This window comes from Providencia sp. 2024EL-00732 (assembly GCF_044006275.1).
Lineage (GTDB): Bacteria > Pseudomonadota > Gammaproteobacteria > Enterobacterales > Enterobacteriaceae > Providencia > Providencia huashanensis.
In genome coordinates, this window is the sequence record NZ_JBIPDG010000003.1 from 1 (window position 1) to 57,671 (window position 57,671).

Below are 57,671 nucleotides of genomic sequence, written 5' to 3' on the forward strand. Positions count from 1 at the left end.
GCTCATCGCTGGCTTGGCTCATCAAGGCAGTTTGTTTTTCCACGTTCGCTTGCAGTTTTTGCAGCTCTGCGTTGGCTTGTTTTAACTGCGCCTGTGCCGTGGCGTAATCCTGCTCATTTTTCTGCAAGCGCGCTTGCAGCGCAAGTTGCTGCTTCTCGCTGTCAGTAAACTGTTTCGATAATGCATTTTGCGCCGCTTGGTGCTCTGCCAGCTGTTTCTTCGCTGCCGCCAATTCGCTTTCTAACGCCGCTTTCTGGGCTAATTTCGCGGTTTGTTCCGCTAATGACGCTTGGATTTTATCCGCTTGCTGCGCTTTGTCTTGTAACTGCTTCGCCAACTGCTGGTTCTGCTGCTCTAAAGCTTTCGCCGCCGCTTGCTGTTTAGCTAACGCTTCGCGCGTGGCTTGGTTTTCAGCTTGTGATTTTTCTAAGCCTTGTTCTTGTTGCTTGAGCAAAATAATTTGCTTATTCAAATCCGCCGTCAGCGCTTTTACTTGCTCATCGCTGGCTTGGCTCATCAAGGCGGTTTGTTTTTCCATATTTGCTTGCAGTTTTTGCAGCTCTGCATTGGCTTGTTTTAACTGCGCCTGTGCAACTGAGTAATTCTGCTCGTTTTGGCTTAATTGAGCCTGTAATTGAGCTTGCTGTTTTTCACTATCTGCTAATTGTTTTGCGAGTGTGTTTTGTGTGGTCTGGTGATTGTTAAGCTGTTCTTGAGCTTCTTTTAATGCAACTTCTAAAGCGGCTTTTTGTTCTGCTTGAAGTGTTTTTTCTGCTAATGATGCCTGGATTTTCTCAGCTAACTGTTCTTTCTCAACTAATTGCGACTGCAACTGTTGGTTTTGTTGTTCTAATAATTTCGCACTATCTTGCTGCGCCTTCAAAGCCACTTGAACATCATCTTTTTGGCTCTGTACTGCTGCTAATTCACTTTCTTTCTGCTTAAGCAACTCTTTTTGCTGCAACAGTTCAGCAGTGACTGATTTTATTTGCTCATCAGTATTGCCTGCCATCTGTAATTGATTTTTCGCATCTAACTCTAATTTAGCAATATCCGCTGTAAGTTGTTCAATCTTCAGATTTGCTGCAACAAATAATTGTTCTTTCTCAGCCAATTGCTGTTTAAGTTTTGATTGCTCAGTAATACTATCATTCAATTGATTTTCAAGTTGAGCAATGGTTTCTTGTGTTTGCTGGTTTTCTTGGCTTAATTGTTCAAGGCTATTTTGTTTTTGCTCAATAGCTTTTTGCGCTTCAGCTAATTTAGTATTCAAAGTATCAATTAGCGATTGATCATCTGATGAATCTAATACAGCCTGTAATTGTGCGATTTGCTCTTTATTTTTAAGCACCTCAGCATTCAGTTTATCAATCTCAAATTGTTTCTCAGTGATTGTATGCGTCAACTGAGCAATACTCTTATTATGATTAATAAGTTCTGCGACTAATTGATCATCGTTCAACAAGTTGTTATACGCAATTAATTGCCCTACCCCTTGCGCAATACCAAATTTATATAAATTGGTTAATTGCTGACGTTCAATAAGTTTAGCTAATTGCTCAAGGTAAGCTGAAGCATCAATACCCGTTGGTTTCGTATATTTAGATGAATACAAACCCAGTGGATCGAGGACAAGTTGATATTTCGCAAAGTCTTTCGCGAGATAGGCCGGATTCCATTGATTACTTTGGAAAAAATAAGGATAGGACGACAATAAAACAGGTGCAACCACATTTTCGGTTGTCACTGCACAAACTTCAGGAAAGGTTGTTGTACCTGCATTTTCAGCCTCAGTTTTCGCTACATCATTTTTCTTGTTTGATGCCGTAGCTGATTTTTTCTTCCCTGAGTTCTTTCCTTTGGTCCCTTTGTTGGCTGCCGCAGACTTTTGTTTTTCATTTGGCGCAGGGACCGTAGATAGCGAAGAAAAGATATCATAACCTTGGTTTTGTGTATTAACTGGTAATTGTTGTTTTTGCTCTTGCACCTTACCTTCTTTTTCTAATTGAAGGTAAGTATCAAAATCATCAATAACATTGTTAAAGCGCTCTGCTTTTGGAGCATGACTAAAAAAAGTCGTAACAAGTGCCAGCGACACACAAAGCCTAAGGTTTATTCTCATAATCCACTAATTTTCTTCAACGTTGATTCGGTAGACAATACTGAGTTATAGCGAACTTTTGCGCACAACACTTTAGTTTTAGACTCTATTGCCATTTGTAATAGTTCAATTGTGTCGGGGCTAGCAGTACCTTCAACTTGTCGATATAGGCGGTTGATTTCGCTAACCTCTTTAAATGAACCTACTAAGCGATTGTAATCTTTAGGTGAGAGCGTTTTTAATGCGTTTAATTCTTTAACACACGTATTTAGATGAGCAAATGTTTGCTGGTTAGCCGCATTATCACCATAACTTGTGGATGCTATTGGTGTGCGGTCGATAGCATTATTTAGAACTTTTTGAGATTCAGGGTAAGAATCATCAACCTGCCCTTGAGTTGCGGTTGCATCCGCTACTGGTTGAGCGGTATTAGTATTGACTACCTGCTTACTTGGGGTGTTCGGTGTTGCTGTATTGTATGTGTCTGAGCCAAATGTACAACCTGAAAGAAGAGCTGTACTTGCTATAAGCAAAGATGCAACATAAAATTTATTTTTTAAAAACATATGGTTACCTTACCAGCACTTTTCTTCGCTATTATAATGATGTCCAAGAAACCTAGTGTAAGCTAAAAATTAGCTATTTTCTATAAGCCCGAATGTAGAAATAGAGTGTTCTCATAAATTTATGATTAAATTAATTTTAGTTTCAAAATAATTTTATCGCTACATTTTAGTTATTTTTATGAGCTTATTCTCATTAATACGCCAAATAAGTGATAACTCAACACCTATGAGTGGGCTTTTTAATTATATTATGTTAGCAAAAGATTATTTAAACCGTTAACCTAATCGTAAATCAAACAGTCTAATAACATCTTAGGTCAAGCCTAATTCTAAGTATTTCTTTGTAACACTTGCTAACAAATAAAGCAGTCATCCACTTTGCAAAACAAATCTATTTTTCATTTTTATTACAAACAACGGGTTAAAGAATGCTTTAGCATAGCGAAGAGCTATCCATAATAAATGCAGTTCACTTTAAAACATTAGCTACAAACCCCGCAAAAAACAATAAAACTTATATTTAATCAATATGTTGCATAGAGGCACACATTAGTATAACAGTAATTTTGCGCCATCAATTATACCAGCTATCTGTCAGAATTACTTATATTAAATTGATACCATTCGTAACTCAAATTTATTTTTGATTTTAATATATGTTTCATTCGTCGTATTTAGCAGAGGCACTACGATTAAATGTGCAAACTTAAACGAGACATAGCAATATAAAACAAACAAGGTAGTAATTTTACAACTAAAATGATGAGCTTGAATAAAGCATAAAAAGAGTAAAAGGATGGGGATAAATAAAATGCCCAGATTTAACTGGGCATATATAGTATTTAAGCTTTACTTGGACGCAATGCAGGGAACAAAATAACATCGCGAATTGTATGACTGTTAGTAAACAACATCACCATACGGTCAATACCAATACCAAGACCAGCTGTTGGCGGTAAACCATGTTCTAATGCAGTAACATAGTCCTCGTCATAGAACATCGCTTCGTCATCACCTTCATCTTTTTGACGAACTTGTTCGGCAAAGCGCTCTGCTTGGTCTTCCGCATCATTTAATTCCGAGAAACCATTACCGATTTCACGACCACCGATGAAGAATTCAAAACGGTCAGTGATGAATGGGTTATCATCATTGCGACGCGCTAATGGTGATACTTCAGCCGGATATTCGGTGATAAAAGTTGGTTGGATTAAATGACTTTCCGCAACTTCTTCAAAAATCTCACATTGAATGCGACCAAGACCCCAGCTCTTCTCAATTTTGATACCAATTGATTGAGCAATCGCAACCGCTTTATCCATATCGTCTAAGTCAGCAACATTAGTTTCTGGACGATATTTACAGATAGCTTCTTTCATTGTTAATTTAGTAAATGGTTTACCAAAATCAAACTGCTGCTCACCATATTGAACAACCGTATTCCCTAACACTTTTTGTGTCAGTGTACGGAAGAGATCTTCAGTTAAAGCAATCAGATCACGGTAATCCGCATACGCCATATAGAGTTCCATCATAGTGAACTCTGGGTTATGGCGTGGAGATAGCCCTTCATTACGGAAGTTACGGTTAATCTCAAATACACGTTCAAAACCACCAACAACTAACCGTTTTAAGTACAGTTCTGGTGCAATACGTAAATACATATCAATATCTAACGCATTATGATGAGTAATGAACGGACGAGCAGATGCCCCGCCAGGGATAACTTGCATCATTGGTGTTTCGACTTCCATAAAGCCATTATCCACCATGAAATTACGGACTTCTGCAAGGATCTTCGAACGAACAATAAATGTATGACGTGACTCATCGTTAGCAATCAAATCAAGATAACGTTGACGATAACGTGTTTCTTGGTCTGCTAACCCATGAAATTTATCAGGCAAAGGGCGAAGCGCTTTAGTTAATAAACGCACTTCGTGACAATGAACCGTTAATTCACCTGTTTTGGTTTTAAATAAACGACCTTTTGCACCAAGGATGTCACCTAAGTCCCATTTTTTGAATTGCTCATTGTAGACGCCTTCGGCTAAATCATCGCGAGATACGTAAATCTGGATGCGCCCACCAACATCTTGTAACGTGGCAAATGACGCTTTACCCATAATACGGCGAGTCATCATACGACCTGCAATCGACACTTCAATATTTAAGTCTTCAAGCTCTTCTGATGTTTTATCATCATATTGAGCATGAATTTTGTCAGAAATATTTTCACGACGAAAATCATTGGGGAATGGAATACCCTTTTCACGCAATGCCACTAATTTTTCTTTGCGGGCTTTAAGTTCGTTATTCAAATCAGGTGCTTGTTCAGCGCCTTGTTGTTCCTGAGACATTTTTTCCTCACAGGCCAGCTTTTAAACTAGCTTCAATGAATTTATCCAAATCACCATCCAGTACGGCTTGCGTGTTACGCGTTTCCACACCAGTACGTAAATCTTTTATTCTTGCATCATCAAGGACATAAGAACGAATCTGGCTTCCCCAGCCAATATCGGATTTGTTCTCTTCCATCGCTTGCTTATCTGCATTTTTCTTCTGCATTTCCAGTTCGTATAACTTAGCTTTTAACTGGCGCATCGCTTGGTCTTTGTTTTTATGCTGCGAACGGTCATTCTGGCATTGAGTCACAATATTCGTTGGAATGTGTGTGATACGAACCGCTGACTCTGTTTTGTTAACGTGCTGACCACCAGCACCAGAAGCACGGTATACATCAATACGCAGATCCGCTGGATTAATGTCGATATCAATATCGTCATCCACTTCAGGGTAAATAAACGCAGAACTAAAAGAGGTGTGACGGCGCCCACCTGAGTCAAACGGGCTCTTACGCACTAAACGGTGAACCCCGGTTTCCGTTCTTAGCCACCCGTAGGCATAGTCACCAATAATTTTGACCGTTGCAGATTTCAGCCCAGCAACATCACCATCAGATTCTTCAATAATCTCGGTTTTAAAGCCCTTTGACTCTGCCCAGCGCAAATACATGCGTAACAGCATACTTGCCCAATCTTGCGCTTCAGTACCGCCAGAACCTGCTTGTAAGTCAATGTAGCAATCAGCGCTGTCATACTCACCTGAGAACATACGGCGGAATTCGAGCTGCTCTAACTTACCTTGTAGTAGCTCTAACTCAGCACCGGCTTCGTTGAAAGTATCTTCATCGTCGGCCTCAACAGCCAACTCCAATAAACCTTCTACGTCCTCAAGGCCTTGAACCATCTGGTCAATCGTTTCTACGATAACTTCAAGGGATGAGCGTTCTTTACCAAGTGCCTGAGCCCTTTCTGGTTCATTCCAGACATCTGGTTGCTCAAGTTCAGCGTTGACTTCTTCTAAGCGTTCTTTCTTGGCATCATAGTCAAAGATACCCCCTCAGAACCTCTGTCCGTTCAGACAGGTCCTGAATCTTACTTTTTACTGGGTTTATTTCAAACGTCATTTTTCAATATCTTATGGTTAGTCAAAAATAAAATTTTTATTTACAAACCGTTTAGTATAACGGAATTTATCTCAGGTTTATAGCGGCATCAAACGCTATTTCTCTGGCTATTTGTTAGCTCAATCCGGCCAAATATGTTCAACCATTAACTGGACATTTTTTTGCCCACGGTATTCATTTACATCAAGTTTAAACGCAATTTTTGCTTTCTTGATGCTGTTATCAGGCCACCGGCGAACATCAATATTAAACATGATGGCATCTAGCATAGGCCCACCACAAACAGGTTCTAACATCAATTTAAGGTGACGCTCCCCAACTAACCTTTGTTGTAGCAACTGGAAATGCCCGTCAAATACAGGTTCAGGGAATGCTTGCCCCCATGGGCCACTTTCGCGAAGAAGCTCAGCTGTTTCTAAACAAAATTCATGGCGCGATAACTCACCATCGCTCCAAACTACGCCTGAAAGCTGCTCGGGCTGAATGAGCTCACCCATTAATAGTTCAAAATGATGTTTAAAAACATCAAATTTATCGACGTCCAAAGTCAACCCAGCCGCCATGGCATGGCCACCAAATTTTTGCATCAGCCCAGGTTGTAAGGTATTTAGCCGCTCTAAAGCATCTCGCATATGTACACCTTGAATTGAACGCCCTGACCCTTTTAATATCCCATCCCCTGCCGGTGCAAAAGCAATAACCGGGCGATGGTATTGTTCTTTTATCCTTGAAGCCAAAATCCCAACAACACCTTGGTGCCATTCAGGATGGTAAATCGCTAAGCCATTAGGCAATGGGTTATTACCGTATTCAAGTTTATTAAACAGAACCAATGCTTCTTGTTGCATCCCTGCTTCAATATCGCGACGTGTTTGGTTTAAACCATCAAGTTCGTTAGCAAGCTCCCGAGCATAGGCCATATCATCTGTTAATAATAACTCAATACTCACGGACATATCGTCTAACCTACCCGCAGCATTTAGCCTTGGACCAAGTGCAAAACCGAAATCATTTGCGACTAACCTAGATAAGTCCCGTTTAGAAACTTCAATTAATGCTTTAATACCAACACAGCAACGGCCTGCTCTAACACGGTTTAAACCTTGATGAACTAAAATGCGATTATTGGTATCAAGGGGAACCACATCTGCCACAGTCCCTAATGCGACTAAATCAAGGTACTCTGCTAAATTAGGCTCACTAAGACCTTGTTGCGTAAACCACCCTTGTTGGCGTAAATGTGCACGCAATGCAGACATCAAATAAAAGGTCACGCCAACACCAGCGAGTGATTTGGACGCAAAACGGCAATCATTTAGATTTGGGTTAATAATTGCATCAGCTGCAGGTAAAACTTCGCCGGGCAGATGGTGATCCGTAATAATGACATTTATTCCATATTGGTTAGCTACGGCAACTCCCTCATGAGATGAAATACCATTATCAACAGTAATAATTAAATTTGTCCCGCGTTTATAAGCTTCTTCAACAACAAGCGGCGTTAAACCATAGCCATTTTCAAAACGATTAGGAACAATATAATTAAGGTTTGCATAGCCCATCGCTTTTAAGGCGCGGATAGCTAATGCCGTGCTCGTTGCCCCATCTGCATCAAAATCACCAACGATGGTGATCGCCTGATGTTCAACCAATGCGCGATAAAGCAGTGATAACGCATCCCCAATACCAGCTAATGAACGATAGTCTAATAAATTAGACGCTTTACGTTCTAATTGCGTTATGTCCGTGATCCCCCGATGCCGATAAATGCGCTGTAACAGCTCCGGTAAACCAGGTAATTGGACAGCCGAGTTATCTTGGGTTCTTTGTTGTAATAACGTTTCTACATTCACAATAATTAACTATTTTTGGTCAAGTAACTGGATAAGAGCATCTGGCTTAAGAAAACCGGGTAACATTTGGCCGTCTGGTAATATGATGGCAGGCGTCCCTGTGACTTTAAATAAATTGCCGACATTCATATGTTTGCTTAAGTCAATTTTGCAACCATCAATCATCGCAATTTCGTCCCCTTTAAATGCCTGAGTCAAGGCTTTTTGAGGGAGACCATTACACCATATTGATGCCATTTTTTTACCTACGTCGCTATCAGCGCCTTGACGCGGATATGCAAGATAACGAACCGTAACCCCTTTACTGTTTAACTCACCAACAGATTCATGCAATTTTTTACAGTAACCGCAGCTAATATCGGTAAAGACAGTAACAACATATTTTTCTCGAGGCGCTTTGAAAATAATCATTTCATTTTTTAGTGCTTCAATTTTTTTCATCAGTGGCTGATTACTAATATTGACTGGGTTTTTGCCACTCATGTCATAAATCGGCCCTTGCAGTAAATATTTACCGTCGTCAGTGATATAAACAATACCAGTTGTTGTTTCAACGACATTCAAGCCGACTATTGGTGAGGGTTTAATTGCCTCAACCGACATATCGTATTTTTCTAACGTATCGCGGATCACTTTTTCTTCGGTTGCGCCATATACTGTCGCTGTAAATGCCGTAATACACGCGGCAGCCAATAATAACAATTTGCGTTTCATAGATAATCCTTTAATCATACATCACCCCCTTGGGTGATGTTGCTCATGTAACATGCGTAACCGTTCTGTGGCAACATGGGTATAAATTTGTGTTGTGGATAAGTCACTATGACCTAATAACATTTGCACAACACGTAAATCCGCCCCGTGGTTCAATAAATGGGTTGCGAATGCATGCCTCAGTACGTGGGGTGAGAGTAGTTCAGTATCAATATGAGCAAGTACTGCATAATATTTTATCCGATGCCAAAAAGTTTGCCGTGTCATTTTAGTGCCACGCTTACTGGGAAATAAAATATCGCTGGTTTTGCCATTCAATAGTTCAGGACGACTTTCATCAATATATTTTTCTAGCCAGTATATTGCCTCTTCTCCCAATGGAATCAATCTTTCTTTATCACCCTTACCTACCACACGGATGACACCTTGACGTAAACTGATATCTGAAAATGTTAAGCCTATCAATTCAGATACTCGCAAACCACAAGCGTACAACACTTCTAACATCGCTTTATCTCGTAACTCAAGCGCATCCTCTGTTGCGGGTGCATTCAATAAATCTTCGACTTGCCGCTCACTTAAATCCTTAGGTAAACGCTGAGGAATTTTGGGTGCTGCAATAACCGCAGATGGGTCATCGAGACGTATTTTTTCACGATACAAATACTGAAATAACCTACGCATAGCACTTAATAGGCGAGCAGAGCTGGTCGCTTTATAACCGCCATCAATGCGTTCTGCTAAAAAAGATTGCAGGTCAATTGACTGAACACTTTCTAAATACAATTGGTGAGCATCAAGCCAGTTGTCTAACGACTGAAGGTCATTACGATAAGATGCCAAAGTGTTTTCGGCAAGATCTTGTTCTAACCAAATGGTATCAAGAAATTGTTCAATTAATGGATTAAGTTGTTTTGTTTCCACGAAAAATGAGCTTCCTTAGGGTAAGACCACACAATTCTATTATGCCTGAATGTAGTTGCTTCTGTTACAATACATCTCTTGTGATGAAAACCATAGCTGGACATAGTAACAATATATATGAAAATAGGTCTTTTTTACGGTTCTAGTACCTGTTATACCGAAATGGTTGCAGAAAAAATACGTGATATTCTGGGCGATGATTTCGTCACACTGCATAACGTTAACGATACACCGCCAACTGAAATGGAACAGTATGATGTTCTTATTTTGGGAATACCAACGTGGGATTTTGGTGAAATACAAGAAGATTGGCTAGAAATTTGGGAAGCGCTTCCCACTCTTAACTTAGCAAATAAAATTGTTGCTATGTACGGGTTAGGAGATCAAATAGATTATAGCGAATGGTTTCTTGATGCCTTGGGCATGTTATACCACCAATTAAAACCAACAGGTGTCAAATTTGTCGGTTTTTGGCCTACTGATGGCTATGAATTCGAAAGCCCAAAACCCTTAAATGAACAGGGTGATAAATTTGTTGGGCTAGCATTAGATGAAGTTCATCAATTTGAGCAGACCGATGAGCGCATTGCGCAATGGTGTGTGCAAATTTTGCAAGAAATCGAAGCTTCCCTGTAATACATGAACATCAGTGACTAAGGTTCTTTACGGCTACTTGTTTTTCAGTAGCCTTAAATATCAGGGTATTGAAGTAATAATTGGTTCAAATTACGCCAACTTTCCTCAGAAACAGAGTCTTTAGCAACCCATAGGTGAATTTTTTGTTGCTTACCTTGTAAAGCTTCTAATGACAATAAGATGCCATAGCGGCTCAACCAAGGTGCTTTCACAATATTCCATTCATTCTTTTTCCATTGGACTTTATTACCATTAACCAACACAGCAACCCCTTTTATTTTGCTGATGTTCTTTTGGCTTTTTACCCAACTAGCCACCACAACCGCAAGAAGTGGCAACCATATCATTGAATGAGCCGGTGCCCATGGTGCAACAAGCAAAAACATGCCTACTGCCCCATGAACACAGGTTGAAAAAAACTGTGTTTTCCATGAAATGGAAAGATTAGATTTCCACAGGACCACGATTTTTATTTTTTTCCTGAATCAGTTTTACCATACGAAATAGCTCGTCGTCATCTGGGCGACCGTGATTCATTAACCAGTTAAATAAATCAGGGTCCGCACACTCCAATAAACGGACAAACACCTGTTTATCATTGGTTGTCAGACTATCATATTCATACTCAAAAAATGGCATGATTGAAATATCTAGCTCACGCATACCGCGGCGACAAGCCCAATGAATTCGCGCCTTGTTCTCAATATCCATTCCACTACGACCTTTTGTTGCAGTTAACTGATAAGATTGATTATTTTCAATACTCTAACAGATTATCTACTGAGAAAACATGCCATAGGCTACATTGTTGTAATTTTAGTAGTAAAATGCCGTTTTTCTACAAACAGATAACAAAAAAATACTCAATAATACCCGTGGTATCATAATAACTACTTGCAATGTTATCTAGCTATTTTACCATTAAGCACCTTTATCTATCAAAGAACAACAGGTGAAATCATGACTACCCAAATTGATATTGATAGTACACAACAATTTCCCTTTGAATCACACTCTTTACCGCTCGTTTTGATTTCACTGGAAAACTGGGAACTTATCCACCTTCATGGCCTAGACGCAGAAAAATATTTACAAGGCCAAGTGACCGCAGATGTTGCCACACTCACTCAATCACATGCATTAACTGCCCATTGCGACCCAAAAGGTAAAATGTGGAGTGACCTGCGGTTATTCCATCATTTAGAAGGGTTCTCTTATTTATTAAGAAGCAGTATTGCTGATACGCAACTCGCTGAACTCAAAAAATATGCAGTTTTTTCCAAAGTAACATTTGAGAAAAAAAATGAGCTTAAGCTACTTGGGGTAGCAGGTAAAGGAGCAAGAACAGCACTTTCAGCAGTCTTTAGCGTTTTACCTGACGAACAAAACCAAGTAGTCACTGACGGTGATTCGACTTTACTCTATTTTTCATTACCTACAGAACGTTTTTTAGTGGTTACAACAGAGGCAACAGCACAGACAATAGTGCAGACACTCGGTGCCCCACAAGTCAGTGATGAACAGTGGTTAGCACTCGATATCGAAGCAGGCTTTGCCGTTATAGACCAAGAAAATAGCGCTCAACACTTACCTCAAGCGGCTAATTTACAAGCTCTTCCTGATGGAATTAGCTTTAAAAAAGGCTGTTACACGGGTCAAGAAATGGTCGCTAGGGCCAAATTTCGTGGTGCCAATAAACGCGCAATGTATTTGTTAAAAGGAACAGGTTCAACACTCCCAAATATTGGTGAAGGCGTTGAATGGCAACTCGGCGATAAATGGCGCCGTACTGGGACAGTTCTTGCCACGGTTCGCTTAGGGAATGGCAAAATATATGTGCAAATCATTATGAATAACGATATGGAACCTGACAGTGTTTTTCGCGTTATGGGTGATGAGCAAAGCCATTTAACTATCGTACCGTTGCCATATTCATTAGAAGAAAAATAGTTGGGGTTTTTATGTCATCTGTATTAGGTAACGAGCCTATTGAGGTTATCAAGTTTGGGGCTTTTACCGAGGTCGTCCAATTTTTAATGGAATTAGATAAGCTCAAAAGTATTTACCGTAAAAATAAGTTATTGAATCGCGAACGCCAAGAAAATACTGCCGAACATAGCTGGCAGTTTGCAGTTGCAGCCATGAGCTTCGCCCCTTATGTTCAAGGTGTTAACATTGAGCATGCGATTAAATTAGCATTAGTTCACGACATAGTTGAAATTGACGCAGGTGATGTCATGGTATTCGATAATGCTGCTCGTGACGCTATCCATGAAGAAGAAGTTAAAGCGGCTAATCGTATTTTCAACCTATTGCCTAACCCGCAAGCTGAAACGCTTTTAGCATTATGGAATGAATATGATGCGCTTGAAACTCCTGAGTCCATTTACGCCAATGCGATTGATAGGGCTATGCCAATGCTGATGAATTTACATAATCAAGGGCAAAGCTGGGTTGAAAACAACATCCGTCTTGAGCAAGTAATCAGTAAATGTGATTATATAGAGCAAATTCTTCCTGATTTTTATCAACAACTTAAATTACAGTTAGAGCAAGCCCAGCAAAAAGGCTGGTTACTGTAATTCCCGATAAGCGGCTTAACGGCCGCTTATAAAAATCCTATAACCTCCTTCAAAACTAATTTTTAATACATTTAATAATTTGCTAATTAATAAGATGTTACCTATGGTTTAAACAAACATTCACGTGATGTATTGATTATCAATTAGGTGACATATGCCAATGAATAAAATTAGCTCATCCCCTTATCTATTGTTACTTGATGTCCATTCTCCAGCCATTATTCAGTTTAATAAATCAACCTATCAAATTACATGCCTAATAGAACAATTAGGTGGAACACCAGATGGTATCGCCGTCGACCCAACGAATAAATTAATTTATTGGAGTAATATGGGAGAGGATTATGACGCTGATGATGGTTCAATTAACGTAATGAACTTCGATGGTAGTGGGCGAAAAATGTTGTTAGGTCATGGAGATGTCAGAACACCAAAACAGCTACAACTCGATTTAATCAATCAAAGGCTATATTGGTGTGATCGCGAAGGGGGAAAAGTTGCTTCTTGCCATGTCGATGGCTCAAACTTGCAAACTCATGTGGCAAGGCCCAGAAATAAGCAAAACCAAGTTGATATTTTAGACCAGTGTGTCGGTATTTCTTTAGATATTCCCAACAATTGGGTTTATTGGACACAAAAAGGGACGCCAAAAGGTAATCTTGGTCGTATTTTCAGAGCACCACTAAAACCAAACATTCAGCACCCCCCCGAGAACCGAACTGATATTGAACTATTACTTGATCGCCTACCTGAGCCTATTGACCTATTACTTGATGAAGAAGCCTGTCTTTTATATTGGACGGATAGAGGTGCCGAACCGGATGGTAATAGTTTAAATTGTGCAAATGTGACGGCGCATGGCGTCAATAATCACAAAGTTATCAGCCGTGGTTTCAAAGAAGCTATCGGTCTCACTTATGATAAACCTGCTCAATTAATGTATGTCGCAGACCTAAATGGTGGGGTTTATCGCGTAACAATACCGACCGGTGACGTTGAGAAAGTTTATCAAGGTAAAAACTATACGGGGATCACCCAGTATTCACCTTAATTTATCATGTGAATATATTGAAGAAAAAGGCCTGACTCAGTCTAATATTGAGTTCAAGCCTTATAACTAATTTATTGATAGTGCTCAACATGATATGAGCACTTTAAATTATATCTTACATATACTCTTCAATCGGAACACACGAGCAATGTAAATGACGGTCGCCATACACATCATCAAGACGTTTAACCGCTGGCCAATATTTATTAGCTTTGGTTTGCGCCGTCGGGAACACAGCCAATTCACGGCTATAACTGTGAGGCCATTCTTGCGTTAGCTCGGTTTGGACATGAGGAGAATTCACCAGAGGGTTATCCTCAAGCGTCCACTGCCCTTCAACCACTTGGTCAATCTCATCCCGTATTGCTAACATCGCCTCAATAAAACGGTCGATTTCAGTGATACATTCCGATTCCGTTGGTTCTATCATCAACGTGCCAGCCACAGGGAAAGACATGGTTGGGGCATGAAAACCATAGTCAATCAACCGTTTAGCTATATCAAGCTCACTGATGCCGGTATCCTTTTTAATTGGGCGTAAATCAACAATACATTCATGAGCAACGTAACCATCTTGCCCTGTATATAAAATGTCATAGCGGCTGGAAAGGCGTTTAGCAATATAGTTCGCATTCAAAATAGCCACTTGGCTCGCTTTGCGTAAGCCATAAGAGCCCATCATTCGGATATACATCCAGCTAATAGGCAAAATAGAAGCGCTACCAAATGGAGCAGCAGAAACTGCACCTTGGTCTGTGACCATTTCTTGTTCAACTACTGAATGCCCTGGTACAAACGGAGCTAAATGTTTTTTCACCCCAATTGGACCCATACCTGGACCGCCACCACCATGAGGAATACAGAATGTTTTATGTAAATTTAAGTGAGACACATCCGCGCCAATAAAGCCCGGTGTCGTTAACCCAACCTGAGCATTCATATTTGCTCCATCAAGGTAAACTTGCCCACCATATTGATGAATAATTTCACAGACTTCGCGAATACTTTCTTCATAAACCCCATGTGTAGATGGATAAGTCACCATGACACAAGAAAGTACATCACTATATTGCTGCGCTTTATCGCGTAAATCGTCTAAGTCGATATTCCCTTCATCATCACAACGTACAACCACGACTTCCATACCCGCCATATGGGCAGACGCTGGATTGGTTCCATGAGCGGAAGCTGGGATCAAACAAATATTCCGCCCCCCATCATTACGGCTTTCATGATAACGGCGGATAGCGAGCAGCCCTGCATATTCCCCTTGTGCACCTGAGTTAGGTTGCATACAAACCGCATCGTAACCCGTTAATTGCACCAACCAATGAGAAAGCTGTTCAATCATTTGATGATAGCCTTGTGCTTGGTCCACAGGGCAGAATGGATGTAGCTCCCCAAATTCTGGCCATGTAATCGGGATCATCTCCGCGGCTGCATTAAGCTTCATCGTACACGACCCCAGCGGGATCATCGCTTGGTTCAACGCTAAATCTTTACGCTCAAGGCTATGCATATAACGCATCATTTCTGTTTCGCTGTGATAGCGATGAAAATTCGGATGAACTAAGATTTCATCTGCCCGTTGCATAGATTTTGGAATGGCGTGTTCTTGATTTGCAACAGATTGGTCTAATTTTTCAAAATCCAATTTAGTGTCAATACCCGTGATCACCGTAAACAGCTCATTTAAGTCCTGGCGAGTGGTGACTTCACTAAAGGTGAGCCCCACGGCTCCACGAATATCCGTCCGTAAATTGATGTTTGCTTTTTCTGCTCGGGCTAATACTGCGGTTTTATCTTCCACTTCAACTGCTAAAGTATCAAACCAAGTTTTATGGCGTGATGAGAACCCCGCTTCGGCTAAAGCTTTAGCAAAGATTGATGTGAAGCGATGAATACGCCCAGCAATCATTTTTAAACCTTCAGGACCATGATAAACCGCATACATAGCCGCAATATTGGCTAACAAAACTTGTGAGGTACAAATATTTGAATTCGCTTTTTCACGACGAATATGCTGCTCACGGGTTTGCATCGCCATACGCAATGCTGTATTCCCCGCGGCATCGCGTGACACACCGATAATACGCCCCGGCATTGCACGTTTAAACTCATCACGGCAAGCAAAGAAAGCTGCATGTGGACCGCCATAGCCCATAGGTACACCAAAACGCTGCGCTGAGCCAAATACGATATCGGCCCCTTGTTTACCCGGTGCAGCTAATAACACTAATGCCATCATGTCTGCAGCAACACAGCTAACGATTTGGCGCTGTTTTAACGTTGCGAATAGTTCACTGTGATCATGGATATTACCGGTTGTGCCCACTTGTTGTAACAAGGCCCCAAACACCCCTTCATGTTCAAGAACTTTTTCTGCACTATCAACAATCACTTCAAAACCAAAGGTACCGGCTCGTGTTTTTACAACGTCAAGGGTTTGCGGGTGAATATCATCAGCAACGAAGAAACGTTCAGCATTCTTTAACTTACTAATTCGTTTTGCCATCGCCATGGCTTCAGCCGCCGCAGTCGCTTCATCTAATAATGAGGCTGATGCTAAGTCTAATCCGGTAAGGTCAATCGTTAACTGCTGGAAATTAAGTAATGATTCTAAGCGGCCTTGTGAAACTTCAGGTTGATATGGCGTGTAAGCTGTGTACCAACCGGGGTTTTCCAATAAGTTACGCAAAATAACAGGGGGAAGCACCGCGGGTGCATAACCCATCCCAATATAACTTTTAAAGCGTTTATTCAGTGATGCGATAGCTTTCAATTCAGCTAAAGCTTCCTGTTCAGTTGCCCCACCACCTACTCTTGGTGGCTCTGAAAGTAAAATTGCTTTAGGAACAATTTTGTCCATCAAAGCATCTAATGAGGTTGCACCCACAGTATCTAACATGGTTTTTATTTGTTGTTCTGATGAACCAATGTGACGTGAAATAAATTCTGAACGGTTTTCTAATTGACTCAGTGACATCGACATATCTGTGTTCCCATCCTTTGTCTGCTATGCATAAGTTGTAGGGCGGTTATTACGGAACTTGCGAGGTAACGACTTGTTGCTTGCTAATTATGTTTTTCAACTCTCTAAATAGTTCATCTTGTGACTAGGCGGCAAGCGGAGACAATCTTGGGGAGCATACACTAGTATGTGACCCGAGTTGTCGAGTGCAGCCACCCATAAAACAAGCGTATTAATAAATCCTATAAATAGTTCATCTTGTGGCTAGGCGGCAAACGAATAAGACCCTAGGAGCATACATCAGTATGTGACTAGGGCGAATGAGCGAAGCCAACGCCGCCACAAGAAGAAATATGACTAGGATTTTATTCTTCGGCTTCGATCATAGAGGTATAACCCGCCGCATCAATTAAGTCCGCCAGCTCAGAGGTATCCGACGCTTTAATTCGGAAAATCCAACCTTCTTGATAAGGCTGTTCATTTACTAGTTCAGGTGAATCATTCAGGTCGCTATTAACTGCTACAATTTCACCGCTCAAAGGTGCGTAGATATCAGATGCCGCTTTTACGGATTCCACAACAGCACAGTCATCACCTGCGCTAACCACGCTACCAACCTCAGGTAAATCAACAAACACCATATCACCCAGAGTTTCTTGCGCATGCTCAGTAATACCAACGGTATACTCACCGTTACCTTCATCACGCAGCCACTCATGTTCACGGGTATACAATAATTCTTTAGGTGTATTGCTCATTATTTGCCTCTCAATTTTAAAATTTGTTTATCGGGTTACCCCAAATTACACTAAGCAGTTACCTTCGCGGACAAAGCCCGGTTTAACCACTTCAACTGGCATTTCTCGATGTCGAATTTCAACAATCGCTTTGTCTTGAATTCCGTTAGGGACACGCGCCAACGCAATACTAAATCCGAGAGTTGGAGAGAAAGAACCACTCGTGATTACCCCCTCTTGTAATTTACCCAATTCATCAGTAAAGCGGACCACTTGCCCTGCTCGCAGTATACCTTTTTCACGCATCACAATACCGACGAGTTTTTCAGTTCCTTGTTCGCGTAATTGTTCTAATGCCTCACGCCCAATAAATTGGCGATCTTCCGGTTTCCAAGCAACCGTCCACCCCATATTCGCGGCTAGAGGGGAAATACTTTCATCCATATCTTGACCGTAGAGATTCATACCTGCTTCTAAACGCAATGTATCACGTGCGCCAAGGCCAGCAGGATGGACACCCGCTTTTAATAACTTATGCCAAAAACCAACAACTTGATTTTTCGGCATCGCAATTTCATAACCTTTTTCACCGGTATACCCTGTCGTGGCGATAAATAAATCCCCTGTTTGGACACCATAGAAAGGTTTCATGCCAGCAATGGCTTTATTTTGCTCATCACTGAGCAAGGAGTGTACTTTTTGCTGAGCTTGAGGGCCTTGAACTGCCAATAAGGCTAAATCATCCCGTACACGAATTTCGACAGCATAACCCGCTGCGTGCTGCTCAATCCATGCGATGTCTTTATCCCTTGTCCCAGAGTTAACCACCAAACGATAGAAACCCTCTTCCAAATAATAAACAATCAGGTCATCAATAACCCCACCGGATGCATTTAACATACCCGTGTACAAGGCTTTACCTTTCTCTGTAAGTTTATTGATATCGTTAGCGAGTAGATAACGAAGAAAGTCACGACAACCTTCACCATGTAAATCGACAATAGTCATATGGGAAACATCAAACATCCCTGCATCGGTTCTGACGAAATTATGTTCATTGATTTGAGAACCATAATGCAACGGCATCATCCAGCCATGAAAATCCACCATCTTTGCGCCGCAGGCTATATGCTCTTCATATAGTGTTGTTTGCTTTACCATGAATACCCTCTTTACATTATTTATATGACAGGGTGATTGCGTGGTTAAGAATACCTATTATCGATTAATCAATTGGCATTACTAACCTGACGCAAACGATAACATTTTTAAAAACCTACCATTGTTCGCGGCTAGATTCTATAAAAAAAAATAGGGCTACTGCTCCACTGTATTACTGATTACATCCTACTTTTACCAGTGCTTTTTGTTAAATAATTGAGAATGATCACTCAAAATGCTTACAACCAAGGCAGAATAGATTAAAAAGCAACCAGATTATATTCTTTATGAATAAAATTGGAGAGCAAAACCCAACGAGCAAAATAAGTAAAACTAATGCGAAATGTAGCTGCAATTAGTTTTTTTCAGTCATACTGTGAAAATAATACTGCGCCCAAATAGCAAATTAAACGAAAGACCATGGCAGGATCAGGGATTAAACAATACGAGTTATTTCTGGCAACAGAATATGTATTAACAGACTTGGAATTTAATATGACAAGATAAAGGTATAACTGGCGCTATACCTTTACTGAACAAGAAATTAGAGCGACTCTTCTAATGATAGTTTTTCCAACCATTTAGGCATATCAGATAACCCCATAGCATGGTTCAATAACTGGGGTTTAACACCCGGCAAACTATCAGCCAAAACTAAACCAATATCACGCAGCAGTTTCTTCGCAGGGTTATTCCCCTCAAATAGCTCTCGGAAACCTTGCATCCCCGCTAGCATCAATGCAGCACTGTGTTTTCGACTACGCTCATAATCACGCAAGTAGAGATATTGGCCAAAGTCTTTACCCTCCCGATGTAAGCGTTTAATTTCACCAATTAACATCGCCACATCCATAAAACCAAGGTTAACGCCTTGACCAGCCAATGGGTGGATAGTATGTGCCGCATCACCTAATAAAGCTAAGCGTTGAGCGGCAAATTGCCTAGCATAACGCCCTATTAATGGTATTGTTAGCCTGTCACTTTCTAATTGGCAAAGACCAAGACGTAAATCAAACGCCACTGCGAGCTCTTTATCAAAACTTGCCTTATCTAACGTTTGTCGCCTTGCAGCCTCCGTTGCCCCTTGTGACCAAACAATAGAGCAAAGGTGTGGGTCACTTAAGGGTAAAAACGCTAAAATGCCTTCACCATTAAAAGCTTGCCTTGCGATCCCCTCATGGGGCTTTTCGGTTCTGATAGTTGCAACAAGCGCAGTATGCTCGTAATCCCAAAAAGTCAGCGGGATATCAGCATGGCTACGTAACCATGAGTTTGCCCCATCAGCCCCAACTATTAGCCTTGCCGTCAGCATGTTTTCATCTTCTAATGTGATAAAAACATCATTTTCCCCCCAAGCCACTTTTTTTATCGCTGCAGGCGCTAATAACGTTACATCCCTTAGTTGAGACGCTTTATGCCATAAAGCATCTCGCACCACATTATTCTCAACAATATGACCTAAATGGGTCAAATTTTGTTCGTTAGCAGAAAATGTAATACGGCCAAAGCTGTCGTTATCCCAGACTTCCATACCACCGTAAGCTGAGGCTCGCATTTCTTTAATAGCTGACCAAACACCTAAGTGAGTAAGTAATTTCTCACTCGCTGCATTAATTGCCGACACTCTTAATGCGTAAGGTTCTGCCGCTGAAAATGTGCATTTAGGGGGGGTATTTTCAACCACAGCGATACGTAGGCCACTGCCTTCTAAACCACAAGCCAGCGCAAGTCCAGCCATACCCCCGCCAGCGATAACCACATCAAATGATTGCATGTTATTAATTTCCTCTCTATTTCGTGGTTATTGGTGTGTAACCCAACCCAATGTTTGGCGCGCCAAAACATCGCGAGCGGGTGGCAACATTTCCATTGCCATTAAGCCTAAATTACGGCCAACAATCAGTGGTAAGCAACGGTTAGCAAATATGCGTACTAACCCATCGGTCATTGTGACGGTTTTGTCCCTATCGAGAGCCCGTATTTGTTGGTACTGACTTAACAACGAATAGCTGCCGATATCTTGATTATCAGCATGTGCATTCACCACCGTTTGAGCTAATTGCATAACATCACGGAGCCCTAAGTTAAAGCCTTGCCCTGCAATAGGGTGTAATGTTTGTGCTGCATTACCAACCAGTACCACTCGGTGGCTGACCGGTGTCAGTGCCTTGCGTAATACTAATGGGTAGCAATGACGCTTACCGGCCATCACAACCTCACCTAAACGCCAACCAAATGCTTGTTGTAGCCTGTGAATGAATGTTGCATCATCCCATGCATTAATGGCATCAGCTTGTTCTTGATGGTGGCACCAAACCAAAGAGCTACGCCCTTGTGACATAGGTAATAGTGCAAGGGGGCCAAATTCAGTAAAGCGTTCAAAGGCTTGGCCTTTTGGGTCAACCGCCGTTTTCACATTAGCGATGATGGCTACTTGCCCATAATCATCTTGTTGCCATTGTATGTTACATGCTTTACCAATCGCAGAATGGCTACCATCAGCGGCAACCAATAATTGACCAGTTACTGTATCACCATTGTCCAAAGTCACGCTAACAGAGCCTTGTTCACGATGAACACTTTCGACTTTGGCGGGGCAGTATAATGTCACCCCCGGCGCTTTACGCAGAAGGGAGAATAAACGGGTTCCAGCCTCATGTAACTCAATCACATTACCCAATGCGGCAATATGATAATCTTTTGCGGCAATATTGACAAAACCCGCATGCCCTCTATCAGAAACATGAACGTGATTAATCGGTGTCACACAATCTGAGAATGCAGGCCACACCCCTATTTTTGATAAATACTGGCAAGTACCATGTGCTAATGCAATGGCTCTAGCATCAAACCCAGGGTGTTTGCCTTCCGGTAAAGCGGCCTCGATGAGTGAAACCGATAACTTTCCTTGGCTAAGGGAAGAAATAGCGAGTGCTAACGTCGCGCCCGCCATTCCGCCCCCCACGATAATCACATTCATGCGTTATTTCTTACCTTTATTAATAACTCTTTTTAAACCAAACGCTGTTTTTCTTGCAACATTAAAGCTTCTATTTCATCTGGGTCTTTCACGACCAGATCTGTCAGATTTTCGTTGCCCTCTGCAGTGATCACAATATCGTCTTCAATACGTATGCCGATACCACGGTATTGAGGAGGCACATCAGCATCTGGTGCAATATATAAACCAGGCTCGACGGTTAATACCATCCCAGGCTCAAGTATACGGTCTCTATCGGTCCCATAAAAACCGACATCATGCACATCTAGCCCTAACCAATGACTTAAACCATGCATAAAGAAAGCTTGATATGCTTTGTTTTCGATCAATTGATCGACATCGCCTTGTAAAATACCTAAGGCCACTAAGCCTTCGGTTTTGATACGCACAATCTGGCGAGTAACCTCATGCATACTCGTTCCCGGGCGATACAATTCTAATGCAGTATTTAGAGCTTTCAGCACGATATCGTAGACTTCGCGCTGAGCTTGGCTAAATTTGCCATTAACAGGAAATGTACGCGTAATATCCCCCGCATATCCCTCAAACTCTGCCCCTGCATCAATTAATACCAGCTCACCATCCTTCATTTGGCATTCATTTTCGGTGTAATGCAAAATACACGCGTTTTCACCGCTTCCAACAATAGAATTATAAGAAGGGAAACGTGCACCATGACGGGTAAATTCGTGCTCTAACTCACCGCATAACTGGTATTCATACATATTTGGCCGACAAGTTTCCATTGCTCGGATATGTGCAAGGGCTGAAATCCGCCCTGCCTCGCGCATCGTATTAATTTCTGCTTCCGATTTAAATAAACGCATTTCATGCACAATCGGACGCCAATCCACCATAGTTTCTGGCGCACGCAGATTACGACGGCTTCCCTTACGTAAAACATCTAGTGCATCAAAAACGAGTTTATCTGCGTAAGCAAATTCACCTTGAGCATGGTAAACCACATCTAATCCGTTGAGTAACTGATACAACTGCTCTTCAACTTCGTTAAATGGTAAGGCTTTATCAATGCCTAGCTTTTCAGGAGCGGCCTCTTGACCAAGACGACGCCCAAACCAAATTTCAGCTGTTAAATCGCGAACCCGATTAAAAAGAACAGTATGGCTATGTTTTTCATCACTTTTAATTAAGACTAATATAGCTTCAGGCTCGCTAAAACCGGTCAGATAAAGGAAATCACTGTGCTGACGATAAGGGTATTCACAATCCGCATTGCGCTGTGCAGGCGGGGCAGAAAAAATAATTGCTGCACTACCTGACTGCATTTTTGCCAATAATGCGTTACGACGAGAAATAAATTCCTGTTTATTCATACCGTTTTTGCCTTATTATCTGAATTATGATGTTGCTAATATTATGCTAGCGAACAATACGCGCTGGCAACAATGACTCAAAGCTGGATAAACCAGCTCTAAGTTCCCCTATTTTAGTGATAAAACAGAGCTCATGTGTAAAACTGACGCGATTAGAATTAATGAAGGATAGGCTTATTATTCTCAACCGCTGTTGGGCCTTTATTTGGCTCAACTAATGCGATATAACATAGCTGTACCGCAACCCTGACGTACTCAACCACTTCTTCTAGCGCTTGCTCAAGCTCTTCTTGGTCTTCGTCTTCGTCATACCCAAGCATTCCGATATTACGTAAATCTGTAATAACTTCTGCAATCTCTTTTTTATCCGCCAGTTTGGGTTGAGCCACCCCAACGCCTAATAAAAAGTGATTAACCCAACCCGCTAATGCGTCTGCATGGTCAAAAATAGAGGCGTCTTCATCAGGAAATAGCATAGTAAATGCAAATTCACTGTCATCTAGCGACTCAAAAGTGGTGTCAAATAAATCACGTAGTGGCTGTGAAATTGTTTGAGGAAATGCTAAACCATCGTTAGCAAGGTCATGGACTAATGTTTGCCAGCTATGATCACGGCTACCACCACAAATTAACCCCGTTATTAGACCATGGATTTCAGCTGCGGTAAGTGCTATTGAGTGCTGTTGTAACAGTTTGTCCAGTGTTTCATAGTTTGGTAAAGATTTTTGTATAGACATCTGAATTCGTCATGTTAGCTTATGATTCGTGATATGCTACCATCAAGGATAGCCGCTAGACCAGTATGCTTTTGTCTTATCTATTAATTGCGCCAAATATGTTGTATTTATGGCGAACATTATTCAGTATGGAGGTAACATGTCCGCACAACCTGTCGACATTCAAATTTTTGGGCGCTCACTGCGAGTCAACTGCCCTGCAGAACAAAAGGAAGCCCTTCTTGAGTCGGCTAAAGAATTAGAACAGCGCTTGCAGAACCTAAAAGATAGAAGCGGTGTCACCAATATGGAACAACTTATTTTTATCGTAGCATTGAACGTCTGTCACGAATTAGCACAAGAAAAGACAAAAACGCGTGATTATGCTTATAATATGGAAGAAAAGATAAAAATGTTGCAACATACTATTGAACAAGCGTTGCATGATCAGGTAAAAATTACTGAGAGGCAAGTATTGCCCCTAGAGTAAATTCGCTTATTAATCAGACACTAGTAGAAAAAAATATCCAAAATTAAGGTTGCATTTTAAATCTAGTTTTGTACAATGAAATCACTGGGTAACGAAAGTACTCAAACCAAATTTCTCTGAGATGCGCGTGAGTGGGCGAGTCCCCTGAGCCGATATTTCTACCAAACAGAATGTGGTTATTGCGCTGGTGAGCATGCCTGATTCGTTCAGGAAGCCTAAAGGTTGCTAAACTGCGTTCACCTTGAACCAAGGGTTCAAGGGTTACAGCCTACAACGGCATCTTGGAGACCCTCTACTGTATTCCTATTTACCTTTAATAACACACACCAATAATACAACGTCGTATTGATTCAGACGATTTACTTTTCTACAATAATTTTCGCCTTGCGATATACTCTAAATAGTTAATTATTTCCTATTGCTGATAGAGTAGGTTTTCATATGCAAGATGCCCTTTCCACACAACGCCAGCAAGTACGCCAATCCATCCGTCAGGCTCGTCGTCAATTAACCACGAAACAACAACAGTTAGCCGCTCAACTGGTCATGAAGAATGCCTTGCAGCACCCAAAGATTAACTCAGCGAAATGCATTGCTCTATTTCTCTCGTTTGATGGTGAAATTGATACTAGGCCATTAATTAGTGCACTGTGGGAACAAGGCAAACAGGTTTACCTTCCTGTTTTACACCCTTTCAGCCGCCATCATTTACTTTTTCTTCGCTATCACGCAAAAACACAGTTAGTCAAAAACCGCTTTAATATTGATGAACCTCCACTCAATGTACAAGATGTACTCCCTATAGAAAAACTGGATATCATGTTCATTCCCCTTGTGGCTTTTGATAGCCAAGGGCAGCGATTAGGAATGGGGGGTGGGTTTTATGATAGGACATTAGCTCATTGGCAACAAACCGGTTTTTACCCCATCGGCTTAGCCCATGATTGCCAGCAGGTCGAGGCACTTCCCGTAGCGCACTGGGATATTCCGTTACCTGAAATTATTACGCCACAAAAAATATGGCGCTGGTAATTAATACCTGCGCCATCATCATCAAGTAAAAGCAACCAATGCTAATTTAGAACAGCAAACGTGCTCGGATAGTGCCTGGCAGTGCTTTTAGCTTAGCTAAGGCATCATCTGTTTGACTTGGGCTCTGCGTTAACACATCGATCACCACATAACCAACATTACCAGCTGTACGTAAATACTGCCCAACTACGTTGATATTATTCTCCGTAAATACTTGGTTAATGCTATTAAGAATACCTGGGCGGTTTTCATGAATATGCAAGAAACGGTTAGTATCCTCGGTATGTACTGGCAGTGAAACCTCAGGGAAGTTAACAGCAGATAACGTTGAACCATTGTCTGAGTATTTTGCTAATTTACTTGCAACTTCTAACCCGATGTTTTCCTGAGCCTCTTCAGTCGAGCCACCAATGTGCGGTGTTAAAATCACATTGTCGAATTTAATTAATTCAGAGATAAACGGGTCGTTCGGGTCATTATTCGCCGCTGGCTCTGTTGGGAATACGTCAACGGCGGCACCTGATAAATGCTTGCTTTCCAGCGCAGCTGCCAATGCTGGGATATCCACCACTGTACCTCGAGAAGCATTAATAAAAATAGAACCCGGCTTCATACGGTCAAACTGCTCTTTAGCAAACATATTTTTGGTGCTTGCTGTTTCAGGTACATGTAAGCTCACGACATCACTCATATTAAGCAGTTCAGTTAAAGAACGGACCTGAGTTGCATTACCTAATGGCAATTTGTTTTCTATATCATAGAAGAAAACATTCATACCGATCCCTTCAGCTAAGATCCCCAACTGAGTACCAATATGACCATATCCAACAATCCCTAAACGCTTACCACGAGCTTCAAAGCAGCCTTTAGCTTGTTTTTCCCATATCCCACGGTGTGCTTGCATATTCGCTTCGGGAATACGGCGTAATAACAGTAATAGTTGACCTAACACCATTTCTGCAACGGAACGAGTATTGGAAAATGGCGCATTAAATACTGGAATACCGCGTTTTGCCGCAGCATCTAAATCAACTTGGTTAGTCCCGATACAAAAACAGCCGACTGCAACTAATTTCTCTGCTGCCGCAAAAACCTCTTCAGTAAGGTGAGTACGGGAACGGATACCAACAAAACGTGCATCTTTAATCGCTTTTTTTAATTCTTCGTCGGATAACGCGCTTTTGTGGTATTCAATATTGGTGTAACCTGCTGCTTTTAGGTTCTCAACCGCACTTTGATGCACACCTTCTAGCAGTAAAAATTTTATTTTGTCTTTTTGCAAAGATACCTTGACCATTTCCCCTACCCTATCGTGAACGTACTAATAATTTATAACCGATGAATTTGCATGTTTGCTTCGCATTCTTCAAAGCACCTGTAAAAATCGACATCCACCCACCTTGAAGTATGCAGCTATACCAACATAACAAAAAACGGCGCAGTATCAATACAACCGTTTGCTTTATGGATACTAAAAATAGCAAAGAAAAAGAAGTTAAACGGTAGAAAATCAGGAGCAGTAACACAAAATAAGTTTTTTTCCTGCACAATGCGCATTAGTGTGAGATATATCACCAAAATAACGGGGTATTAAAAAAAATGAAATAAATTTCAAATCATCGATATTTATAAAACTGGTTAATTAATTTAGTGCTATCTCAGAAATAACACCCGCTCAATTCACAATCAAACATAAAAAAAGCCAGTAAATATGACATCTACTGACTTATTTTAAGACGCTGAATTTATCTATTTGTTATAACATAAATTATAACTTAATAGTTTTAACCCCTTCATCAGAGGTTCCCATTAATACGACGTCTGCACCACGGTTAGCAAATAGCCCAACAGTCACCACGCCAGCAATACCATTGATAGTATTTTCTAATGCAACAGGGTCTACAATGCTTAAATTATGGACATCTAAAATCACATTTCCGTTATCAGTTACGACATTTTGACGATATTCAGGGGTCCCCCCCAATTTCACCAACTCACGTGCCACATAGCTACGAGCCATAGGGATCACTTCAACGGGTAATGGGAACTTACCTAAAACATCAACTAATTTGGATTGGTCAACAATACAGACAAATGTTTTTGCAATAGCTGAAACAATTTTTTCTCTTGTTAAGGCTGCCCCGCCACCTTTAATCATATTCATATGATGGTCGACTTCATCAGCGCCATCGACATAAACATCTAATGAATCAACTTCATTACAGTCAAATACAGTGATCCCCAGTGATTTTAGCTTTTGGGTTGATGCTTCTGAACTGGATACCGCCCCTTCTATTTGCCCCTTCATCGTTGCCAAAGCATCAATGAAATGAGAAGCTGTTGAACCCGTTCCAACACCAACAATAGTACCCGGTTTAACGTAATCGAGTGCTGCCCAACCTACCGCTTTTTTTAATTCGTCCTGAGTCATGATCATGCCTTTTGCTAATTAATTGAGTCGTGATTAAGGTTATGAATAGCTAGTATATACCGGACACTGGCTAAGTTGCAGTATTGTTCTTTACATTTATGCCGTTGTTTTTGGGATTTATCTAGCAACAATAATATTTTCAAGTGTTATCACTAAAAATATGGCATAGTGATTTAAGGTTACTGCTCTTTGTTAATAACCCTAGCTGAGCTTTTACACTGAGTTGGAAATTCGCCTTGTGTGTTTTCCCCATCTATTTTTATGGAACAGCAAAGGTCAATAGCCTCGAATAGAATAACAATAAGGAGATCTTTTCGATGAAGCGCCCTGATTATCGCGCGTTACAAGCACTGGATGCCGTCATTCGTGAACGCGGCTTTGAGCGTGCGGCTCAGAAACTTTGCATCACACAATCTGCTGTTTCACAACGTATCAAGCAGCTAGAGAACCTGTTTGGGCAACCTTTACTTGTCCGCACTGTTCCGCCTCATCCAACAGAACAAGGGCAAAAACTGCTAGCGCTACTTCATCAAGTAGAACTATTAGAGGAACAATGGCTTGGCGATGAAAATGGGGGCTCAACACCACTTCTTCTGTCCCTTGCCGTTAACGCAGACAGCTTAGCAACTTGGTTGCTACCCGCGTTAAACCCAGTACTGGGTAATAGCCCTATTCGGCTAAATATACAAGTTGAAGACGAAACTCGAACTCAGGAAAGGTTAAGGCGTGGTGAAGTCGTGGGTGCTATCAGTATTCAACCCCAAGCATTACCCGGCTGCTTAGTTGATAAACTCGGTGCTCTCGACTACATTTTTGTCGCTTCCCCTGACTTTGCCGCTAAATATTTCCCTGATGGTGTAACTCGTTCTTCATTACTTAAAGCCCCCGCGGTTGCATTTGACCATTTAGATGATATGCACCAAGCCTTTGTGCAACAAAATTTTGGGCTATCACCGGGGAGTGTTCCTTGCCATATCGTGAATTCATCCGAAGCCTTTGTCCAACTGGCGAAACAAGGTTCAACTTGCTGCATGATCCCTCATTTGCAAATAGCAGATGAGCTGAAAAATGGTGAATTGGTTGATTTAACGCCGGGGTTATGCCAAAGGCGCATGCTGTATTGGCACCGGTTCGCACCTGAAAGCCGTACAATGAAGAGAGTAACCGACGCCCTATTGAAAACAGGGCGCCAAATGTTAAAACAAGAAGATGATATAGCCTCTGAAAATTAACGTTTCAACTCAAACACCACATCCACTTGGTCATTAAAATCAATACTCTGTTGTTCATAGGTCTCATCAACTTTGAGGTCTTGAGCAACAGAGGCTTTCATTGCCCCACCGTAATTTCTTGCAGCGATTGGATATGGCACCGCAGCTGGCGCATTATAGTTAATGCTATACACTGGGCCTAACTGAACATTAAAACCTTTCGCTAAGATATTGGCTTGTTCTGTCGCATTTTTAATCGCTTGAGACCGTGCTTCATCACGGTACTGTTGCGGGTTAGCAACACCAAACTGTACTGAGTTTATTTCATTAAGACCAGCTGCTAAAGCGCCATCTAATAAAGTATTCAGTTGATCAAGTTTTTTAACCTTAACTTCCACTGAGCGTGTTGCAGTATAACCTTCAATCGTCGATTTTTGCTTCACACTACTGTAATCGTATTTTGGCTGAGTACGCACATTAGCAGCATTAATATCTTGTTTTTCAATGCCATTTTTCTTCAAAAATTCAAAATACTCAGCGACTCGTTTATCAACACCCGCTTTAGCCGCAGCCGCATCTTTTGCTGTTACCTCGACCAAAATATTCAGTGTTGCCATATCAGGGGCTGCTTTTACGATTGCGTTCCCTGATGTCGTAATATGTGGGCCATTCGGTAGTGGATCGGCGAATGAGAAGCCCGGAACCGCAGCACCAGCTACCATAGTAGCAAAAACTAAAGACTTTAATTTCACAGAACCTCCCAATGATATTATTTATCGCTAAAAAAAGGATAGTTCATAACAAACTATCCCTCAATACAACTTAACAATATCACACTAAATAAAAAACGTAGTTCAGAATAATAAGAAACTGAAAGGCGTTTTCAATCTGTTGATGTAATATTGTCTTTTAAAACCCTTTTAAGCCTTGCAATGCTAACTGAACAGCAATAAACCACATAACACTACCAACAAATACGTTGATCAAGCGTTGTGAACGAGGTTTATTAAGTACAGGTGAAAACCATGCAGCTAATATAGCTAAAGCAAAAAACCATACAAAGGATGCCGTCAGTGCACCTGCGGTAAACCAAGGCCGTAGCTGGCTTTCTAGTTGGCCACCTACGCTACCTAACACTACAAAAGTATCTAAGTACACGTGTGGGTTTAACCATGTCACGGCAAACAAAGTTACAATTACTTTCCACCGAGTAATCACTCGGTTTTCAACTTGAAGAATTGTCTCATCTGGGCTCATTGCAATACGGAATGCACCATAGCCATACCACAAAAGAAACAATACCCCAGCCCAAGTTATCAATTGCATTAATATTTCTGACTGACTCAGTAATGCACTACCACCAAAAACACCAGCACTAATTAAAACGGCATCACTTAAAGAGCATAACAATGCACTCATTAAATGAAACTGCTTACGACTTCCCTGCTGTAAAACAAATGCATTTTGTGGCCCTAATGGCAATATCATTGCTGCACCCAATAATATCCCCTGAAAATAAATCGTAATCATGCATAAATTCCAAATAGTTATTCAATTTATATGCGGGATATTAGCGAGAAACAATTATTAGCGGAAATGATTTACTCTAATGGGTCATAAGTCAGACTTATGGCATTTAACTTAATTAAGCTAGATTTTCTGTCATAAATGCCAATGCCATATTGGTATATTAAAAACAAAAATGGAGCCAAATTGGCTCCATTTTTAAATATTAATGCAAATTACTCTGCTGATACTTTATTCGTTGCTGTATCTTGTTTGTATAAATGGACATCCATTTGTGGGAATGGAATACCAATTTGGTGCTTATCTAAGGCACGCTTGAATTCTTCTAGCAGATCCCAATACACTGGCCATGCATCCCCATTTGTCGTCCAAAAACGCACTACGTAATTTAATGAAGATGGCGCCATATCATGTAAACGTATCGTGACCCCTTTGCTGTGCTGAATACGTTCATCAGCCGCAACAATATCACCTAATACTTTTTTCACGGTATCAATATCAGAGTCATAAGCCACCCCGACAATGATATCTTGACGACGGTTAGGTTCACGTGAGGTGTTAATTATGTTATCAGCAATTATTTTGCCATTTGGAATAACAATAATGCGGTCATCAACTGTTTTTAGTGTGGTTGAGAATATTTGCACATTTTGCACCGTGCCTTCAACCGCACCTATAGTGACATACTCCCCCGCTTTTAATGGCCTAAATATTACCAGTAATACACCAGCAGCAAAGTTACCGAGTGAATTTTGTAATGCCAAACCAACCGCTAAACCTGCCGCACCCATTACCGCAATAACAGAAGCTGTCTGTACACCAATTTTGCCTAATACCGCGATTAAGGTAAACGCAACAATCGTATAGCGAACTATTGCAGATAAAAAGTCACTCACTGTAGCGTCAATGCCTTTCATCGTCATTACGCGATGCAAACCGCGCCCGACTGCTTTTGCTACCATCATACCGACTATGAGGATAACAATAGCTGACACGATGTTCACCACATACTGAACTAACAGATCTTGGTTTGCCACAAACCAATTCGTTGCATTATTCAACGCCCCTGTAACATCATCAGTATTCATATATATATGCCCTTTTGGATCTCATTATCAATATCAACCCTAGCCATTTAAGTTTCTAATAAAAAGTTTAATAGCTAGCTATACCCTGAAAATAATAGCGATAATTTATAGAAATACAAAACAAATCACTAAAAAAATTATTTTTTCCCATTTTCAATAACAAAAACACGGTAATCTTTTAACATTAAAAGAAAGTCATCGATACCGCAAAATGCAATACTTTCATTATCGTAATAACTCATTCCCTCTTCTAGGCCATCTGTTTCAAAGAATAATTGATTAGCTCGGATCATCACCTCTTCATCATCAAGTAACAGTGTATATTCATGACCAATAAGCTCCCACTGCTTTTCACTGCCTTTGACTTTTTTATAATTATCTTCGATAGCATCTAACAGACTAAGGTTATTTTTAACCTCTTCATTAAGCCAATATCCAATAGCCTCATGATCCATCGAGAATTTAGCGGAGATAGCTCCGGTGATATCTTGGAAAAATTGGTAGTCCATATGCAATACCTCTACTCTTTGCGTCATTATGACCAGTATAACGTGAGACAATCACGTTTGTTGAGAGGTATTACCTGCTCGCTGAAAGAAAATTCGATAAAACACCAATTTCAACACTATAATTTTTATATTCACTTAATATTAAATGACTAAAAAATGATAATAACCTCTGTTTAGATTATAGGAGTTCCAATGATCAACCGCTTAGACCATTTAGTCCTAACAACCACTCACCTTGATGCCTGCCTTGATTTCTACCAGCGTGTATTAAAGATGTCAGTGATGACCTTTGGTGAACAACGCTATGCCCTGCAATTCGGTCAGCAAAAAATAAATATTCATCAATATGGAAAGGAATTTGAGCCGAAAGCACATTTACCCGTTCCCGGCGCATTAGACCTGTGTTTTATTAGCGATATCCCCCTTGAACAGGTACAGGCACACATCGAACAACAAGGTGTAAAAATTGTAGAAGGGCCAGTGAAACGTACTGGTGCAGTGGGGCCAATTATGTCAATTTATTTACGCGACCCTGACTTAAACCTAATTGAAATTTCACAATACATTTAACTCAATATTCTGCAATAGAGACAAAAAAGGCCCCTAAATTAGGAGCCTTTACGGTTAATATAAAAAGTGGTTTAAACCGCTGTTTGGAAAATCACGCCATCCGCTTTTTCGGTATATTGTGATAATTGGTCAAAGTTCAAGTAACGGTATGTATCCGCTGCTGTTTCGTCGACTTTATCCATAAATTGCTGGTACTCTGCAGGCGTTGGTAAACGGCCTAACAATGAAGCAACTGCAGCAAGCTCAGCTGATGCAAGATACACATTCGCCCCTGTTCCTAAACGGTTAGGGAAGTTACGGGTTGATGTCGAAACAACCGTTGCCCCATCCGCCACACGCGCTTGGTTACCCATACACAGTGAACAGCCTGGAACTTCTATCCTTGCACCACTCTTACCAAACACACTGTAATAACCTTCTTCGGTTAATTGTGCTGCATCCATCTTAGTGGGTGGAGCAACCCATAAGCGGGTTGGTAACTGGCCTTTGTGAGAATCCAGTAATTTACCTGCTGCACGGAAGTGACCGATGTTTGTCATACAAGAACCGATAAACACTTCATCAATTTTCTCGTTTTGGACATCAGACAGTAAACGTGCATCATCAGGGTCATTTGGTGCACACAAAATTGGCTCTTTAATATCGTTTAAGTCAATTTCAATCACTGCTGCATATTCTGCATCTGCATCGCCTTCGAGCAGTTGCGGATCAGCTAACCAACTTTCCATACCTTTAATACGACGTTCGATAGTGCGGCGGTCGCCATAACCTTCAGCGATCATCCATTTCAATAAAACGATATTCGATTGTAAGTATTCAGTGATTGGTGCTTTATCTAATTTAATAGTACAACCTGCGGCTGAACGTTCTGCTGAAGCATCAGCTAATTCAAACGCTTGTTCAACTTTCAGTTCTGGCAAACCTTCGATTTCTAAAATACGACCTGAGAAAATATTTTTCTTACCTTTTTTCTCAACAGTCAGAAGGCCGTCTTTAATCGCATACAAAGGGATGGCATGAACAAGGTCACGTAATGTGATACCTGGTTGCATTTCACCTTTGAAACGAACTAAAACAGACTCAGGCATATCCAGAGGCATTACCCCTGTTGCCGCTGCGAACGCAACTAGCCCTGACCCTGCTGGGAATGAAATACCAATAGGGAAACGCGTATGTGAGTCACCACCTGTACCGACGGTATCAGGCAAGAGCATACGGTTTAACCAAGAGTGGATAATACCGTCGCCCGGGCGCAGAGAAACACCACCACGGTTCATGATGAAATCCGGTAATGTATGGTGTGTAGTAACGTCAACAGGTTTTGGATACGCCGCAGTGTGACAGAATGACTGCATCACTAAGTCAGCAGAAAAACCAAGGCAAGCTAAGTCTTTTAGCTCATCACGTGTCATTGGGCCTGTTGTATCCTGTGAACCTACTGACGTCATTTTTGGCTCACAATACTCACCTGGGCGGATACCCGGGCGACCACAAGCACGACCAACCATTTTCTGTGCCAATGAGAAACCACGGTTGCTTTGAGCTACAGATTTCGCATGACGGAATACATCAGTTGCTTCTAAACCTAATGATTCGCGAGCCTTGTTAGTTAAACCACGGCCAATAATCAATGGAATACGGCCACCGGCACGGACTTCATCAATTAAAACATCCGTTTTTAATTCAAATGTTTCAAGCAGCTCACCTGTTTCATGGTTGCGTACTTCACCTTTAAATGGATAGATATCAATAACATCACCCATATTTAGTTTAGACACATCCACTTCAATCGGTAACGCACCAGCATCTTCCATCGTATTGAAGAAGATTGGGGCAATTTTGCCGCCTAATACTACCCCACCACCACGTTTATTTGGCACAAATGGGATATCATCACCCATAAACCACAGCACGGAGTTAGTGGCTGATTTACGAGAAGAACCGGTACCGACTACGTCACCCACGTAAGCTAATGGGAAGCCTTTCTTATTTAGCGCGTCGATTTGCTTGATTGGGCCAACATTGCCCGCATCGTCTGGTTCAATACCATCGCGCGCATTTTTCAGCATGGCTAAAGCGTGTAGAGGGATATCAGGACGTGACCATGCATCCGGAGCTGGAGATAAGTCATCAGTATTCGTTTCGCCAGTGACTTTAAAAACAGTCACGGTCATTTTTTCTGCTAATGCAGGGCGCTGTTTGAACCACTCAGCATCAGCCCATGATTCAATAACTTGTTTCGCATGCGCATTTCCAGCTTTCGCTTTTTCTTCTACGTCGTAGAAGTTATCAAACATTAATAATGTATGGGAAAGGGCTTTCGCTGCGATAGGCGCTAATTTAGCATCATCAAGAGCTTCAATTAGTGCATGGATGTTATATCCGCCCTGCATGGTACCTAGTAATTCAATGGCTTTTTCAGGGGAGATAAGAGAAGAGGAAGTTTCGCCTTTAGCAATTGCGGCTAAAAATCCAGCTTTTACGTACGCTGCTTCATCAACACCAGGGGGGACGCGGTTGGTTAGCAGGTCTAACAAGAAATCTTCTTCACCTTTGGGTGGGTTTTTTAGTAACTCTACCAGTGCAGCTACTTGTGACGCATCTAATGGCTTAGGGACAATCCCTTGAGCGGCACGCTCGGCTACGTGCTTACGGTATTCTTCTAGCACGACGTTCTCCTCGCTTCTTTGTTATTTATATACCCGGCTGTCTGCACCTTACTGATAAAAATATCATCCGGTGCCAGGTCAGAGGAATTTGCTCGCATAATCTCAATGGCGGTAAAATTATGTCCAGCTTCGGGCTCTCAGCATAGCAGAATTTAAACGCAATGTTAATTCATTCACAAGAAAGTAACATTTATCTACTAACTTCATGCCTTAACACTTAATTACGGGTTATTTTTTAGCTTAAGAGATTATAAATCTTTATAAAAAGCTGAAAAAACCATACTTTTTATAATGCATTTCGCTGATTAAAGCACCCTCTTTTATGGCTTTTTCCTTTGGGTATCACAAATTATATTTATTATCGTAATTTTATTTACATTACTAATTGATAAGGTAAATCATTACGATTGGTTTTAATCTATTTAAAGGATTTTATTGATTTTATTAACCTTTTATTCCAAGTAAATTTCCGAAGCGGTCAATAAACTGGCACATGTGGTTGTTATCATCGATTAACATTGGCCCTCGATATAATTTTGCTCCTAACTGAGTGAAATGTTCACAGGCCAAATTAAAATTATCGACTTGCCTATAAAGCACAGTGCCTTTACTGCTTAATTTCTACTTCTGATGCTCCATTAAAAACCTTTGCGTTACCTTTATTTGGCATTTCAATTAAAGTCCTATTTCCTATTTGAATGCCATTTTTATGTACAAGGATATTTTTGTGGGTCAATTAAAAATTTCCAGCCGAGCGGTTTTTCAATCTCCGCAATGTTTTTTCTGAAGGTAATTAAATTATTTTCAATTAATATTTGTTTAGATTTTAATAAATAATTGAACTGAAACATGTGACTAGTTGTTTATATTCACAAAAACAAAAAAAAGCCAACATGTTTCCACATTGGCTTCAATTCGCTTTGGTGATAAACAGCATACTAGAGATACTGTTTATCAGTGCAGTTAAAGAAAATTATTTTTTCTTTTTCGCTTTAGCGTTTGGTAAATCAGTAATGCTACCTTCGTAAATTTCAGCAGCCATACCGATTGATTCGTACAGTGTTGGGTGCGCGTGGATAGTTAATGCTAAATCTTCGGCATCACAACCCATCTCAATTGCTAGGCCGATTTCACCCAGTAATTCACCACCGTTGACACCGACAACAGCACCACCAATAACACGGTTAGATTGCTTGTCGAAAATCAGTTTAGTCATACCTTCTGAACAATCAGATGCGATTGCACGGCCTGATGCTGCCCATGGGAAAGTCGCAACTTCATAGCTGATATTTTGCTCTTTTGCTTCTTTCTCAGTTAAACCAACCCATGCAACTTCTGGCTCAGTATAGGCAATAGAAGGAATAACTTTCGGGTCAAAGTAATGTTTCAGACCAGAGATAACCTCAGCGGCAACGTGACCTTCATGCACACCTTTATGCGCTAACATTGGCTGACCAACGATATCACCGATAGCGAAAATATGTGGCACGTTAGTGCGCATTTGTTTATCCACATGGATAAAGCCACGATCATCAACTTCGACGCCTGCTTTGCCTGCATCCAAGTTTTTACCGTTAGGAACACGGCCGATAGCCACTAATACCGCATCATAACGTTGTGGTTCTGCGGAAGCTTTTTTACCTTCCATCGAAACGTAGATACCGTCTTCTTTCGCTTCAACTGCTGTTACTTTAGTTTCTAACAGTAGGTTGAATTTTTTACTGATTTGTTTGGTGAATACTTTAACCACATCTTTGTCAGCCGCTGGGATGACTTGGTCAAACATTTCAACCACATCGATTTGAGAACCCAGTGCATGATACACAGTCCCCATTTCTAAACCGATAATACCACCACCCATCACCAGCAGACGCTCAGGAACTTCAGTCAGTTCTAATGCATCTGTTGAATCCCAAATACGTGGGTCTTCATGTGGGATAAATGGTAATTGAATTGGACGGGAACCTGCAGCAATGATTGCGTTATCGAAATTGATAGTCGTACTACCATTTTCGCCTTCAACAACCAGAGTATTAGCGCCTGTAAATTTACCGAAGCCGTTAACCACGTTAACTTTACGGCCTTTAGCCATACCAGCTAGACCGCCAGTCAGCTGATTAATCACTTTTTCTTTCCATAAACGAACTTTGGAAATGTCAGTTTTTGGCTCACCAAAAACAATACCGTGCTCAGCTAAAGCTTTTGCTTCTTCGATCACTTTTGCAACATGCAATAAAGCTTTTGAAGGGATACAGCCAACGTTTAAACAAACCCCACCAAGCGTTGAATAACGTTCTACTAAAACAGTTTCTAAACCTAAGTCAGCGCAACGGAAAGCCGCAGAATAACCTGCAGGGCCTGCACCAAGCACAACGACTTGGGCTTTAATTTCAGTACTCATCATGACCTCTTTTTGTTTTGTCCAGCGGTACTGCTGAATAAACGATTTTCCACTGGAAAAGTACACACCGAGAGCAGTTTACAGAATTGTTAACACCCTGAAAAGGCTCATTTCGTGATGTAACTCCCAACCTTTCGTAGCAGCAGCAAAAAATTCTGTCTCAGCCTAAATAAAGCAGACCGGCCTATAAGCCGGTCTTATTATTTACATCACTAAGCGGCGAATATCGCTCATTAATTGCCCTACTAAGGTAATGAAGCGAGCTCCATCAGCGCCATCAATAACACGATGGTCAAAGGACAGTGACATAGGCAGGATTAGGCGAGGAACAAACTCACTACCATTCCAAACTGGTTTCATTGCAGAACGTGACAGCCCCATAATCGCAACTTCTGGTGCATTCACAATTGGTGCAAAGCCAGTTGTTCCGATACCACCAAGGCTAGAAATAGTGAAACATCCGCCTTGCATATCAGATGCAGTCAGTTTACCTGCACGTGCTTTCTTAGAAACTTCCATCAGTTCGCGAGATAACTCTAAAATGCCTTTTTTGTTAACGTCTTTAAAGACAGGAACAACTAAGCCATTTGGTGTATCAACTGCAATACCGATGTTGATGTATTTTTTCAGGAATAAACGCTGCGCATCTTCAGAAATCGAGCTATTAAAGCGTGGCATTTCTTCCAGTGCGCGAGCAACGGCTTTCATGACAAATACCAGTGGGGTAATTTTCACGCCAAGCTGTTTTTTCTCTGCTTCTTTATTTTGTTGCTTACGGAATTCTTCAACTTCTGTGGTATCTACTTCTTCCATTAGCGTAACATGCGGGATCATCACCCAGTTACGGCTCAGGTTAGCACCAGAGATTTTTTGAATACGGCCCAGTTCAACTTCTTCGACTTCACCGAATTTGCTGTAATCCACTTTTGGCCACGGCAACATGCCTGGTAAACCACCACCAGCTGCTGCTGGAGACTCTGCGCGTTTAACCGCATCTTTCACGTAAGCTTGAACGTCTTCACGCAGGATACGACCTTTACGGCCTGTACCTTTTACTTTCGCTAAGTTAACACCAAATTCACGCGCTAAGCGACGAATAACTGGCGTTGCATGTACATATGCATCGTTTTCAACGAATTCATTTTTGCTATCAGCGGCTTTAGCTGGAGTAGCCGCCGCAGGAGCTGGCGTTGCTGCTTGAGCAGGTGCTGATGCTTGAGGTGCTGGTGCCGCAGCTGGCGCTGCCCCCGCAACTTCAAAAGTCATAATCAGCGAGCCAGTTTTTACTTTGTCGCCAGTCGCAATTTTGATTTCTTTAACAGTTCCCGCAAATGGTGCAGGCACTTCCATTGATGCTTTGTCGCCTTCAACCGTAATGATTGATTGCTCAGCTTCAACGGTGTCACCCACTTTAACCATCACTTCGGTAACTTCAACTTCATCGCCACCAATATCTGGAACATTAACATCTTTAATTGCTGAAGCTGCTGGAGCAGCTGGTGCCGCCGTTTCAGAAGCTGGAGCTGCTGCTGGCGCTGCGCCTGCCACTTCAAAGACCATAATTAGCGAGCCAGTTTGTACTTTGTCGCCAGTCGAGATCTTGATTTCTTTAACAGTACCTGCAAATGGAGCAGGTACTTCCATCGAAGCTTTATCACCTTCAACAGTAATCAATGATTGCTCAGCTTCAACGGTGTCACCGACTTTTACCATGATTTCGGTAACTTCAACTTCATCACCACCGATATCTGGTACAGCAACGTCTTTTGACGCTGCTGCGCTTGGTGCTGCCGTTGGAGCCGCTGCAGGTGCTTCTGCTGGAGCAGGTGCTGCTGCACCCGCTTCTGCTTCAAACAGCATAATCAATTTACCGGTTGTGACTTTATCACCAACTGCAATTTTAATTTCTTTAACCACACCCGCTTGTGGAGATGGGACTTCCATAGAAGCTTTATCACCTTCAACGGTAATAAGCGATTGCTCAGCTTCTACTTTATCACCCACTTTAACCATCACTTCGGTGACTTCAACTTCATCAGCACCGATATCTGGCACTTTGATTTCAATAGACATTGATTTTTACCTCTTATGCCAAACGTGGGTTAACTTTATCTGGGTTGATGTTGTATTTTTTGATCGCTTCTTCAACGACCTTAACATCAATCTCACCACGTTTAGCTAATTCACCTAATGCTGCAACGATCACATAGCTAGTATCCACTTCAAAGTGGTGACGTAAGTTTTCACGGCTATCTGAACGACCGAAGCCATCTGTACCCAGAACACGGTAGTCACTTGCTGGTACATAAGTACGAACTTGTTCAGCAAACAGTTTCATGTAGTCAGTTGACGCTACTGCTGGTGCATCGTTCATCACTTGTGCGATATATGGAACACGTGGAGCTTCAGATGGGTGTAGCATATTCCAACGCTCACAGTCTTGGCCATCACGCGCCAATTCAGTAAATGAAGTCACGCTGTATACATCAGAGCCGATGCCATAATCTGCAGACAGAATATCCGCCGCTTCACGCACATGACGCATCATAGAACCTGAACCTAACAACTGAACTTTGCCTTTACTACCTTCAACTGAAGCCAGTTTATAGATACCTTTACGGATACCTTCTTCTACACCTTCTGGCATTGCAGGCATATGATAGTTTTCGTTCAGAGTTGTGATGTAGTAATACACGTTCTCTTGTTTTTCACCGTACATGCGCTCTAAACCGTTTTGCATGATCACAGCAACTTCATAAGCAAATGCTGGGTCATAAGAAATACAGTTAGGGATTGTCAGTGATTGAATATGGCTATGGCCATCTTCGTGTTGTAAACCTTCACCATTTAGCGTTGTACGACCTGAAGTACCACCAATCAAGAAGCCACGTGCTTGTTGGTCACCCGCTGCCCACATTAAGTCACCAATACGTTGGAAACCAAACATTGAGTAGTAGATATAGAATGGGATCATCGGCAAGTTGTTAGTGCTGTAAGATGTTGCAGCAGCTAACCAAGAAGAACCTGCACCCAATTCATTGATACCTTCTTGCAGGATTTGACCTTTCGAATCTTCTTTATAGTATGCGACTTGTTCTCTGTCTTGTGGTGTGTATTGCTGGCCTTTCGGGCTATAAATACCAATTTGACGGAATAGACCTTCCATACCAAAAGTACGCGCTTCATCAGCGATGATTGGCACTAAACGCTCTTTGATAGACTTGTTTTTCAACATAACGTTCAATGCACGAACGAAAGCGATCGTGGTCGAAATTTCTTTCGATTGTTCTTCTAATAATTGGCTGAAATCTTCCAGTGCAGGGATTTCCAGCTTCTCATCAAAAGTTGAACGACGAGCAGGTAAATAACCACCCAGCGCTTGACGGCGCTCGTGCAGATATTTGTATTCCTCTGAATCTTTTTCAAAAGTAACGTAAGGCAGTTTTTCGATTTGCTCATCAGCGACTGGAACATTGAATTGATCACGGAAATGACGAACGCCATCCATGTTCATTTTTTTCACTTGGTGCGCAATGTTTTTACCTTCTGCTGTTTCACCCATACCATAACCTTTAATGGTTTGAGCTAAGATAACAGTTGGTTTGCCTTTGGTTTCTTGTGCTTTTTTGAATGCTGCATACACTTTCTTCGGATCATGACCACCGCGGTTCAGTGCCCAAATCTCATCATCAGTCATATCTTTAACTAATGCAGCCGTTTCAGGGTAGCGGTTGAAGAAGTGCTCACGGACATATGCGCCATCACGTGATTTAAAGGTTTGGTAGTCACCGTCTAAGGTTTCGTTCATCAGTTGAACAAGTTTGCCACTCGTATCTTTACGCAGCAGTTCATCCCAACGGTCGCCCCACATCACTTTGATAACTTGCCAGCCAGCGCCACTAAAGACACCTTCTAATTCGTTAACAATTTTACCGTTACCTGTAACTGGGCCATCCAGACGTTGCAGGTTACAGTTAATAACGAAAACTAAGTTATCTAATTGATCACGTGTTGCAATAGTAATTGCACCTTTAGATTCTGGCTCATCCATCTCACCATCACCAAGGAATGCATACACACGCTGAGCGGATGTATCTTTCAGACCACGGTTGTTTAGGTATTTCAGGAATTTAGCTTGATAAATAGCATTAATTGGCCCCAGCCCCATTGATACGGTTGGGAACTGCCAGAAATCAGGCATTAATTTAGGGTGCGGGTAAGAAGACAGACCATTGCCGCCAATTTCTTGACGGAAATTGTTCATTTGCTCTTCAGTTAGACGACCTTCTAAGAAAGCACGTGCGTAGATCCCCGGAGAGATATGACCTTGGAAAAATACTAAGTCACCGCCATCATTGTTATTATGAGCGCGGAAGAAGTGGTTGAAGCATACTTCATATAAGGTTGCTGATGACTGGTAAGAAGCCATATGGCCACCCAGTTCTAAGTCTTTTTTAGAAGCCCGCAGAACAGTCATTACTGCGTTCCAGCGAATTGCCGAGCGAATACGGCGCTCTAAATCCATGTTACCAGGGTATGCCGGCTCATCTTCAACAGCAATTGTGTTGATGTAATCAGAACGACCAGATGCACCAGCGGCAATATTAACACCGCCTTTACGCGCTTCGCTTAATACCTGTTCGATAATAAACTGAGCACGATCAACACCTTCTTCACGGATGACCGATTCAATCGCCTGTAGCCAGTCGCGAGTTTCAATCGGATCCACGTCATTTTTTAGCATATCTGACATGGTGTATTCCTTATCTGTTATCTATTTTATATGGTTATATGGAGCCTATCTTCCTGCCATTTTCCCAATATGACTAAAAATAGCGGGAAGATAGGCCCTGATGTAGTTGCCGCTTTAACTCTCGTTTAGAGTATTCACAATAATATAGACGCAGCAGTCAGGATCTATATTATTAATTTAAATCAGGATGTTGCTGTAACCGACGTAAAGAACGTTCTCGTCTTGTCTGTTCACGGCTGATATCCAATAACAAATCTTCGATAAAAGCTAAATGACGATGAGAAGCTTCACGCGCTTTTTCTGGCTCTCTTGCCATTATAGCTGCAAAAATCTGGGCTCTATGTTCACTAACTGCTTTATACATTTCTTTACGGGTATATAAGAACTCAAAATTCTGACGAATATTTTGTTCTAGCATTGGGATCATGCAACGCAATAGGTGTAATAGCACAACATTATGGGCAGCTTCCGTCACAATTAATTGATATTGCAATACGGCATCTGACTCAGCTTCTAGGCCGCCATTTTCTTGTGCTGTCTTAATTAGTTCATAGCTTTGCCGAATTCGTTCAAGATCCTCTTCTGTGCCGCGAAGTGCAGCATAATAAGCTGCAATACCTTCGAGGGCATGGCGAGTTTCAAGCAGATCGAATTGAGATTCGGGATTACCTTCAAGTAGTTGGGCTAAAGGATCACTGAAGCTTTGCCACATTTTCTTTTGAACGAAAGTGCCGCCACCTTGGCGACGAGATAGAAGCCCTTTAGCTTCTAACGTTTGAATTGCTTCACGCACTGATGGCCTAGATACGTCGAATTGCTTGGCAAGTTCACGCTCAGGAGGCAGCTTTTCGCCGGGCCTTAGTGTCCCTTCGAAAATAAGATGTTCGAGTCGTTGCTCTATCACATCTGATAACTTTGGTTGGCGAATTTTACCGTAAGTCATAATCTGCCATATTCATTAGTGAGTAATTATTGATTAGGTATTACCCAGTGTTAATTGGTAATACCAATTTTCTTATGGGGTAATAAAGTAACAAAGTATTCACTATCTGTCCATAAAGACCTTGCGCTAAATCATAAAATCCTGCAAATCTTAACAATTTTTTTTAATATTTAGCATGATTTGATAACTTAATAACCAATCACATATGAATATTTTTAACATTAAAACCGATTTTTTATGCTAAAAAACAAAAGCTGAAGCGTTAAAGTAAGTCATTCTTTAAATTTAAATTCATATTTTTTGAATAAGTAATCGATAATAAAAACCAACCTATATTCAGGCTCTAAAAAACACTATCTATTGTAATGAAAATGTTAACAAAAGAGTTAACCCTGACTTAAGTGAAACACAGTGTGTTGATAACACACTTTTTTTACCATAAAACTTCAGAATAAAATGGAAGTAATGAATAGAATAACACGCTAATATTTCAATATTGCGGATAGGCGCAAGCTTATTTATTTAGTTTAATCATGGGGCGACAAAAATAATGACATTTTACCGCCCTCCGATTCCACTAACCCTTTGATCTAATTAATTTTAAAAGTAAAAGAAAGGCCAATTTATACTTTACTTTCAACAAAGCGCATTGATAAATCCATTGCTTTAATATGCTTAGTCAATGCCCCTACAGAAATAAAATCAACCCCTGTTTCCGCGAATTCCTTTATTGTATTTAATGTAACATCCCCTGAGACCTCAAGTGCTGCTTTCCCTGCGGTGAGTACTACGGCTTCTTTCATCATCATTGAAGTGAAGTTATCTAACATAATGATGTCAGCCTCTGCCTTCAAAGCACGTAATAGCTCAGCTAAACTTTCAACTTCGATCTCAATCGGTACATCAGGGTGAGCTTGGCGAGCTAACTCAACAGCGCGCTCAACAGACCCTGCGGAGATAATATGGTTCTCTTTTATTAGATAAGCGTCAGACAACCCTAGTCGATGGTTAAAACCACCGCCCATCAGCACAGCATACTTTAAAGCGGTTCTCAGCCCAGGTATGGTTTTACGGGTATCAAGCAGTTTAGCTTTCGTCCCCTCGATTTGTTTCACATACTGCGCGGTTACACTTGATACCGATGAAAGTGTTTGAATAAAGTTCAACGCAGTACGTTCGCCAGTTAATAAAATTTGTGATGGGCCATGCATCTCACACAATACTTGGTTTGGCGTAACAACTTCGCCATCTTGTACTTTCCAGTCAATTTTGACTTGCCCCCCTAGTTGAAGAAACACCTCTTCTAACCATTGTTTCCCGCAAAAGACCCCATTTTCACGGGTGATAATGCGTGCAGTCGCTTGAGTATCCGCATTCAATAACTGACCTGTTATATCCCTTTTATAATCAATGACCTGACCTAAATCTTCTTTCAGAGCAACACCAACCATAAATGGAATATCCGTATCCAATCTTGCCTGAAGAATTGTACGTCTTTGCTGTTCATCATAACGTCGTATAGGCATTTATAACTCCAAAATATGCACCCGTCTTATTTTATCTATGCTAATCTTTTCATTCGCAGATAACGAGTATTAACAAAAAAGAAAAGAGAATACTATGGATAACGATATGAAAATACATGATGGTTGGCTAAATAATGTGACTCATATCCCTTCCCCACACCACGACCAACGCCCTGAGAATGTTATTCCTTCTCTTTTGGTTATCCATAATATTAGCCTCCCCCCCGGTAGGTTTGGTGGACCTTATATTGATCAACTCTTTACAGGGAAGTTAAACCCTAAAGAACACCCCTTTTTTGAAGAAATCAAACACCTTCGTGTTTCTGCACACTGCTTAATACGCCGTGATGGTGCGATCGTTCAATATGTACCTTTTCATTTACGAGCTTGGCATGCAGGGCAATCTAGCTACCAAGGTAAAGAAAAATGTAATGATTTTTCAATTGGCATTGAGCTGGAAGGTACAGATTTTGAACCATTCACTGAAGCGCAATACCAGTCTCTTGCCCAACTAACCCAGTTGCTTATTTCTGTGTACCCATTAATTAAACATAATATTACTGGTCACAGTGATATAGCCCCTGAAAGGAAAACAGACCCAGGCCCATTTTTCGATTGGCAAAAATATAAAAATAAATTAAAACGTTAATAGTTATTATACTCAATTAACAGCTAATATTTTTATTTTAATATATATTAGCTGTTAATAGCACCGCACTTATCTTATATAACAATTCATTACCTAACACTGTTTTAAAAGCAATTCTTTTTTTATTGCGAAGCCACTCGAAAAAAAATAATGTAACGCATCCTTTCACACTACAAAACTTACAAAACGCTTTCTATTTTTTTATTTATCGATAAGTTTATTAAAAAAAATTAATTATGATTAAACCTCACTAAACAAAAGAGGTTTTAATTATGAATCAGCAAGGTTTTTCTCTTATCGAAATAATGGTAGTCATCGCAATCATTTCTATACTTAGTGCTATTGCTATTCCTGGTTATCAAGGGTATATGCAAAAAGCTGCGATGACAGATGTACTACAAATGGTGCTCCCCTATAAAAGTAGTATAGAACTGTGTAGTTTTGAGCAAGGAAGTTTATCTCAATGTAATAATGGAAATAATAACATACCTACTAATATAACAGGAAAGTACATTAGTAAAATAGAAGTAAAGTCTGGGGTTATTAAATTAACGGGTGATAAGTCACTATCAGCACTTAATATAACCTTAACACCGTCAATCCCAGCAAATAGCATGCCTTTTAAATGGTCAGTTCTTTGTGAAAGTAAAACTGATGCAAATTTAAAATCATTATGTGAAAAAACATTTGTATTTTAATTAGGAGTTTTCATGAACACACTCAAGGACAAGCAATATATTTTAAAAGAGTTAAAAAATATATGTGATAGAAACTATATGATCATAATTGATTATAATCACAAAAGGTTATCTATCGCTGTCGCAAAAAAGCCTAATGACAATTTAATTGCCACACTAAAATTTATTGCAAGTGTACCCGTTTGCTACGATATTTGGCCAAAAGAGAAAATCGACCATTATTTCAACAGTGAAATACATCAAATAAAAGAAGAAGAGACTCAATATCAACCTAAAGAGGCTGAGTCCCTTAATGTTAGCTCACCCGCTGTTGATTTTGTTGAGGACCTACTAAAAACCGCTGTTCATAAACGTTCATCGGACATCCATCTTGAACCTACCAAACAAGGGTTAAAGATTAGGTTGCGGGTTGATGGGAAATTATATTTTATCCCTTCCCCACCATATGAAATTAACAATGAAATCATTGCTCGTATAAAAATACTCGCAAAAATGAATATCGCAGAAAAACGGCGTCCACAAGATGGGCAAATGAGTTGGCATTTTGATGGGAAAAATTACAGTATCCGCCTATCAAGTATTCCAACTCTTCATGGTGAAAAACTAGTATTACGCATTTTGAATACACAGTTAAAATATTCTTTAGAGCACATTGGGATGTGCTCTTCCCTTCTTTCTTCACTACAAGACTATCTAAATCAGCCACAAGGGTTAATTTTAGTTACAGGCCCTACAGGTAGCGGTAAAACAGTAACGTTGTATAGTGCCCTTGAATATTTAAATAAGTCCTCTAGAAATATCTCAACCATCGAAGACCCAATTGAGATCCCTTTACAAGGGGTCAATCAAACTCAAGTCAATGAAAAATATGATCTTAGCTTCGCTTTTATTCTGAGAGCATTACTAAGACAAGACCCAGATATTATTATGATTGGGGAAATTAGAGATGAAGAAACCGCTAAAATTGCCACGCGTGCCGCACAAACAGGGCATTTAGTTTTATCAACATTACATACTAATTGTACCTTTAGTGCGATAGAGCGCATGAATCAGCTAGGCGTTAGTCATATTGAATTAAAATCGTGTTTAAAAATGGTAATAGCACAAAGGTTAGTAAGAAAGCTTTGCCCTTATTGTAAAGGAATTACAGCGCAGCCCGTTAAACTGAATGATGATCTAATTATTAATCAGTGGTCGTCTAAAGGGTGTGAGCTCTGCTTCTCTGGCTTTATGGGCAGAACCGCTATTTATGAGTATATCGATCAACCAAAGATAGGCAAATTATTTTCTGGTCAGCCCTCTAGCATAGAGGGTTTCGATAACTTATTTAAAGCAAGCCTAACTTTAGTTGAATCCGGTGAAACAACTCTGCAAGAAATTTATTCTGTTATTGGGCATGGAAAACTATAATTATGTTTATTTATTCATATATTGCTATTGACAGTAACAACAATTTAATTAAAAAAAACCTTTTAGCCAGTAGTAAGAAAAATGCTTTTTTGGCAATTACTAAAAATAACCTAACCCCATTAAAAATTAAATTTAAAATGATTTTCATTTTAAATCGTGAGAATATAGATTATCGAATACATTTCTTTCACCAATTAAGTATATTGGCATCTTCAGGTATTAACCTAGTTCAATGCCTAAAAATACTACTATCTAATTGCCACCTTCCTTATTGGCAAAACATGATAGAAAATTCAATTGAAAACCTAGAAAAAGGCGATAAGCTTTCACAGCATCTAACTAAGCACCCTCTTATTTTTAATAACACAATAGTCAGCCTAATAATTGTTGCCGAAAAAACAGGGCGTTACGATGAAAGCTTTCAAGTTATTAGCACAATGTTAGAACACAATGAAAAAAATGCATTACTTATCAAAAAAGCAATACGTTATCCAATCGCACTATCACTATTTTCAATCTTACTATTAATAATTATGATGTACTATGTTGTCCCTCAATTTGAAAGTATATATGGTAATTTTCAACATGAATTACCTTTTGTTACTAAAGTTGTTATTTTTACCTCTGAATATATACAAGAAAAATCAATCATTCTGTTATTTATATTTTTCATTTTATCAGTATTAACAGTTAAATTTAAATTTACACTTAAATCTATTTTAAATAGAGTCATGATGCGCATACCATTACTCAAAGATTTAATACAAACCCATTACTTAAGCCTTTATTTTTTAACCATGCACTCAACATTAAGAGTCGGATTATCATTATCTGAATGCTTAAATTGCACTATTCAAACTATCAGCAATTACCAATACAATAAAGATTGTAGGCAAATACAAACCTCTGTACACCAAGGGGAATTACTTTCTTATGCAATGAAGCACACTAAACTCTTCCCTGATTTATCTGTACAGCTACTCTCTATTGCTGAAGAGTCAGGAAAGCTTCAGTATTTCACCCAATATTTATTTAAATATTATTCAGAGCAATATCTATTTTTAACTGAAAAATCGCTCAAAAACCTAGAGCCTATTTTATTGGTTTTTATTGCAATTTTAGTCGGTACGATTATGTTAGCGATGTATTTGCCGATATTTAATTTAGGTAATGTAATAACTGGGTTATAACTTATTTTAATAAAGATACAATTGTTATATTTACAGAATATCAATATCATATGGCGTACTTTCACTAGTTATTTTTAACTAGTAAAATTAATACAAAATTGAGTAAAGACAAACTGATTGTTTCAGTGTAATCTATTTTTCTTCGATGAATAAATGAATAATTTTATGCCCTATATAGTTGCTTTGACAGGTGGTATTGGTAGCGGAAAGACAACGGTTGCAAACGAGTTTGCAAAATACGGTGTCCCTCTTGTCGATGCGGATGTCATCGCGCGTCAGGTCGTAGAGCCAAATACACCAGCATTAGAAACCATTAAATCTCATTTTGGTGAAGAGGTTATTCTCCCTAATGGCTCTCTCAACCGGCGTAAGCTCAGGGAAATTATTTTCTCTAACCCTAATGAAAAAAAATGGTTGAATGCACTGCTACACCCCCTTATTCAGCAAGAAACACAAAAGCAATTCCAACAAGCAAATTACCCTTACGTGCTCTGGGTTGTTCCATTATTAATTGAAAATAATATTTATCATTTGGCTAATAGAGTGTTAATTGTAGATGTAACACCCGAAGAACAAATTCAGCGAACCCTGAAAAGAGATAATACCAGTCTTGAGCAAATAACGAATATACTAAATGCGCAGGTAAGCCGTGAAAAACGTCTATCTTATGCCGATGACATAATTACAAACCACACTAACGATACAGATATTTCAGATAAGGTAGCAATTCTACACAATCAATATTTAGCATTAGCAAAAATAAAAAAATAGGAATAAAAATGGGCGAATTAATTGCAACAAATTTTATTACTTATGAGTATCCGATGAATGAAAAGATCCGTTCATGGTTGCGCCTTGAAACACTTTTATCTCAAATTTATGAGCTTAGTAATATTACCTCTTATTCTTCAGGTATCGCTTTTTTTCGCTCTGTTTCAGAATTAATTGAAATTCTCGATAGAGGGGAAGTTCGTTCTGAGCTAATTAAAGAACTTGAAAAACAACGGACTCGGTTATCCAATTGGGCTGAAGCCCCTAACGCAGATAATGAATTGATTTCCTCATTATTAGAACAATTATCCGGTAAAATTTCCCATTTAATGTCTGCGCCTCGTTTTGGTCATCACTTACGTACAGATAAAATTATTAGTATGGTGCGCCAACGCCTAAGCATTCCTGGAGGATGCTGTAGTTTTGATCTTCCTACATTACAACTCTGGTTAAATATCCCTCAAGTTGAACGGGATAAAGCGATTAACGGCTGGCTACAAAGTATTGAGCCTCTAAATGACGCATTAAAAACTGTTCTTACTTTAATTCGGCAAAGTGGAAAATTCGAAGTCAGAGAGTCTAATAATGGCTTCTACCAAGATAATGTAGAAGGCAAAGAATTGTTGCGTATCAAGCTATCTACAGAATACCTGATTTACCCGCAAATCTCAGGGCACAAAACACGGTTTGCTCTACGTTTCCTGCATATTGACAGTGAGAATGGTATACTACCAGACGTAATTAATTTTGAATTATCCTGTTGCTAGCTAGAGTTATAATTTATGAGTGAAATTATTGAGGTAAATTGCCCCACATGCAAAAAAATAGTGGTCTGGGATGAAACTAGCCCTTATCGACCTTTTTGCAGTAAACGTTGCCAACTTATTGATCTTGGTGAATGGGCAAGTGAAGAAAAACGCATTGCGAGTCAAGGTGACATATCTGACAGCGATGATTGGAGTGAACAACCCGATAAGTAATATCTATAATTTAGGTGGAAAATACAAAATATGGTGATTATCCCCTTATGTATTTTCCACTTACTATGCTTTCAGGTACGATTCTTTATGTTTAGGCCTCAATTAGTACCGGGCTAAAAACTACCCGATTTTACCTTAGCATATCAACAATAACACGGTTTGCTGGTGGGAATTCATCCGCAACCAGATCTTGTTGAGCAACCCAACGTGAAACCTGCCCTTCTTTACCATAAGGTTCATTATCCCATGCGGAAACCATAAAGAAGTAAAGTGTAATAAACCGGTCATCAAACTCATGGTCAACGCGGTGAAATAATTCACTTTGAGTGACAATAATGCCAACTTCTTCTTCAAGTTCACGGATTAATGCCGCTTCTGGTAATTCTCCTTTTTCAAGCTTGCCGCCCGGAAACTCCCAAAAACCAGCCATGTGAGTACCTTCTGGGCGTTTAGTAATAAAAATTTGCTGCTGTGAATTGCGTATAATCCCAGCTGCAATATGCAAATGTTTTTTTTCCATTATTTCTTCACCAAAAAGGCGGGTACCCCCGCCTTTTTTATATTATTGATATTTTTAACAACGAATTAGTTTAAGCGGCCATGGCATTGCTTATACTTTTTACCTGAGCCACAAGGACATGGGTCATTACGACCGATTTTATGGCCTTGTGTTGCTATTTTGGCTTCAGTTTCAGTCATTAAAGATTCCGAACCTGCTTCGTGACTAAGTTGTTGTTTCTTCGCTAAACGCTCTGCTTCTTCACGGCGCTGTTGTTCTAAAGCTTCGACCTCTTCAGGTAAACGAACTTGTACTTTAGATAACGTACTGATCACCTCATATTTCAGTGCTTCAAGCATATTTGCAAACATGCTGAAAGACTCACGTTTATATTCTTGTTTCGGGTCTTTTTGGGCATAACCACGTAAATGAATACCTTGACGTAAATAATCCATTGAAGCTAAATGCTCTTTCCATAAGGTATCTAATGTTTGCAACATTACCCCTTTTTCAAAGTTACGCATTGCTTCTGCACCGACAATTTCTTCTTTGCGATCATAAACTTCAATGGCTTTTGCCATGATACGTTCACGCAATGTTTCCTCGTGCAGTTCTGGTTCTTTATCTAACCACTCTTTGATTGGTAAATCGAGGTCAAAATCATTAACTAAACGCTGATGTAGCCCTTCAATATCCCACATTTCTTCTAATGATTGCGGAGGAATATATGCATCCATTGTTGTTGTGAATACATCTTCACGAATGCTATCAACGGTTTCCTTGATATCACCACCATCCAACAATTCATTACGCTGAGTATAGATAGCACGACGTTGGTCGCTCGCTACATCATCATACTCAAGTAATTGTTTACGAATATCAAAGTTACGGCTTTCAACTTTACGTTGCGCATTCGCAATCGCTTTAGTGACCCATGGATGCTCTATTGCTTCACCAGGTTTCATCCCTAGTTTTTTCATCATCCCAGTGACACGGTCAGAGGCGAAAATGCGCATAAGTGCATCTTCCATCGATAAGTAGAAACGTGATGAACCTGCATCCCCTTGACGACCAGCACGGCCTCGTAACTGGTTATCAATACGGCGAGACTCATGACGCTCTGTACCAATGATATGTAAACCGCCGGATGCTAATACTGCATCATGACGAATTTTCCATTGGGCTTTGATTTCATCAATTTGTTCTTGAGTTGGGTCTTCCAAAGCGGCAATTTCAGATTGCCAGCTACCACCCAACATAATATCAGTACCACGCCCCGCCATGTTCGTTGCAATGGTGACAGCACCCGCTTGACCCGCATTGGCGATAATATCAGCTTCCATTGCGTGGAATTTAGCATTAAGAACATTGTGCGCAATCTTAGCTTTTTTCAATGCATTAGAAATTAGCTCTGATTTTTCAATCGAAATAGTACCGACCAGTACTGGCTGACCATTGGCAGTTCTTTCACGGATATCTTCAATAATTGCAGCGAATTTATCTGCTTCATTCATATAAACCAGATCAGGTAAATCTTTACGAACCATTGGGCGGTTAGTTGGAATAACGATGGTATCAAGTTTATAAATAGAGCTAAATTCAAACGCTTCTGTATCTGCGGTACCCGTCATACCGGCTAGTTTTTCATACAAACGGAAGTAATTTTGGAATGTTATAGACGCGAGTGTCTGGTTTTCATTTTGGATTTCAACACCTTCTTTCGCTTCAACAGCTTGGTGCAAACCATCAGACCAACGACGCCCTTCCATTGTACGACCTGTATGTTCGTCGACAATAACAATTTGGCCATCTTTTACAATATAATCAACGTCTAACGTAAATAAAGCATGCGCACGTAAGCCAGCCATAACATGGTGCATTAACATAATGTTAGATGGAGAATATAACGACTCTCCTTCAGCCATTAAGCCTTCTTTTGCCAATAACTCTTCGATTAATACTAGCCCACGCTCAGTAATGGTAACTTGACGTGCCTTTTCATCAACCGAAAAATGACCTTCCCCTTGGAAAGTATCGGAGTCTTCTTTTTCTTGGCGTTGCAGATGTGGAATTAGTTTATCCACTTTTTGGTACAATTCTGAGCTATCTTCAGCAGGACCTGAGATAATTAGAGGTGTACGAGCTTCATCGATAAGGATTGAGTCAACCTCATCCACTAAAGCATAATGAAGCTTACGTTGAACGCGTTCTTCAGGACTAAACGCCATGTTGTCACGTAAGTAGTCGAAGCCAAACTCGTTATTAGTTCCATAAGTAATATCCGCAGCATACGCTTCGCGTTTCGCTGGAGGAGCCATACCCGGTAAGTTAATACCCACCGTTAAGCCTAAGAACTCAAATAATGGGCGGTTATTTTCCGCATCTCGTTTTGCTAAGTAGTCGTTTACTGTTACAACATGGACACCTTTGCCACTTAATGCGTTAATATATGCAGGTAACGTTGCGGTAAGTGTTTTACCTTCACCTGTGCGCATTTCAGCGATACAGCGTTCATTCAGTACCATCCCACCAATTAACTGTACATCAAAGTGACGCATACCAAATACACGTCGACTCGCTTCACGTACCGTAGCGAACGCTTCAGGAATGATGCTTTCTAAGCTTTCGTTTTTCTCTAGACGCTCACGAAACTCAATTGTTTTAGCTTTTAGTTCATCATCCGATAACTTTTCGAAATCAGGCTCTAAACGGTTAATTTTTTCAACTTCTTTGCGTAAGCGGCGTAGTGTGCGGTCGTTACGGCTACCAAAAACTTTGGTTAGGATCTTTGTTAACATATCTTTAATCTCTAATATATCAATTAGTTATTTAATTTTTTATTCATTGTTATGCCATAAAATAATACAGCGATATCTGCTGATACTTTATGAGGGAGATTAAGAAGTTAACGGCCCTGCACGAATACCATGGACTTGTGCCACCCACATCGCAGGTTGGTAAGAAATAAAGTGAGGGTAATCATAATGATTAACTTGAACAATACGTTCATCCCACTGAAGTGAACGCTGAGCCAACATGGCATACAACGTATCTAACATCAATTGTGGTACAATAAGTTGTTCTGATTCTTTTTTGGCCGTACTTGCATCGTCATCTTCGGTTGCTGAAAAGGCAAAAGTTAACTGACGGATGACATTTCTTACCGCATGTTGCTGCCAATAATTAACCGAAAAAGAGGATGAGGATGAAGAACGTTGAGAATTTTGCTGAGCAAATAAATTATCAAACGCATTAACCGCCTGACTTTGGCGATTAACTGGTGAAGAGTTAATTTGTGTTAATTGAGACTCAGATAATGCATTTAAAATTGTAGGCAAGCCGACACCCGTGGCAACCACACCTAATAATAGGTGGGACCAAAAGTATTTTCTACCAAGTTGTCGCCAAAAATTTAAAATGCCCATTAAACTCTTATATCATCAATTCGTGACAATGCTATTATCTGTCTATACGTTTTATCATTGCACATTGTTAGCTGGAGCCAAAAATGAGAGATAGTCATCCCCAAGCACTTTTTGATGTTCTTGAAGGGTCATTGGCAACATCATCGAACACGTTGCAGACAATTCAGCGCAATGCAAAAGCCATTGTTAAACTGAACCGTGCAGTAAAAGGCTTACTTCCTAGTGAAATCAAACCAATGTGCCGTGTTGCAAACTACCGTAACAATGTTATGGTCCTCGAAGTGGCTAATGCCAGCTGGATGACCCGCCTTAATTATGAAAAAATAAACCTTCTTTCTGCATTAAGGACATCTATTCTACCATCTTTATCTTCTATCGACATCAGAATCAATCCCGATCTAATGCGAAAATCGAAGCAAAATAGTTCAGTAACTAAGCAAACAGACTCAGCAAGTCAAAAAATGAACAACCGTCAGATAAGCACGCAAACAGCACTAACATTATTAAAATTAGCGGAGAATAGCCCAAAAGGGTTAAAAGAAAGGTTTGAGCGGCTGGCTGCACTAGCCGGAGAGAGTACTAGCACAGCCAACAGAAAGGGCTAACCCCGATTATTTTCGGTGATAGCCGCATAACCAACGTTATGCGTATACAGCTGAAGGGGCTTTAAATGCCACTGGCAATTGAGCTTCATCTTCAAAGGTAACAAGATCCCAAGCGGACTCTTTCGCTAAAACCGCTTGTAGAAGTTTGTTATTCAGTGCATGACCAGATTTGAACGCAGTAAATGCGCCAATAATGTTATGCCCACACATGAATAAGTCACCTATTGCATCCAACATTTTGTGACGAACGAATTCATCTTCAAAACGTAAGCCATCTTCGTTAAGAACTTTATAGTCATCAACAACGATAGCGCAGTCGAAACTACCGCCTAAGCATAAGCCTTTTGATTGCAGATATTCAATATCACGCATAAAACCAAAAGTACGTGCTCGGCTGATTTGATTAACAAATGATTCCGCAGAGAAATCAAGTGAATAGCGTTGTGTGCTGCTATCAATAGCCGGGTGTTGGAAATCAATAGTGAAATCAAGACTAAACCCATTATAAGGTTTCATCTCTGCCCATTTATCACCATCTTCAACACGTACAGTTTCTTTAATACGCAAAAATTTCTTTGCACAATTTAACTCTTCGATACCGCCATCAAGCAGTAAGAAAACAAATGGTGCTGCACTGCCATCCATAATAGGGATTTCAGGCGCATTGACTTCAATAACAATGTTATCGATACCTAACCCTGCTAAGGCAGCATTCAAATGCTCAACAGTTGAAATACGTACGTTATCTTCGTTGACTAAGCAAGTACATAACATAGTATCGCGAACTGATTTCGCATCTGCCGGAAAATCAACCGGTGGATTAAGGTCAGTACGACGGTAGATGACCCCGGTATTGGCCGGCGCTGGACGTAAAGTAAGCGTAACTTTTTTGCCGGTATGTAGACCGACACCAGTCGCTGTAATTATACGTTTTAATGTCCTTTGTTTGATCATCGTATTTTTCTCGCAATGTTATAAGTCCTACTGATTATCTTACAGGATAACCAGTAGGAAATTTTAGCACAAAAAGCGGAGAAACCAATATAAATTAAAATTAATCGGCCTGCTTACGCAAGAACGCAGGAATATCAAGATAATCTGGTTCTTTATTTGTTTGCGTATTTTGGTCATTAACCGCTTTAGCTGCTGGTTTCTCTTCTGTTAATGAAGACATGCTATTTTGCATTTGCTGATAACGTTGCTCCATTGACGTCTGCTGAGACATCTTATTGCTGACTAAGGTAATTTCTGGACGTTTGTCCATACCAATACCCGTAGCAACAACAGTGACGCGCAGCTCTTCGTGCATTTCTGGGTCTAGAGAAGTACCGATTACTACCGTCGCATTATCAGATGCGAAAGCACGGATAGTATTACCTACCGTCTCAAACTCATCCAAGCGCAGGTCGAAACCAGCGGTGATGTTAACCAACACACCACGCGCACCAGACAGGTCGATATCTTCAAGTAGTGGGCTAGAAATGGCCATTTCAGCCGCTTCTTCTGCTCTATCTTCACCACGAGCGACACCTGAACCCATCATCGCGTAGCCCATTTCTGACATGACTGTACGTACGTCAGCGAAGTCTACGTTCATCAAACCTGGGCGTGTAATCAGTTCAGCGATACCTTGTACTGCACCTTTAAGTACGTCATTTGCCGCACCAAAAGCATCTAGTAACGAGATACCACGACCAAGTACTTTCAATAATTTATCATTTGGGATGGTGATCAGTGAGTCTACGTGTTTTGATAACTCAGTAATCCCCGCTTCTGCAAATGCCATGCGCTTTTTACCTTCAAAATTGAAAGGCTTAGTCACAACAGCAACTGTCAGAATACCCAGTTCTTTGGCTACCTCGGCAACAACTGGAGCAGCCCCAGTTCCTGTACCACCGCCCATACCTGCTGCGATAAAGACCATATCTGCGCCATCTAATGCATTACGCAGAGCTTCACGATCTTCTTCAGCGGCATTACGGCCGACTTCAGGGTTTGCGCCAGCACCCAGACCTTTGGTAATACCTGTACCGATCTGGATAGTTTGTCCAACTGCGGTTTTACGCAGTGCCTGTGCGTCTGTATTGACAGCGAAGAACTCAACGCCTTCAATACGTTCACGCACCATGTGTTCAACGGCATTACCGCCGCCGCCCCCAACGCCGATGACTTTAATCACCGCATCGTTGGTTAGCTCCATTGGTTCAAACATAATGTCTCTCCGTTTTGTGCTTACTACTTTTGAAGCTAATAATATGCTTCTTTATAAAAATTAAAATTCTTTTCTCAGCCAGCTAGTTATTTTACTAAACCACCCGCTCACTGATGCTCGTTTTTCTATTTCGGTATCATCGCCTAAATGGCTTTCTTTACCGTAGTGCAGAAGCCCAACCGCAGTTGAATAGTATGGCTCCTGTGCATAATCCGTTAATCCTGTGATGTTGAGCGGTGTACCAATTCGCACTTGCGTATGGAACA

At 40.6% G+C, this 57,671-nt stretch carries 50 protein-coding genes and 1 other RNA gene (1 of these 51 running past the window's edge); 17 read left to right on the forward strand and 34 right to left on the reverse strand.

Features of this window, described 5'->3' with window-relative positions:
• The 7 genes from ACHB7C_RS06795 to xerD form a co-directional block, all read right to left on the reverse strand.
• On the reverse strand, positions 1-2,098 hold a 2,098-nt coding region (locus ACHB7C_RS06795; protein WP_395346837.1), incomplete at its 3' end, for a hypothetical protein.
• A 20-nt stretch (positions 2,099-2,118) separates the two neighbouring features.
• A complete protein-coding gene (locus ACHB7C_RS06800) occupies positions 2,119-2,667 on the reverse strand; it encodes a hypothetical protein (RefSeq protein ID WP_042845030.1) in 549 nt (182 codons plus the stop codon).
• 842 nt (positions 2,668-3,509) lie between these two features.
• Entirely contained in the window at positions 3,510-5,027 is a 1,518-nt protein-coding gene (gene lysS, locus ACHB7C_RS06805; RefSeq protein WP_042845032.1) for a lysine--tRNA ligase, read from the reverse strand.
• A 7-nt stretch (positions 5,028-5,034) separates the two neighbouring features.
• Positions 5,035-6,136, reverse strand: a protein-coding gene (prfB, locus tag ACHB7C_RS06810; RefSeq protein WP_105881210.1) for a peptide chain release factor 2 whose coding sequence is annotated in 2 segments (ribosomal slippage) — positions 5,035-6,057 and positions 6,059-6,136 — 1,101 coding nt in all. Because the reading frame shifts where the segments join, the coding sequence is not laid out codon by codon here.
• 119 nt (positions 6,137-6,255) lie between these two features.
• A complete protein-coding gene (gene recJ / locus ACHB7C_RS06815) occupies positions 6,256-7,989 on the reverse strand; it encodes a single-stranded-DNA-specific exonuclease RecJ (protein ID WP_129466205.1) in 1,734 nt (577 codons plus the stop codon).
• 9 nt (positions 7,990-7,998) lie between these two features.
• Positions 7,999-8,703 carry a bifunctional protein-disulfide isomerase/oxidoreductase DsbC gene (dsbC, locus tag ACHB7C_RS06820; RefSeq protein WP_042845413.1) on the reverse strand — a complete coding sequence of 235 codons (705 nt, stop codon included), beginning with the start codon at positions 8,701-8,703 and terminating at the stop codon, positions 7,999-8,001.
• A gap of 21 nt (positions 8,704-8,724) precedes the next feature.
• On the reverse strand, positions 8,725-9,627 hold the full coding sequence (gene xerD / locus ACHB7C_RS06825; RefSeq protein ID WP_129466206.1) for a site-specific tyrosine recombinase XerD: 903 nt from the start codon (positions 9,625-9,627) through the stop codon (positions 8,725-8,727).
• A gap of 117 nt (positions 9,628-9,744) precedes the next feature.
• Here xerD and fldB point away from each other — a divergent pair, with 117 nt between their 5' ends.
• The gene (fldB, locus tag ACHB7C_RS06830; protein WP_042845038.1) at positions 9,745-10,263 is read left to right on the forward strand and encodes a flavodoxin FldB; all 519 of its coding nucleotides are present in this window, start codon (positions 9,745-9,747) and stop codon (positions 10,261-10,263) included.
• A gap of 53 nt (positions 10,264-10,316) precedes the next feature.
• Here fldB and ACHB7C_RS06835 read toward each other — a convergent pair whose 3' ends face one another.
• On the reverse strand, positions 10,317-10,727 hold the full coding sequence (locus tag ACHB7C_RS06835) for a protein YgfX (RefSeq protein WP_395346842.1): 411 nt from the start codon (positions 10,725-10,727) through the stop codon (positions 10,317-10,319).
• Complete coding sequence (gene sdhE, locus ACHB7C_RS06840; protein ID WP_042845042.1) at positions 10,708-10,974, reverse strand: FAD assembly factor SdhE; 267 nt, start codon at positions 10,972-10,974, stop codon at positions 10,708-10,710. Before sdhE ends, ACHB7C_RS06835 begins: the two co-directional genes overlap by 20 nt.
• Positions 10,975-11,223: 249 nt before the next feature.
• On the opposite strand from sdhE, the gene ygfZ reads away from it, so the two are divergent.
• The 3 genes from ygfZ (at position 11,224) to ACHB7C_RS06855 (ending at position 13,896) form a co-directional block, all read left to right on the forward strand.
• On the forward strand, positions 11,224-12,213 hold the full coding sequence (gene ygfZ, locus ACHB7C_RS06845) for a tRNA-modifying protein YgfZ (RefSeq protein ID WP_131680649.1): 990 nt from the start codon (positions 11,224-11,226) through the stop codon (positions 12,211-12,213).
• Between the two features lie 11 nt (positions 12,214-12,224).
• Positions 12,225-12,845: an HD family hydrolase gene (locus tag ACHB7C_RS06850; protein WP_071548274.1), complete on the forward strand. Its 621-nt coding sequence runs from the start codon at positions 12,225-12,227 to the stop codon at positions 12,843-12,845.
• 160 nt (positions 12,846-13,005) lie between these two features.
• Positions 13,006-13,896: a hypothetical protein gene (locus ACHB7C_RS06855; RefSeq protein WP_272678999.1), complete on the forward strand. Its 891-nt coding sequence runs from the start codon at positions 13,006-13,008 to the stop codon at positions 13,894-13,896.
• A 115-nt stretch (positions 13,897-14,011) separates the two neighbouring features.
• Here ACHB7C_RS06855 and gcvP read toward each other — a convergent pair whose 3' ends face one another.
• The 7 genes from gcvP to ACHB7C_RS06890 form a co-directional block, all read right to left on the reverse strand.
• Entirely contained in the window at positions 14,012-16,888 is a 2,877-nt protein-coding gene (gene gcvP / locus ACHB7C_RS06860; RefSeq protein ID WP_395346845.1) for an aminomethyl-transferring glycine dehydrogenase, read from the reverse strand.
• 344 nt (positions 16,889-17,232) lie between these two features.
• Positions 17,233-17,625, reverse strand: a complete 393-nt coding sequence (gene gcvH / locus ACHB7C_RS06865) for a glycine cleavage system protein GcvH (protein WP_131680651.1) — start codon at positions 17,623-17,625, stop codon at positions 17,233-17,235.
• A gap of 45 nt (positions 17,626-17,670) precedes the next feature.
• Positions 17,671-18,765 carry a glycine cleavage system aminomethyltransferase GcvT gene (gcvT, locus tag ACHB7C_RS06870; RefSeq protein WP_042845051.1) on the reverse strand — a complete coding sequence of 365 codons (1,095 nt, stop codon included), beginning with the start codon at positions 18,763-18,765 and terminating at the stop codon, positions 17,671-17,673.
• Positions 18,766-19,309: 544 nt separating this feature from the next.
• Positions 19,310-20,539 carry an FAD-dependent 2-octaprenylphenol hydroxylase gene (gene ubiI, locus ACHB7C_RS06875; RefSeq protein WP_129466211.1) on the reverse strand — a complete coding sequence of 410 codons (1,230 nt, stop codon included), beginning with the start codon at positions 20,537-20,539 and terminating at the stop codon, positions 19,310-19,312.
• A gap of 27 nt (positions 20,540-20,566) precedes the next feature.
• Positions 20,567-21,745: a 2-octaprenyl-6-methoxyphenyl hydroxylase gene (gene ubiH, locus ACHB7C_RS06880; protein WP_042845054.1), complete on the reverse strand. Its 1,179-nt coding sequence runs from the start codon at positions 21,743-21,745 to the stop codon at positions 20,567-20,569.
• A 32-nt stretch (positions 21,746-21,777) separates the two neighbouring features.
• Positions 21,778-23,100, reverse strand: coding sequence for a Xaa-Pro aminopeptidase (gene pepP, locus ACHB7C_RS06885; RefSeq protein ID WP_395346848.1), 1,323 nt, complete (start codon positions 23,098-23,100; stop codon positions 21,778-21,780).
• Between the two features lie 158 nt (positions 23,101-23,258).
• Positions 23,259-23,837, reverse strand: coding sequence for a YecA family protein (locus ACHB7C_RS06890; protein ID WP_042845057.1), 579 nt, complete (start codon positions 23,835-23,837; stop codon positions 23,259-23,261).
• A 139-nt stretch (positions 23,838-23,976) separates the two neighbouring features.
• On the opposite strand from ACHB7C_RS06890, the gene zapA reads away from it, so the two are divergent.
• The 3 genes from zapA (at position 23,977) to ACHB7C_RS06905 (ending at position 25,338) form a co-directional block, all read left to right on the forward strand.
• Positions 23,977-24,306 (forward strand): cell division protein ZapA, encoded by a 330-nt coding sequence (gene zapA, locus ACHB7C_RS06895; protein ID WP_042845059.1) that lies wholly within the window; start codon positions 23,977-23,979, stop codon positions 24,304-24,306.
• 110 nt (positions 24,307-24,416) lie between these two features.
• Positions 24,417-24,598: non-coding RNA, 6S RNA (gene ssrS, locus ACHB7C_RS06900), on the forward strand.
• Between the two features lie 149 nt (positions 24,599-24,747).
• Positions 24,748-25,338: a 5-formyltetrahydrofolate cyclo-ligase gene (locus ACHB7C_RS06905; protein ID WP_042845060.1), complete on the forward strand. Its 591-nt coding sequence runs from the start codon at positions 24,748-24,750 to the stop codon at positions 25,336-25,338.
• 46 nt (positions 25,339-25,384) lie between these two features.
• On the opposite strand, the gene serA is transcribed toward ACHB7C_RS06905, so the two are convergent.
• Together serA and rpiA are read right to left on the reverse strand one after the other, a co-directional pair.
• A complete protein-coding gene (gene serA / locus ACHB7C_RS06910; RefSeq protein ID WP_042845062.1) occupies positions 25,385-26,635 on the reverse strand; it encodes a phosphoglycerate dehydrogenase in 1,251 nt (416 codons plus the stop codon).
• Between the two features lie 471 nt (positions 26,636-27,106).
• A complete protein-coding gene (gene rpiA, locus ACHB7C_RS06915) occupies positions 27,107-27,769 on the reverse strand; it encodes a ribose-5-phosphate isomerase RpiA (RefSeq protein ID WP_042845064.1) in 663 nt (220 codons plus the stop codon).
• Between the two features lie 317 nt (positions 27,770-28,086).
• On the opposite strand from rpiA, the gene ACHB7C_RS06920 reads away from it, so the two are divergent.
• Positions 28,087-29,001, forward strand: coding sequence for a LysR family transcriptional regulator ArgP (locus ACHB7C_RS06920; protein WP_042845066.1), 915 nt, complete (start codon positions 28,087-28,089; stop codon positions 28,999-29,001).
• On the opposite strand, the gene ACHB7C_RS06925 is transcribed toward ACHB7C_RS06920, so the two are convergent.
• The 4 genes from ACHB7C_RS06925 to ACHB7C_RS06940 all read right to left on the reverse strand — a co-directional run bounded on the left by ACHB7C_RS06925 (position 28,998) and on the right by ACHB7C_RS06940 (position 32,104).
• On the reverse strand, positions 28,998-29,732 hold the full coding sequence (locus ACHB7C_RS06925) for an oxidative stress defense protein (protein WP_042845068.1): 735 nt from the start codon (positions 29,730-29,732) through the stop codon (positions 28,998-29,000). The genes ACHB7C_RS06920 and ACHB7C_RS06925 overlap by 4 nt on opposite strands.
• A gap of 157 nt (positions 29,733-29,889) precedes the next feature.
• A complete protein-coding gene (argO, locus tag ACHB7C_RS06930) occupies positions 29,890-30,510 on the reverse strand; it encodes an arginine exporter ArgO (RefSeq protein ID WP_042845070.1) in 621 nt (206 codons plus the stop codon).
• Between the two features lie 212 nt (positions 30,511-30,722).
• Positions 30,723-31,595 (reverse strand): small-conductance mechanosensitive channel MscS, encoded by an 873-nt coding sequence (gene mscS / locus ACHB7C_RS06935; protein WP_048607929.1) that lies wholly within the window; start codon positions 31,593-31,595, stop codon positions 30,723-30,725.
• Between the two features lie 137 nt (positions 31,596-31,732).
• The gene (locus ACHB7C_RS06940) at positions 31,733-32,104 is read right to left on the reverse strand and encodes a YacL family protein (RefSeq protein WP_042845072.1); all 372 of its coding nucleotides are present in this window, start codon (positions 32,102-32,104) and stop codon (positions 31,733-31,735) included.
• Between the two features lie 192 nt (positions 32,105-32,296).
• On the opposite strand from ACHB7C_RS06940, the gene ACHB7C_RS06945 reads away from it, so the two are divergent.
• Complete coding sequence (locus ACHB7C_RS06945; RefSeq protein ID WP_042845074.1) at positions 32,297-32,674, forward strand: VOC family protein; 378 nt, start codon at positions 32,297-32,299, stop codon at positions 32,672-32,674.
• Positions 32,675-32,745: 71 nt separating this feature from the next.
• Here ACHB7C_RS06945 and acnB read toward each other — a convergent pair whose 3' ends face one another.
• The 6 genes from acnB to nadC form a co-directional block, all read right to left on the reverse strand.
• On the reverse strand, positions 32,746-35,343 hold the full coding sequence (gene acnB / locus ACHB7C_RS06950) for a bifunctional aconitate hydratase 2/2-methylisocitrate dehydratase (RefSeq protein WP_042845076.1): 2,598 nt from the start codon (positions 35,341-35,343) through the stop codon (positions 32,746-32,748).
• 973 nt (positions 35,344-36,316) lie between these two features.
• A complete protein-coding gene (gene lpdA / locus ACHB7C_RS06955) occupies positions 36,317-37,744 on the reverse strand; it encodes a dihydrolipoyl dehydrogenase (protein WP_094301215.1) in 1,428 nt (475 codons plus the stop codon).
• A gap of 204 nt (positions 37,745-37,948) precedes the next feature.
• Positions 37,949-39,817, reverse strand: a complete 1,869-nt coding sequence (aceF, locus tag ACHB7C_RS06960; RefSeq protein WP_048607932.1) for a pyruvate dehydrogenase complex dihydrolipoyllysine-residue acetyltransferase — start codon at positions 39,815-39,817, stop codon at positions 37,949-37,951.
• A 13-nt stretch (positions 39,818-39,830) separates the two neighbouring features.
• Positions 39,831-42,497 (reverse strand): pyruvate dehydrogenase (acetyl-transferring), homodimeric type, encoded by a 2,667-nt coding sequence (gene aceE / locus ACHB7C_RS06965; protein ID WP_042845081.1) that lies wholly within the window; start codon positions 42,495-42,497, stop codon positions 39,831-39,833.
• A gap of 172 nt (positions 42,498-42,669) precedes the next feature.
• Complete coding sequence (pdhR, locus tag ACHB7C_RS06970) at positions 42,670-43,440, reverse strand: pyruvate dehydrogenase complex transcriptional repressor PdhR (protein ID WP_042845083.1); 771 nt, start codon at positions 43,438-43,440, stop codon at positions 42,670-42,672.
• Between the two features lie 623 nt (positions 43,441-44,063).
• Complete coding sequence (gene nadC / locus ACHB7C_RS06975) at positions 44,064-44,966, reverse strand: carboxylating nicotinate-nucleotide diphosphorylase (protein WP_042845085.1); 903 nt, start codon at positions 44,964-44,966, stop codon at positions 44,064-44,066.
• Between the two features lie 106 nt (positions 44,967-45,072).
• Between nadC and ampD the strand changes: the two genes are divergently transcribed.
• From ampD to yacG, 7 genes are all read left to right on the forward strand, one after another.
• On the forward strand, positions 45,073-45,615 hold the full coding sequence (ampD, locus tag ACHB7C_RS06980; RefSeq protein WP_370661217.1) for a 1,6-anhydro-N-acetylmuramyl-L-alanine amidase AmpD: 543 nt from the start codon (positions 45,073-45,075) through the stop codon (positions 45,613-45,615).
• Positions 45,616-45,887: 272 nt separating this feature from the next.
• Complete coding sequence (gene ppdD, locus ACHB7C_RS06985; protein ID WP_042845088.1) at positions 45,888-46,313, forward strand: prepilin peptidase-dependent pilin; 426 nt, start codon at positions 45,888-45,890, stop codon at positions 46,311-46,313.
• A gap of 12 nt (positions 46,314-46,325) precedes the next feature.
• Positions 46,326-47,723 (forward strand): ATPase, T2SS/T4P/T4SS family, encoded by a 1,398-nt coding sequence (locus tag ACHB7C_RS06990; RefSeq protein ID WP_395346857.1) that lies wholly within the window; start codon positions 46,326-46,328, stop codon positions 47,721-47,723.
• Positions 47,724-47,725: 2 nt separating this feature from the next.
• Positions 47,726-48,913 carry a type II secretion system F family protein gene (locus ACHB7C_RS06995; protein ID WP_395346859.1) on the forward strand — a complete coding sequence of 396 codons (1,188 nt, stop codon included), beginning with the start codon at positions 47,726-47,728 and terminating at the stop codon, positions 48,911-48,913.
• A gap of 165 nt (positions 48,914-49,078) precedes the next feature.
• Positions 49,079-49,684, forward strand: coding sequence for a dephospho-CoA kinase (gene coaE, locus ACHB7C_RS07000; protein WP_042845092.1), 606 nt, complete (start codon positions 49,079-49,081; stop codon positions 49,682-49,684).
• A gap of 8 nt (positions 49,685-49,692) precedes the next feature.
• On the forward strand, positions 49,693-50,451 hold the full coding sequence (gene zapD, locus ACHB7C_RS07005; RefSeq protein WP_042845094.1) for a cell division protein ZapD: 759 nt from the start codon (positions 49,693-49,695) through the stop codon (positions 50,449-50,451).
• A 15-nt stretch (positions 50,452-50,466) separates the two neighbouring features.
• Positions 50,467-50,664, forward strand: a complete 198-nt coding sequence (yacG, locus tag ACHB7C_RS07010; RefSeq protein ID WP_042845096.1) for a DNA gyrase inhibitor YacG — start codon at positions 50,467-50,469, stop codon at positions 50,662-50,664.
• A 130-nt stretch (positions 50,665-50,794) separates the two neighbouring features.
• Here the strand turns inward: yacG and mutT are convergent, their stop codons facing one another.
• The 3 genes from mutT to secM form a co-directional block, all read right to left on the reverse strand.
• Positions 50,795-51,184 carry an 8-oxo-dGTP diphosphatase MutT gene (mutT, locus tag ACHB7C_RS07015; protein WP_166685530.1) on the reverse strand — a complete coding sequence of 130 codons (390 nt, stop codon included), beginning with the start codon at positions 51,182-51,184 and terminating at the stop codon, positions 50,795-50,797.
• Positions 51,185-51,249: 65 nt separating this feature from the next.
• The gene (gene secA / locus ACHB7C_RS07020) at positions 51,250-53,961 is read right to left on the reverse strand and encodes a preprotein translocase subunit SecA (RefSeq protein WP_042845099.1); all 2,712 of its coding nucleotides are present in this window, start codon (positions 53,959-53,961) and stop codon (positions 51,250-51,252) included.
• Positions 53,962-54,060: 99 nt separating this feature from the next.
• On the reverse strand, positions 54,061-54,588 hold the full coding sequence (gene secM / locus ACHB7C_RS07025; RefSeq protein ID WP_042845101.1) for a secA translation cis-regulator SecM: 528 nt from the start codon (positions 54,586-54,588) through the stop codon (positions 54,061-54,063).
• An 83-nt stretch (positions 54,589-54,671) separates the two neighbouring features.
• Between secM and ACHB7C_RS07030 the strand changes: the two genes are divergently transcribed.
• The gene (locus ACHB7C_RS07030; protein WP_048607937.1) at positions 54,672-55,193 is read left to right on the forward strand and encodes a DUF721 domain-containing protein; all 522 of its coding nucleotides are present in this window, start codon (positions 54,672-54,674) and stop codon (positions 55,191-55,193) included.
• 36 nt (positions 55,194-55,229) lie between these two features.
• On the opposite strand, the gene lpxC is transcribed toward ACHB7C_RS07030, so the two are convergent.
• The 3 genes from lpxC to ftsA form a co-directional block, all read right to left on the reverse strand.
• Complete coding sequence (gene lpxC, locus ACHB7C_RS07035) at positions 55,230-56,147, reverse strand: UDP-3-O-acyl-N-acetylglucosamine deacetylase (RefSeq protein ID WP_042845110.1); 918 nt, start codon at positions 56,145-56,147, stop codon at positions 55,230-55,232.
• Between the two features lie 100 nt (positions 56,148-56,247).
• Complete coding sequence (gene ftsZ / locus ACHB7C_RS07040) at positions 56,248-57,405, reverse strand: cell division protein FtsZ (protein WP_042845111.1); 1,158 nt, start codon at positions 57,403-57,405, stop codon at positions 56,248-56,250.
• A gap of 60 nt (positions 57,406-57,465) precedes the next feature.
• Positions 57,466-57,671 carry the end of a cell division protein FtsA gene (gene ftsA / locus ACHB7C_RS07045; protein WP_042845112.1) on the reverse strand. The gene runs 1,051 nt beyond the window's last position, so the window shows 206 of its 1,257 coding nt (coding positions 1,052-1,257); its start codon lies off the right edge, out of view — the gene reads right to left on this strand; it ends in the stop codon at positions 57,466-57,468.

Coding starts and splice junctions, on each gene's coding strand:
- argO (WP_042845070.1), bottom strand. CDS start 30,510: ATGATTACGATTTATTTTCAGGGGATATTATTGGGTGCAGCAATGATA.
- mutT (WP_166685530.1), bottom strand. CDS start 51,184: ATGGAAAAAAAACATTTGCATATTGCAGCTGGGATTATACGCAATTCA.
- secM (WP_042845101.1), bottom strand. CDS start 54,588: ATGGGCATTTTAAATTTTTGGCGACAACTTGGTAGAAAATACTTTTGG.
- yacG (WP_042845096.1), top strand. CDS start 50,467: ATGAGTGAAATTATTGAGGTAAATTGCCCCACATGCAAAAAAATAGTG.
- ACHB7C_RS06905 (WP_042845060.1), top strand. CDS start 24,748: ATGCAAGATGCCCTTTCCACACAACGCCAGCAAGTACGCCAATCCATC.
- ftsZ (WP_042845111.1), bottom strand. CDS start 57,405: ATGTTTGAACCAATGGAGCTAACCAACGATGCGGTGATTAAAGTCATC.
- gcvT (WP_042845051.1), bottom strand. CDS start 18,765: ATGGTAAAGCAAACAACACTATATGAAGAGCATATAGCCTGCGGCGCA.
- ACHB7C_RS06800 (WP_042845030.1), bottom strand. CDS start 2,667: ATGTTTTTAAAAAATAAATTTTATGTTGCATCTTTGCTTATAGCAAGT.
- pepP (WP_395346848.1), bottom strand. CDS start 23,100: ATGAATAAACAGGAATTTATTTCTCGTCGTAACGCATTATTGGCAAAA.
- ampD (WP_370661217.1), top strand. CDS start 45,073: ATGAAAATACATGATGGTTGGCTAAATAATGTGACTCATATCCCTTCC.
- ygfZ (WP_131680649.1), top strand. CDS start 11,224: ATGACTACCCAAATTGATATTGATAGTACACAACAATTTCCCTTTGAA.
- ACHB7C_RS06855 (WP_272678999.1), top strand. CDS start 13,006: ATGAATAAAATTAGCTCATCCCCTTATCTATTGTTACTTGATGTCCAT.
- ACHB7C_RS07030 (WP_048607937.1), top strand. CDS start 54,672: ATGAGAGATAGTCATCCCCAAGCACTTTTTGATGTTCTTGAAGGGTCA.
- ACHB7C_RS06890 (WP_042845057.1), bottom strand. CDS start 23,837: ATGTCTATACAAAAATCTTTACCAAACTATGAAACACTGGACAAACTG.
- gcvH (WP_131680651.1), bottom strand. CDS start 17,625: ATGAGCAATACACCTAAAGAATTATTGTATACCCGTGAACATGAGTGG.
- nadC (WP_042845085.1), bottom strand. CDS start 44,966: ATGCCTATACGACGTTATGATGAACAGCAAAGACGTACAATTCTTCAG.
- lpdA (WP_094301215.1), bottom strand. CDS start 37,744: ATGAGTACTGAAATTAAAGCCCAAGTCGTTGTGCTTGGTGCAGGCCCT.
- serA (WP_042845062.1), bottom strand. CDS start 26,635: ATGGTCAAGGTATCTTTGCAAAAAGACAAAATAAAATTTTTACTGCTA.
- zapD (WP_042845094.1), top strand. CDS start 49,693: ATGGGCGAATTAATTGCAACAAATTTTATTACTTATGAGTATCCGATG.
- lysS (WP_042845032.1), bottom strand. CDS start 5,027: ATGTCTCAGGAACAACAAGGCGCTGAACAAGCACCTGATTTGAATAAC.
- fldB (WP_042845038.1), top strand. CDS start 9,745: ATGAAAATAGGTCTTTTTTACGGTTCTAGTACCTGTTATACCGAAATG.
- dsbC (WP_042845413.1), bottom strand. CDS start 8,703: ATGAAACGCAAATTGTTATTATTGGCTGCCGCGTGTATTACGGCATTT.
- ubiH (WP_042845054.1), bottom strand. CDS start 21,745: ATGAATGTGATTATCGTGGGGGGCGGAATGGCGGGCGCGACGTTAGCA.
- lpxC (WP_042845110.1), bottom strand. CDS start 56,147: ATGATCAAACAAAGGACATTAAAACGTATAATTACAGCGACTGGTGTC.
- ubiI (WP_129466211.1), bottom strand. CDS start 20,539: ATGCAATCATTTGATGTGGTTATCGCTGGCGGGGGTATGGCTGGACTT.
- ACHB7C_RS06990 (WP_395346857.1), top strand. CDS start 46,326: ATGAACACACTCAAGGACAAGCAATATATTTTAAAAGAGTTAAAAAAT.
- coaE (WP_042845092.1), top strand. CDS start 49,079: ATGCCCTATATAGTTGCTTTGACAGGTGGTATTGGTAGCGGAAAGACA.
- aceE (WP_042845081.1), bottom strand. CDS start 42,497: ATGTCAGATATGCTAAAAAATGACGTGGATCCGATTGAAACTCGCGAC.
- zapA (WP_042845059.1), top strand. CDS start 23,977: ATGTCCGCACAACCTGTCGACATTCAAATTTTTGGGCGCTCACTGCGA.
- ACHB7C_RS06995 (WP_395346859.1), top strand. CDS start 47,726: ATGTTTATTTATTCATATATTGCTATTGACAGTAACAACAATTTAATT.
- gcvP (WP_395346845.1), bottom strand. CDS start 16,888: ATGTCGATGTCACTGAGTCAATTAGAAAACCGTTCAGAATTTATTTCA.
- ppdD (WP_042845088.1), top strand. CDS start 45,888: ATGAATCAGCAAGGTTTTTCTCTTATCGAAATAATGGTAGTCATCGCA.
- rpiA (WP_042845064.1), bottom strand. CDS start 27,769: ATGACTCAGGACGAATTAAAAAAAGCGGTAGGTTGGGCAGCACTCGAT.
- ACHB7C_RS06945 (WP_042845074.1), top strand. CDS start 32,297: ATGATCAACCGCTTAGACCATTTAGTCCTAACAACCACTCACCTTGAT.
- ACHB7C_RS06920 (WP_042845066.1), top strand. CDS start 28,087: ATGAAGCGCCCTGATTATCGCGCGTTACAAGCACTGGATGCCGTCATT.
- mscS (WP_048607929.1), bottom strand. CDS start 31,595: ATGAATACTGATGATGTTACAGGGGCGTTGAATAATGCAACGAATTGG.
- secA (WP_042845099.1), bottom strand. CDS start 53,961: ATGTTAACAAAGATCCTAACCAAAGTTTTTGGTAGCCGTAACGACCGC.
- pdhR (WP_042845083.1), bottom strand. CDS start 43,440: ATGACTTACGGTAAAATTCGCCAACCAAAGTTATCAGATGTGATAGAG.
- aceF (WP_048607932.1), bottom strand. CDS start 39,817: ATGTCTATTGAAATCAAAGTGCCAGATATCGGTGCTGATGAAGTTGAA.
- sdhE (WP_042845042.1), bottom strand. CDS start 10,974: ATGGATATTGAGAACAAGGCGCGAATTCATTGGGCTTGTCGCCGCGGT.
- ACHB7C_RS06850 (WP_071548274.1), top strand. CDS start 12,225: ATGTCATCTGTATTAGGTAACGAGCCTATTGAGGTTATCAAGTTTGGG.
- ACHB7C_RS06940 (WP_042845072.1), bottom strand. CDS start 32,104: ATGGACTACCAATTTTTCCAAGATATCACCGGAGCTATCTCCGCTAAA.